Origin of the sequence: Mesorhizobium sp. M7A.F.Ca.MR.176.00.0.0 (assembly GCF_004023165.1) — a bacterium.
Lineage (GTDB): Bacteria > Pseudomonadota > Alphaproteobacteria > Rhizobiales > Rhizobiaceae > Mesorhizobium.
This window is the reverse complement of sequence record NZ_RZTC01000034.1, coordinates 11940-56112: the sequence shown is the minus strand read 5'-3', so window position 1 is coordinate 56112 and position 44173 is coordinate 11940. Positions and strand designations below refer to the sequence as shown.

General features: G+C 63.0%; 42 protein-coding genes. 26 read left to right on the top strand and 16 right to left on the bottom strand.

The features are described from left to right. The coding region (gene xdhC, locus EOB59_RS14005) for a xanthine dehydrogenase accessory protein XdhC (protein ID WP_128288585.1) at positions 1-598 on the top strand (598 nt) is incomplete at its 5' end. On the opposite strand, the gene EOB59_RS14000 is transcribed toward xdhC, so the two are convergent. From EOB59_RS14000 to EOB59_RS13990, 3 genes are all read right to left on the bottom strand, one after another. Beyond that, complete coding sequence (locus EOB59_RS14000; RefSeq protein WP_128288584.1) at positions 595-1875, bottom strand: LLM class flavin-dependent oxidoreductase; 1281 nt, start codon at positions 1873-1875, stop codon at positions 595-597. The two genes, xdhC and EOB59_RS14000, sit on opposite strands and share 4 nt — an antisense overlap. Beyond that, on the bottom strand, positions 1872-2885 hold the full coding sequence (locus EOB59_RS13995; protein ID WP_128288583.1) for an LLM class flavin-dependent oxidoreductase: 1014 nt from the start codon (positions 2883-2885) through the stop codon (positions 1872-1874). Before EOB59_RS13995 ends, EOB59_RS14000 begins: the two co-directional genes overlap by 4 nt. A 103-nt stretch (positions 2886-2988) precedes the next feature. Beyond that, positions 2989-3909 (bottom strand): LysR family transcriptional regulator, encoded by a 921-nt coding sequence (locus EOB59_RS13990; RefSeq protein ID WP_027039874.1) that lies wholly within the window; start codon positions 3907-3909, stop codon positions 2989-2991. 162 nt (positions 3910-4071) lie between these two features. Between EOB59_RS13990 and EOB59_RS13985 the strand changes: the two genes are divergently transcribed. From EOB59_RS13985 to EOB59_RS13965, 5 genes are all read left to right on the top strand, one after another. Then, positions 4072-5289, top strand: a complete 1218-nt coding sequence (locus EOB59_RS13985; RefSeq protein ID WP_128288582.1) for a urate hydroxylase PuuD — start codon at positions 4072-4074, stop codon at positions 5287-5289. A 1-nt stretch (position 5290) separates the two neighbouring features. Next, entirely contained in the window at positions 5291-6601 is a 1311-nt protein-coding gene (gene guaD / locus EOB59_RS13980; protein WP_128288581.1) for a guanine deaminase, read from the top strand. A gap of 31 nt (positions 6602-6632) precedes the next feature. Beyond that, a complete protein-coding gene (locus EOB59_RS13975; protein WP_128288580.1) occupies positions 6633-7352 on the top strand; it encodes an amino acid racemase in 720 nt (239 codons plus the stop codon). Between the two features lie 65 nt (positions 7353-7417). After that, positions 7418-7915 carry a heme-degrading domain-containing protein gene (locus EOB59_RS13970; protein ID WP_127395588.1) on the top strand — a complete coding sequence of 166 codons (498 nt, stop codon included), beginning with the start codon at positions 7418-7420 and terminating at the stop codon, positions 7913-7915. Beyond that, positions 7912-9177, top strand: a complete 1266-nt coding sequence (locus EOB59_RS13965; RefSeq protein WP_128288579.1) for a glycerate kinase — start codon at positions 7912-7914, stop codon at positions 9175-9177. Before EOB59_RS13970 ends, EOB59_RS13965 begins: the two co-directional genes overlap by 4 nt. A gap of 63 nt (positions 9178-9240) precedes the next feature. On the opposite strand, the gene EOB59_RS13960 is transcribed toward EOB59_RS13965, so the two are convergent. The 4 genes from EOB59_RS13960 to EOB59_RS13945 form a co-directional block, all read right to left on the bottom strand. Beyond that, positions 9241-10698, bottom strand: coding sequence for a UdgX family uracil-DNA binding protein (locus tag EOB59_RS13960; RefSeq protein ID WP_128288587.1), 1458 nt, complete (start codon positions 10696-10698; stop codon positions 9241-9243). Positions 10699-10700: 2 nt separating this feature from the next. After that, positions 10701-11936 (bottom strand): putative DNA modification/repair radical SAM protein, encoded by a 1236-nt coding sequence (locus EOB59_RS13955; protein WP_128288578.1) that lies wholly within the window; start codon positions 11934-11936, stop codon positions 10701-10703. Positions 11937-12022: 86 nt separating this feature from the next. Continuing rightward, a complete protein-coding gene (locus EOB59_RS13950) occupies positions 12023-13429 on the bottom strand; it encodes a glutamine synthetase family protein (RefSeq protein WP_128288586.1) in 1407 nt (468 codons plus the stop codon). A gap of 11 nt (positions 13430-13440) precedes the next feature. Further along, on the bottom strand, positions 13441-14820 hold the full coding sequence (locus EOB59_RS13945) for an aspartate aminotransferase family protein (RefSeq protein ID WP_128288577.1): 1380 nt from the start codon (positions 14818-14820) through the stop codon (positions 13441-13443). Positions 14821-14976: 156 nt separating this feature from the next. Here EOB59_RS13945 and EOB59_RS13940 point away from each other — a divergent pair, with 156 nt between their 5' ends. Next, positions 14977-15429 (top strand): hypothetical protein, encoded by a 453-nt coding sequence (locus EOB59_RS13940; RefSeq protein WP_128288576.1) that lies wholly within the window; start codon positions 14977-14979, stop codon positions 15427-15429. A gap of 6 nt (positions 15430-15435) precedes the next feature. Here EOB59_RS13940 and EOB59_RS13935 read toward each other — a convergent pair whose 3' ends face one another. Both EOB59_RS13935 and EOB59_RS13930 read right to left on the bottom strand, forming a co-directional pair. After that, positions 15436-16410 carry a WD40 repeat domain-containing protein gene (locus EOB59_RS13935; RefSeq protein ID WP_128288575.1) on the bottom strand — a complete coding sequence of 325 codons (975 nt, stop codon included), beginning with the start codon at positions 16408-16410 and terminating at the stop codon, positions 15436-15438. A 257-nt stretch (positions 16411-16667) separates the two neighbouring features. Then, entirely contained in the window at positions 16668-17723 is a 1056-nt protein-coding gene (locus EOB59_RS13930; RefSeq protein ID WP_128288574.1) for a GTP-binding protein, read from the bottom strand. Between the two features lie 196 nt (positions 17724-17919). Between EOB59_RS13930 and EOB59_RS13925 the strand changes: the two genes are divergently transcribed. Continuing rightward, positions 17920-18651, top strand: a complete 732-nt coding sequence (locus EOB59_RS13925; protein WP_128288573.1) for an intradiol ring-cleavage dioxygenase — start codon at positions 17920-17922, stop codon at positions 18649-18651. On the opposite strand, the gene EOB59_RS13920 is transcribed toward EOB59_RS13925, so the two are convergent. Next, complete coding sequence (locus EOB59_RS13920; RefSeq protein ID WP_127266502.1) at positions 18615-18800, bottom strand: hypothetical protein; 186 nt, start codon at positions 18798-18800, stop codon at positions 18615-18617. The genes EOB59_RS13925 and EOB59_RS13920 overlap by 37 nt on opposite strands. Before the next feature lie 66 nt (positions 18801-18866). Here EOB59_RS13920 and EOB59_RS13915 point away from each other — a divergent pair, with 66 nt between their 5' ends. Further along, a complete protein-coding gene (locus EOB59_RS13915) occupies positions 18867-19337 on the top strand; it encodes a MarR family winged helix-turn-helix transcriptional regulator (protein ID WP_127396003.1) in 471 nt (156 codons plus the stop codon). 24 nt (positions 19338-19361) lie between these two features. On the opposite strand, the gene EOB59_RS13910 is transcribed toward EOB59_RS13915, so the two are convergent. Beyond that, positions 19362-20231 (bottom strand): AraC family transcriptional regulator, encoded by an 870-nt coding sequence (locus EOB59_RS13910; RefSeq protein ID WP_127396004.1) that lies wholly within the window; start codon positions 20229-20231, stop codon positions 19362-19364. A gap of 49 nt (positions 20232-20280) precedes the next feature. Here EOB59_RS13910 and EOB59_RS13905 point away from each other — a divergent pair, with 49 nt between their 5' ends. The 6 genes from EOB59_RS13905 to EOB59_RS13880 all read left to right on the top strand — a co-directional run bounded on the left by EOB59_RS13905 (position 20281) and on the right by EOB59_RS13880 (position 25163). After that, positions 20281-20688, top strand: coding sequence for a DUF2000 family protein (locus tag EOB59_RS13905; RefSeq protein ID WP_127331396.1), 408 nt, complete (start codon positions 20281-20283; stop codon positions 20686-20688). Positions 20689-20880: 192 nt separating this feature from the next. Next, positions 20881-21765: a DMT family transporter gene (locus EOB59_RS13900; RefSeq protein ID WP_164748949.1), complete on the top strand. Its 885-nt coding sequence runs from the start codon at positions 20881-20883 to the stop codon at positions 21763-21765. 77 nt (positions 21766-21842) lie between these two features. Beyond that, positions 21843-22865: a LacI family DNA-binding transcriptional regulator gene (locus EOB59_RS13895; RefSeq protein ID WP_127396005.1), complete on the top strand. Its 1023-nt coding sequence runs from the start codon at positions 21843-21845 to the stop codon at positions 22863-22865. Further along, positions 22862-23845, top strand: a complete 984-nt coding sequence (locus tag EOB59_RS13890; RefSeq protein ID WP_128288572.1) for a 2-hydroxyacid dehydrogenase — start codon at positions 22862-22864, stop codon at positions 23843-23845. Before EOB59_RS13895 ends, EOB59_RS13890 begins: the two co-directional genes overlap by 4 nt. 82 nt (positions 23846-23927) lie before the next feature. After that, positions 23928-24371, top strand: coding sequence for a hypothetical protein (locus EOB59_RS13885; RefSeq protein ID WP_245486621.1), 444 nt, complete (start codon positions 23928-23930; stop codon positions 24369-24371). A gap of 120 nt (positions 24372-24491) precedes the next feature. Next, positions 24492-25163 (top strand): outer membrane protein, encoded by a 672-nt coding sequence (locus tag EOB59_RS13880; protein ID WP_127396008.1) that lies wholly within the window; start codon positions 24492-24494, stop codon positions 25161-25163. Positions 25164-25197: 34 nt separating this feature from the next. Here EOB59_RS13880 and EOB59_RS13875 read toward each other — a convergent pair whose 3' ends face one another. Next, positions 25198-25971, bottom strand: coding sequence for a gamma-glutamyl-gamma-aminobutyrate hydrolase family protein (locus EOB59_RS13875; protein ID WP_128288571.1), 774 nt, complete (start codon positions 25969-25971; stop codon positions 25198-25200). Between the two features lie 262 nt (positions 25972-26233). Between EOB59_RS13875 and EOB59_RS13870 the strand changes: the two genes are divergently transcribed. Then, positions 26234-27343, top strand: a complete 1110-nt coding sequence (locus EOB59_RS13870) for a TRAP transporter substrate-binding protein (protein WP_013528215.1) — start codon at positions 26234-26236, stop codon at positions 27341-27343. A gap of 84 nt (positions 27344-27427) precedes the next feature. Here the strand turns inward: EOB59_RS13870 and EOB59_RS13865 are convergent, their stop codons facing one another. From EOB59_RS13865 to EOB59_RS13850, 4 genes are all read right to left on the bottom strand, one after another. Continuing rightward, positions 27428-28261 carry a zinc-binding dehydrogenase gene (locus tag EOB59_RS13865; RefSeq protein WP_164895647.1) on the bottom strand — a complete coding sequence of 278 codons (834 nt, stop codon included), beginning with the start codon at positions 28259-28261 and terminating at the stop codon, positions 27428-27430. Between the two features lie 18 nt (positions 28262-28279). Then, entirely contained in the window at positions 28280-30064 is a 1785-nt protein-coding gene (locus tag EOB59_RS13860; RefSeq protein ID WP_189526169.1) for a TRAP transporter large permease subunit, read from the bottom strand. Beyond that, complete coding sequence (locus EOB59_RS13855) at positions 30061-30645, bottom strand: TRAP transporter small permease subunit (RefSeq protein WP_128288569.1); 585 nt, start codon at positions 30643-30645, stop codon at positions 30061-30063. The genes EOB59_RS13860 and EOB59_RS13855 overlap by 4 nt, the downstream gene beginning before the upstream one ends. Before the next feature lie 187 nt (positions 30646-30832). Then, positions 30833-31738 (bottom strand): branched-chain amino acid ABC transporter permease, encoded by a 906-nt coding sequence (locus EOB59_RS13850; RefSeq protein ID WP_128288568.1) that lies wholly within the window; start codon positions 31736-31738, stop codon positions 30833-30835. 148 nt (positions 31739-31886) lie between these two features. On the opposite strand from EOB59_RS13850, the gene EOB59_RS13845 reads away from it, so the two are divergent. From EOB59_RS13845 to EOB59_RS13800, 10 genes are all read left to right on the top strand, one after another. After that, on the top strand, positions 31887-32498 hold the full coding sequence (locus EOB59_RS13845) for a CGNR zinc finger domain-containing protein (protein ID WP_128288567.1): 612 nt from the start codon (positions 31887-31889) through the stop codon (positions 32496-32498). Then, a complete protein-coding gene (locus tag EOB59_RS13840; RefSeq protein ID WP_128288566.1) occupies positions 32491-33027 on the top strand; it encodes a hypothetical protein in 537 nt (178 codons plus the stop codon). Before EOB59_RS13845 ends, EOB59_RS13840 begins: the two co-directional genes overlap by 8 nt. 219 nt (positions 33028-33246) lie before the next feature. After that, positions 33247-36741 (top strand): indolepyruvate ferredoxin oxidoreductase family protein, encoded by a 3495-nt coding sequence (locus tag EOB59_RS13835; RefSeq protein ID WP_128288565.1) that lies wholly within the window; start codon positions 33247-33249, stop codon positions 36739-36741. A 144-nt stretch (positions 36742-36885) separates the two neighbouring features. Continuing rightward, positions 36886-39198: an EAL domain-containing protein gene (locus EOB59_RS13830; RefSeq protein WP_127321216.1), complete on the top strand. Its 2313-nt coding sequence runs from the start codon at positions 36886-36888 to the stop codon at positions 39196-39198. Between the two features lie 150 nt (positions 39199-39348). Beyond that, positions 39349-40128: a hypothetical protein gene (locus EOB59_RS13825; RefSeq protein WP_127267397.1), complete on the top strand. Its 780-nt coding sequence runs from the start codon at positions 39349-39351 to the stop codon at positions 40126-40128. Positions 40129-40246: 118 nt separating this feature from the next. Further along, positions 40247-40396, top strand: a complete 150-nt coding sequence (locus EOB59_RS13820) for a DUF3096 domain-containing protein (protein ID WP_013528205.1) — start codon at positions 40247-40249, stop codon at positions 40394-40396. Between the two features lie 210 nt (positions 40397-40606). Beyond that, positions 40607-40831 (top strand): aa3-type cytochrome c oxidase subunit IV, encoded by a 225-nt coding sequence (locus EOB59_RS13815; protein WP_127267396.1) that lies wholly within the window; start codon positions 40607-40609, stop codon positions 40829-40831. Between the two features lie 84 nt (positions 40832-40915). Further along, positions 40916-42184, top strand: coding sequence for a Re/Si-specific NAD(P)(+) transhydrogenase subunit alpha (locus EOB59_RS13810; protein ID WP_128288564.1), 1269 nt, complete (start codon positions 40916-40918; stop codon positions 42182-42184). Further along, a complete protein-coding gene (locus tag EOB59_RS13805; protein ID WP_023813594.1) occupies positions 42181-42609 on the top strand; it encodes a proton-translocating transhydrogenase family protein in 429 nt (142 codons plus the stop codon). The genes EOB59_RS13810 and EOB59_RS13805 overlap by 4 nt, the downstream gene beginning before the upstream one ends. A gap of 6 nt (positions 42610-42615) precedes the next feature. Continuing rightward, positions 42616-44013, top strand: a complete 1398-nt coding sequence (locus EOB59_RS13800; RefSeq protein ID WP_127808200.1) for an NAD(P)(+) transhydrogenase (Re/Si-specific) subunit beta — start codon at positions 42616-42618, stop codon at positions 44011-44013. Positions 44014-44173: the final 160 nt, after the last annotated feature.

The window sequence follows — 44173 nt, the reverse complement described above, 5'->3', positions numbered from 1 at the left end:
GCGCGTCGAAGTGCTGATCCGGCTCGTCGATGCCGCGCTTGCCGCCGAACTGGTTGCGGTTGCGGAAGCCGAAGAGGCACACCTGCCATATGTCTACGTCTTCGGCGGCGGCCATGTCGGCCAGGCGTTGGCGTCGACGATAGCACTTCTCCCCGTGCATTGCGTCGTCATCGAGACGCGGGCCGAGGCACTGGAAGGCATGCCGGAAACCGTCGAGCCGCGGTTGACGCCGATCCCCGAGTCCGAGGTGCGAAACGCTCCCGCCGGCACCGCCTTCGCCATCCTGACCCACGATCATGCGCTGGATTTCCTGATCGTCGCCGAGGCGCTGAAGCGCGGCGACACCGCCTATGTCGGCATGATCGGCTCGAAGACCAAGAAAGCGACGTTCAGGAACTGGTTCCTGAAATCAGCGGCAGGCAGCGAGGCCGAGTTTGCCCGCCTCGTCTCGCCGATCGGCGGCGATACGGTCAAGGACAAGCGCCCGCAGGTCATCGCGGCGCTGGCGGCAGCCGAGATCATGACGGCGCTGGTCAGTCACAACGCAACCTCAAGTGCCGACCATCAAATTCCGCATGGCAGGGTGATGGCAGGCTAGGCTGCGCCGCAGTTAACCGGCTGTTTCAAACCCAGTTGGTCGCGCAATGTGCGGCCCTCGTACTCCTTGCGGAACAGGCCGCGTCGCTGCAATTCCGGCACGACGAGCATCGCAAAGGCATCGAGTTCGCCGGGGAAATAAGAGGGCATGACGTTGAAGCCGTCGACGGCACCGCCTTCGAACCGCGCCTGCAACTCATCGGCCACCTGGGCCGCCGTGCCGACGATGCGCCAATGGCCACGCGCGCCGGCGAAATGCCGGGCAAGCTCGCGGATAGAGAGGCCGTCGCGGCGCGATTGCTCGATGACCAGCGCCTGCCGGCTTTTCATCCCCTCGCTCTCCGGCAGGTCCGGCAGCGGCCCGTCGATCGGATAGCGCCACAGATCGGAGATGCTGAGATAGCTGGACAGCAGCGCCACACCGACGTCGTCGGGGATCAGCGCCTGTAATTCGTCATATTTTTCACGGGCCTCCGCTTCGGTCTCCGCCACCACTGGCGCGACGCCCGGCATGATCTTGATGTCGTCAGGCTCGCGCCCGTAGGCCGCCAGACGTCCCTTGAGGTCGTCGTAAAAGGCCTTCGCTTCCTCGAAGGTCTGCGCCGCGGTGAACACCACATCGGCGGTGCCGGCGGCAAGGTCGCGGCCGACATCCGAGGCGCCGGCCTGGACCATCACCGGCGCGCCCTGCGGCGAACGCGGCAGATCGAGCGGGTCGCGAACCGAAAAGCTCTGGCCGTCATGTCCGGATCCAGAAGCGCCATCGAGCTTGCCGTTCCAGAGCCCGGTTACCACCTCGGCGAATTCGCGCGCGCGCTCATAGCGATCGGCATGGGGCTTGAGGCCGGTCGAGCCGAAATTGGCGGCCTCGACGGGGCTGGCCGAGGTGACCAGGTTCCAGCCGGCCCTGCCGCCGCTCAGATGGTCGAGCGACAGGAAGGCTCGCGCCAGGCCATAGGGCTCGTTGTAGCTTGTCGAGGCTGTCGAGACGAGGCCGATGCGGCTGGTCTGGACGGCGAGCGCCGAAAGCAGGCTGATCGGCTCGAAGCCGATCGAGCGCGAGGTCTGGCTGGCGATGCCGACATTGGCCTCGCGCAGGCCGGCGGCGTCCTCGCAGAAGATCATGTCGAACTTCGCCGCCTCCGCCGTGCGCGCCAGCTGGATGTAATGATCGATGTCTATGCCGGCGGTGACGTGTGCCTTGGGATGGCGCCAGGCCGCGATGTGGTGGCCTGTCGCCCACAGGAAGGCGCCGAGCTTCATCTGGCGAGCGGTCATCGGTCACCTCCGCCGGCAAGCCCGAGATGCGAGCGCAACGTCGTGCCGCGATAGTTCTCTCGAAACAGGCCACGCTGCCTCAGTTCCGGCAAAACCAGATCGACGAAATCGTCGAGCGCTGAAAGCTGTGCCGGCATCAGGATGTTGAACCCGTCGCAGCCTCTCGCCCGGAATTCCTTTTCCAGCCTGTCGGCGCGGGCAGCCGGCTTACTATCGGCGGTAGGCGCGACGTTCGTCAGCACTTTCACAGCGTCCGGATCGCGTCCGCACGCCGTGACACGGCGCCGGATATCGTCGTAGCGTTCTGTCGTGCCGTCCAACGGTCCGCCATCCAGCAGGATGACATCGGCGGTGCGGGCGGCAATATCCAGGTCGGCTTCGCTCAGGTCCGACAAGACGAGCACTGGCGTATCCTGCGGCGAACGGGCGACGTTCAGCGGTCCGCGCACGGAAAAGAACCCGCCCTTGTGGTCGAGCAGATGCATCTTTTCGGGGTCGTGGAAGCGGCCGCCGCTCTGGTCGAACAGCATCGCGTCCGCGTCCCAGCCCCGCCACAGACCTTGCACGATGCCGATATATTCCTCACTGCGACGGCGGAAATCGTCAGGCGAAAATCCTTCGGCCCGGCTGAAATTGGCTGCTTCCCGTGGCGCTTGCGTTATGGTTGCGTTCCAGCCACTGCGGCCATGGCTGATAATGTCGAGCGAGGCGAAACGGCGCGCCAGATTGTATGGCTGGTGGGCGACGGTCGATGCCGCGGCGACCAGTCCGATCCTGCTTGTGACAGTCGCCAATGCGGCCAGCAAAGTGGTCGCTTCGAAGGGCATCGGGCTGTTCGCGGCACCGCCGCCGGACGCCGGTGCGGAATCGGCAAGCAGCACCATGTCCAGGCCCGCTGCTTCGGCCTTTTGCACGAAACCAGTCAGGCGGCTGAATCCCGGTTCCGGCGATGGATCGGCGATCCCCGGAAACAGCGAAACGGCAAGATGCATTGTGGCGCCGCTGTCCATCGATGGTGCCTGCGAGACGAAATACCACCCGAACTATGTTCGCCACTTCAGGGGATGGCAACCGCTGGCGCTGGGCCAACCGCCGGGCACGTGGAGGCCAGCATTATTTCCCAGCTAGCAGATCGTTGATCAGTCGCTGGCAGCGCTCGGCCATGAAGTCGAGCAGCAGCCGCACTTTTGGATCCTGCAGCTTCTTGTGCGGATAGACGGCGGCGAACTGCACCGGTGTCGGCGGCGTGCTGCTCAGGATCACCTTCAGCCGCCGGTCGCGGATGAACGGCTCGACCTCAAAGCGCGGCTTGTTGATGATGCCGCGGCCTGAAAGCGCCCAGCCGGTCAGCACGTCGCCATCGTCGGTGTCGTAGGGTCCGTGTACCTCGAACTTCTGCGGGCCCGTGGGGGTCTGCAGCGTCCACACATATTCGCGCGCGCCGGAATAACGCAGCATCAGGCAGTCGTGCTTCTTGCCGATCAGTTCCTGCGGCTCGATCGGTTCGCCGCGCGCCTCGAGATATTTCGGCGCCGCCACCAGCACGCGCTCGCATTCCATGATGCCGCGCATCCTGAGGCTGGAATCCTCGATGATACCGAGCCGGAAGGCGACGTCGATGCCTTCCTTCATGATGTCGACATTGTGGTCCGAAAGCCTCAGCCTCACCTCGATGTCTGGGTATTTGTCGTGAAAATCGGGAATGCCCGAGGCCACCAACCGACGGCCGAGGCCCAAGGGGGCGGTGACGCGGATGGTGCCGCGCGGCTGACCGGAAAGCGCCGAGACCGCGGCTTCCGCTTCGGTGATCGCCTCCAGCACCTGCTTTGCGCCCCCGTAAAAAACCGTGCCATGCTCGGTCGGCATCAATTGCCGCGTCGTGCGGTTGAACAGACGCACGCCCAGGTGCTTCTCCAACTCCTTGATGCGGTTGGAGGCGACCGCCGGCGAAATCCGCATGTCGCGCCCGGCCGCCGACAGATTGCCGAGTTCGACCACGCGAACGAAGACGGCAATGTTGTCGAGATAGGCCATGCGGTTTAGTGGCTTTCCTGAGGCCGCCTTCGGGCGGCTCCCATCCTGCTGCGTGTGACTACCCTAGTATTTTCCATTTTTTTTTGAAAGTCATCGTGCACCTCGCCTCTTTCCGTTTGCGCTCCAACCCGTAAAGTCGCCCAATCGGCAGGGACGATTTCAATGATGGATTTCGCGATTTTCTGGGACTGGCTGAGTTTTGCCGTGCGCTGGCTGCACGTCATCACCGGTATCGCCTGGATCGGCTCGTCCTTCTACTTCGTCGCGCTCGACCTCGGCCTGCGCCAGCGTCCCGGCATGCCCGTCGGCGCCTTCGGTGAGGAATGGCAGGTGCATGGCGGCGGCTTCTACCACATCCAGAAATATCTCGTGGCACCAGCCGAAATGCCGGAACACCTGACCTGGTTCAAATGGGAATCCTACGCCACCTGGCTGTCCGGCTTCGCCATGCTGTGCGTCGTCTACTACGCCGGAGCCGATCTGTTCCTGATCGATCCCAACGTGCTGCCGATGTCGGTGCCTACAGGCATCCTGCTGTCGCTGGCAACGATCGGCGTCGGCTGGGTGGTCTATGATCTGCTGTGCCGCTCGCCGCTGGCAAAAAGCGATACCGGCCTGATGCTGGTGCTCTACTGCGTGCTGGTGTTCATCGCCTGGGGGCTGACGCACCTGTTCACCGGCCGCGCCGCCTTCCTGCATCTGGGCGCCATCACCGCCACGATCATGTCGGCCAATGTCTTCATGGTTATCATCCCAAACCAGAAGATCGTTGTCGCCGACCTCATCGCCGGCCGCAAGCCCGATCCGAAATATGGCAAGATCGCCAAGCAGCGTTCGCTTCACAACAATTATCTGACGCTGCCGGTGCTGTTCCTGATGCTGTCGAACCACTATCCGCTGGCGTTCGGCACTGAGTTCAACTGGGTCATCGCCTCGCTGGTGTTCATCATCGGCGTGCTGATCCGGCACTATTTCAACTCGATCCATGCCCGCAAGGGCAATCCGACCTGGACCTGGATGGCGGCACTCGTCCTGTTCATTGTCATCATCTGGCTGTCGACCGCGCCGAAGGTGCTGACCGGCGAACCCAGGGAATCGGCATCGGCGCAAATCTATGTCGCTTCGGCGCATTTCCCGGCCGTGCGCGACACCGTGCTCGGCCGCTGCTCGATGTGCCATGCGGCGGAGCCGGTCTACGAAGGCATCTATCATGCGCCGCAGGGCGTGATGCTCGACACCGACGCGGATATCGCCAACCACGCCCGCGAGATCTATCTGCAGGCCGGCCGCAGCCACGCCATGCCGCCCGCAAACGTCTCGCAGATCACCGACAAGGAACGGGCGCTGCTGGTGGCCTGGTTCGAAGGCGCGGGGAAATAGCATGACCTCGACACTCCTGCGCGGCCGCACGCTGTCCTTTGTGCGCTGGCCGCAAACCATCGACGATCATTCCGCCTGGCGCTACGAGGAGGACGGCGGCCTGCTGATCCGCGACGGCCGGATCGTCGCTGCGGGCACCTATGCCGATGTTGAAAAGCAAGCCGGCGAGGTAGCGAAAAAAATCGACCACCGGCCGCATCTGCTGTTGCCGGGCTTCATCGATGCCCATGCGCATTTTCCGCAGATGCAGATCATTGCGTCCTATGGCGCAGAACTGCTCGATTGGCTGAACACCTACACGTTCCCGGAAGAGACGAAGTTCACCAATGCCCAGCACGGCCGCCGCATCGCGCGGCTGTTCCTCGACGAAATGGTGCGCCATGGCACCACGACGGTTGCCGCCTACTGTTCGGTGCACAAGGCTTCGGCCGAGGCGTTTTTCGCCGAGTCGCATGACCGCAACATGCTCAACATCGCCGGCAAGGTGATGATGGACCGCAACGCGCCCGACGGCGTGCTCGACACACCACAATCCGGTTATGACGACACGAAGGCGCTGATCAAGGAATGGCATGGCAAAGGACGGCAGCACTACGCCATCACGCCGCGCTTCGCCATCACCTCGTCGCCGGAGCAGATGGAGATGGCGGGCGCGCTGTGCCGGGAATATCCCGATCTGCACATGCAGACGCATCTGTCGGAAAACCACGCCGAAATCGCCTTCACGCAGCAACTCTATCCGTGGTCGCGTGACTATACCGACGTTTACGAGCACTACGGGCTGTTGGGCAAAAAGAGCCTGTTCGGGCACTGCATCCATCTCTCGGAGCGCGAAGCGAATGCGCTTTCCGACAGTGGCTCGGTGGCGGTGTTCTGTCCGACCTCCAACCTGTTCCTTGGGTCCGGCCTGTTCGACTATCAGCGCTTTCGTCGTCGCGAAAAGCCGATCCGCATCGCCGCCGCCACCGATGTCGGCGGCGGCACCAACTACTCCATGCTGCGCACCATGAACGAAGGCTACAAGGTGATCGCGCTGAACGGCGAGAAGCTCAACCCGTTCCAGTCCTTCTGGCAGATGACGCGTGGCAATGCCGAGGCGCTGTCGGTGGCGGAAAAGATAGGCACGCTGGACGAGGGCACCGATGCCGACATCGTCGTGCTGGACGCCAGGGCGACGCCGGCGATGCGACTCAGGATGGAAACGGTCGAGACGCTGGCGCAGGAACTGTTTCTCCTGCAGACGCTTGGCGACGACCGCACCGTGCGCGAGGTCTATGTCGCGGGGCGCGCAGCGAAGAGCGATCTGCTATAGTGCAGCGGCAGGTGCGAGGGGAGCCCCGTCGATGACCGTCCGTCAGAATAAACTCATCGGTATGGTAGGCGGGATGAGTTCGGAATCGAGCGCGATTTACTATCGGCTGCTCAATCAGGCCGCGCATCGGCGCCTCGGCGGACATCACAATGCCAGGTCGGTCCTGTTCACGTTGGATTTCGACGGACTGAACGAGATGGCCGCGCTCGGACGCTGGGATGATCTCGCTGAAACGGTAGCCGAAGCGGCGCGAAACCTGGAAAGGGCCGGCGCCGATTTAGTGATGCTCACCTCAGTCACCGCACACCGTGTGGCCGACCAAGTGGAGGCTCAGCTTTCCGTCCCACTGCTGCATGTCGCCGATGCCACAGCGCAGGCCATTCAGTTACGGGGCTTCGCGCGTGTGGGGCTGTTGGGAACGCGATATACGATGGAGCAGGATTTCTTCTCGGGACGTCTGCGCCAGCGTCATGGCCTCGAAGTCCTCACACCGCCGCAGCAACAACGTGAAGCCTTGCACAGTATCATCATCGATGAGCTGACGTTGGGCATCGTGAAGCAGGACTCAAGGGCTGCGCTGATGGATATGGCATTAGACCTCCAGGCGCGCGGCGCGCAGGCAGTGATCTTAGGTTGCACCGAGCTTCCGCTGTTGGCCGCTTTGGACGACTATCCATTGCCAGCTTTCGACGTCACCCAACTTCATGCCGAGGCGGCGCTGGACATAGTCCTAGCAGATGGGCGCGCCTGACCCCTGACGTCTTGACCGCGCCGCGATAGTCGGCGAAAGCCAACAACGACATCGGGAGCGAGACAGTGGCCGACGACATTGAAACTATTAAAAGACAGGAAGCCACGCTCGTCTTTTCGGAGTTCGACGAGGCCATTGCCTTTGAGATCGGTACCGCGATTCGCGATAGGGCTTTGGCCGGGAACCTGCCAATCATCGTCGATATCCGGACCTTCGACCGGCCGCTGTTCTATGCTGCGCTGCCGGGCTCGAATGCTTCCAATCCCGACTGGGCGCGGCGCAAGATCAATGTGGTCAAACGGTTCCTGAGAAGCACCTATCGTATGGTGTTGGAACAGCAGCGCCCGGACCGCAGCTTCAAGATCGGCGAAGGGCTGGATATTGCCGACTACGTGCTGGCCGGCGGTGGCTTTCCGGTGACCGTCAAGGGCGCCGGCGTCATCGGGGTGATCGCCGTCTCCGGACTGCCGGAGCGCGAGGATCACGGCGTCGTCGTAGATGCGCTATGCGATCATTTGGGCGTCGACAAGCGCGGCCTGGCATTGCCTCGGGACGCCGAATGACCGTGCTCGATCCCAAGGCATTCCTGACCTCCATCTTCAACGCCGCCATCGCCGCCGCCGACCCGGAACGAACCATCCGGGATCATCTGCCGGCCAAGCCGAAGGGCCGCACCATTGTCATCGGCGCGGGCAAAGGCTCGGCGCAGATGGCGGCAGCGTTCGAGAAAGCGTGGGACGGCCCCATCGAAGGGCTGGTCGTCACCCGCTATGGCTATGGCGCGACCTGCGAGCGCATCGAGATCATCGAGGCGGCTCATCCGGTGCCGGACGCTGCCGGTCTGGAAGCCTCGCGGCGCCTGCTCGCCAAGGTCCAGAATCTGACTGAGGATGACCTGGTGGTGGCGCTGATTTCCGGCGGCGGATCGGCGCTGTTGCCGTCGCCGGCCGGCGGCTTGACGCTGGCCGACGAGATCGCCGTCAATGAGGCGCTGCTCGCCTCTGGTGCGCCGATCGCGGCGATGAACACCATCCGCAAGCACCTTTCCACCATCAAGGGCGGCAGGCTGGCAGCGGCCGCATGGCCGGCCAGGGTGGTGTCGCTGATCGTCTCCGATATTCCCGGCGACAATCCGGCAATGGTCGCCTCCGGCCCAACCGTACCGGATACAGGCAGCCGCGCCGACGCGCTGGCCTCGATATCGGCCTATCGCATGAAACTGCCGGCCTCGGTGATGGCGCATATCAATTCGCCGGCCGCCGATGCGCCAAGCCCGGACGACGAGCGTTTTTCGCGCAACGAGGTGCATCTGATCGCTTCGGCCGGGGTATCGCTGGAAGCCGCCGCTACGGAAGCGAAACGGCAGGGTGTCGAGGCCGTTATCCTCTCCGATGCCATTGAGGGCGAAGCGCGCGAGGTGGGCGGCGTCCATGCCGCGATCGCGCGTGAAGTGGCGACGCGCAACCGACCATTTTCGAAGCCGGTGTTGGTCCTGTCGGGCGGCGAGACAACCGTCACGCTACGGGCAAAAGGCAAGGGCGGCCGCAATTCGGAATTCCTGCTCGCCTTTGCTATCGGCATCAACGGCGTCGAAGGCATCCACGCATTGGCCGCCGACACCGATGGCATCGACGGTTCGGAAGACAATGCCGGCGCCTTCGCCGATGGCTCGACCGTGTCGCGCATGCGCTCGGCCGGTGTCGATGCCAAGGCCATGCTTGCCGGCAACAATGCCTGGACGGCCTTCAACGCGGTTGGCGATCTCTTTGTACCCGGCCCGACCGGCACGAATGTCAACGATCTCAGGGCAATTCTGATCAGGTAGCTGAAGCAATTCCAGGAAAAGTGTGAAGCGGTTTTCCGTCCGGAATTGCGCAAAGCAGACTGATCAGGCGGCCATCAGCCGCTTCACCTGCTTCATATCCTGCAGGAACCGTTCGCGTTCAGCCTCCTTGTCCGCGGGTTCGCGGATGCGCAGAATGAAGGAGGGATGGATGGTGATGAACACGCGCAATCCGTCCTCGCGCTCGATCACTTGTCCGCGCATCTTTGTCACCGGGATCGCCTTGCCGAGCAGCGACATCGCCGCCGTCGCGCCGAGTGCCACGGCGAGGTTCGGCTTGACCAGCTCGAATTCTTGGTCGATCCACCAGCGGCAGGCCTGAATCTCACCGGAATTCGGCTTGGAGTGGATGCGGCGCTTGCCGCGCGGCTCGAACTTGAAGTGCTTGACCGCGTTGGTGACATAGACCTTTTGCCGATCGACACCGGCATCATCCAGGATCGCATCGAACACCTTGCCGGCCGGACCAACGAAAGGTTTGCCGGCGAGATCCTCCTGATCGCCTGGCTGTTCGCCGACGAAGATCACCTTGGCATTGTCAGGGCCTTCACCGAAGACGGTCTGCGTCGCGTCGCGCCACAGCGGGCAGCGGCGGCAGCCTTTCGCTACCTCACGCAACTCGGGAATCGTGTCTGCATCATCTTCCGGTGCTTCGGCGGGCTGCTTCGGCCAATGCCGTGCCTGCACCTTGGCGTGGTGCGGCGCGGGTGTTGTCGGCATCTTCGCAATCATGTCCTTGGCGGCCTTGTCCGCTCCTGCGATCATGTCTGGAATGAGCGAAGCCTCGGGAAGGTTCCGCCAATATTTCTTCGGCATCTCCTTCTGCATGGCCTTCACCTTCAATCGCGCCGGATTGAAGATGTTCTCGAAATAGGTGCGCCAGAGCGCCTCGGTGTCGTCCTGATCCGGCGCATCGCCCTTGGCCGCGCCCGGTCCGATAGCCAGCCTTTCGCCATCCCAATCGGCGGAGGCGTAGGGCGTCAGGATCGTCCAGCGCATGCCGGTGAAACGCCTGACGAAGAAATCGGCGTTGCGCTCGACGATGAAATGATCCGGCTCGAACCAGGCGACATAACGCTCATCGGCACCGTCGCCGATTTTACGGAAGCGTACGAAGGCATGCATCTTGTGGCTGTCGCGCCGCACCGCCTTTTCCATGGCCTCAAGCCGCCTGGTGTCGGGATCCGACGCGATTTCCAGTAGTTTAGGCTCGTCGCGCAATCGCCAAAGCATTCGGTAGAGAAAGGCAAACCGGCCGGGATCGGAATGGCAGAACGCCGTTTCGGCATGCCCGATGAAGTCGCGCGGCACGACGAGTTGCGCGCCCGCAGGCACTTCAGGCAATTCTGCCTGATCAGAGCCCGGCGCGACACGCCAGCCGACCTCCTCGGGCCTGACCTCATTCAGGGCCAGCCGCCGTGCCGCGTCACGCCAGCCGGCAAAATCCGTCTCGCTATCGAGCCGCACACTGTATCTGACGAGATCAAGTTCAGCTGGCTGCATCATCAGAACAACGATAATTGTTCGCAGGAGGGGGCGATCCTGTCGCGCAGGCCGGCCTTGTCGGTCAGCGCACCAGGCGACCAGCCTTCGGCGATGATGAACGGCCTGAGCTTGGCAATCGACTGGCAGATCCGCCCGACATCCTCCAGCCGCATGCGCCGATGCCGGCGCGTCTCCAAAATCTTTGCCACCACCTTGGTGCCGAGACCCGGCACCCGCAGCAGCGCTTCGCGTTCGGCGCGGTTGATGTCGACCGGAAACTGCCCCCGGTTGCGCAGCGCCCAGGCGAGCTTCGGGTCGATGGCGAGATCGAGCATGCCGTCGCTGCTCCCGGCGAGGATTTCCGGCTGCGAAAACCCATAGAACCGCATCAGCCAGTCGGCCTGATAGAGCCGGTGCTCGCGCATCAGCGGTGGTTTCAGCAAGGGCAGCGACGATGACGAATCCGGAATGGGGCTGAAAGCCGAGTAATAGACGCGCCGCAGATGATAGCTGCCATAGAGCCGCGCGCTGGTGTGAAGGATGCCGTCGTCGGATGTCTTGTCGGCGCCGATGATCATCTGCGTCGACTGCCCACCCGGCGCAAAGCGTTCGCGCTTTTTGGTTTTCAAGGTAGGCTCGGCCTTCTCCTCCATCTTCTGGCGCAGCCTGGCCATGGAAAGCCGGATTGTCTCCGGCTTCTTCTCGGGCGCCAACCGCTTCACACCCTCGTCGGTCGGCAGTTCGACATTGATCGATAGCCGGTCGGCATAAAGCCCTGCCTTCTCGATCAGTTCGGCCGAACTTTCCGGGATCGTCTTCAGATGAATGTAGCCGGAGAACTTCTCCTCCACGCGCAGTCGGCGTGCCACCTCGACCATCTCGCCCATGGTCTCGTCCGGCGAGCGGATGACGCCTGAAGACAGGAACAGGCCTTCGATGTAGTTGCGCCGGTAGAAATCCATAGTCAGCTTCACCACCTCGTCGATGGTGAAACGGGCGCGCCGCACATTGGAGGACGAGCGGTTGATGCAATAGCTGCAATCGTAGATGCAGAAATTGGTCAGCAGGATTTTCAAGAGCGAAATGCAGCGGCCGTCCGGCGCGTAGGAATGACAGATGCCCATGCCTTCGGTGGAGCCGATGCCGCCGGATTTCAACGAATCCTTTTTTGCCGCACCGGAAGAGGCGCAGGAGGCATCGTATTTGGCGGCGTCGGAGAGGATCGCCAGCTTGTCACGGACGGTAAGTGCACTCATATGTTCATGATATGTTCTAAACAGGAGATCCGCTACCTCATTTGATGGAGGCGGCGAAAAAGTGATCGCCGCCCATCATGAATCCATCAAACCTCGTGCAGATAGAGGTGGTAATCCAACTCGCTGACCGTGCGTGCCACACGCAGGTACTCGGACTGCTTGATCGCCACGAAGGTCCTGTGCAGGTCTTCGCCGAGCGCGTTCTTCAGGAAGTTGGACGTCCGCGCCGCTTCGATCGCGGCGCGCCAGTCGACGGGCATGGTTGTGCGCGTGACCGCTGCCTCATAGCCGTTGCCTGTCGTTTCAGGGCCGGGGTCGAGTCCTTCATCCATGCCCTTGATGATGCCGGCGAGCACCGTTGCGGCGATCAGATAAGGGTTGGCGTCGACGCCGGACGGCCGGTGCTCGATGCGCCGGTTCTTGGCGTCGCCGGCCGGCACACGCAGCGCCACCGAGCGGTTGTTGACGCCCCAGGTCGGCGCCACCGGCGCATAGGATTGCGAGACGAAACGCCGCCAGGAATTGGCATGCGGTGCAAACACCAGCATCGATTCCGCCATGGTCTGGATCAGGCCGCCGAGCCCCTGCAGCAGCGGCAGCGACCAGCTCTCGCCCCCAGCTTCGGCAAAGACGTTTCGGCCGGCCTTGTCCTGCAGCGAAACATGGAAATGCATGCCCGAGCCGGCATATTTCTCGATCGGCTTGGCCATGAAACAGGCGGTGACGCCATGGCGGCGCGCCTGCGCCCGCACCAGCCGCTTCAGCATGACCAGATCGTCGGCCGCCCGCATCACATCCTTGCGGTAGTTCAGCGTCAGTTCGTACTGGCCGGGCGCATATTCGGAAATCACCGTCTCGGCCGGAATGCCTTGCGCCTTGGCCGCCGCATAGATGTCGGAAAACAGCGGCTCCATGCCGTGCAGATGGTCGACCGAATAGACTTCGGTCTTGCCCGAGACGCGGCCATCGAGCACCGCGCGCGCCGGCTGCACCTTGCCGTCAGCGTCGCGTTCGTTGGCCAGCAGGAAGAATTCGAGCTCGAAGGCGCCGGCGGGATAGAGACCCTTGGCCGCCAGGATCTCCACCTGCCGAGCCAGCGCCAGGCGCGGATCCGACGACATCGGCCGGCCGTCGAGCATGTACATCGCCATCAGCAACTGGCCGCGGGGCGGGCTCGTACCGTAGAGCGGCACCAGCGTGCCGGGGATCGGCCATGCCCTAAGGTCGCCATCACCGGTCGTCCAGATCAGTCCGGTCTCGTGCACATCCTCGCCGGTGATGTCGAGGCCGAGGATCGAGATCGGCATATGGCGGCCGCCCTCGAAGATGCTCTTCAGTTCATGCCGGCGCACGATCTTGCCACGGCCGACGCCATTGGCATCGGTCAGCACGATATCGAAGGCCTCGATCTCGGGATGGGCATCGAGAAAGGCGTGCGCCTCGGCAGGTGTCGAGCCCGAAGGTGAGGTTATCATGGCGTTGGGGTGGTCCATCGCCGCTTGTCTCATGCCGCAAGCTTCGCCGCAACCGCGCCGAAGGCGGTGATCAGCCGGTTGACCTGGGCAGCCGAGGTCGCCGGCGAGATCAGCATCATGTTGTGGAAGGGTGCGATCAGCACGCCGCGATTGACCAGCGCGACATGGATGGCGGCCTCCAGTTCCGGTGCATGCGCCATTTCCGCCTCGGCGCCATTGCGCAGCGGACCGGGCGCACAGATGAACTCGACACGAGCGCCGACGCGGGAAACATGCCAGGGCAGGCGATAGCGATCGATCACGCCGGTCAGCCCGGCATCGAGCCGCCGCGCCAGATGATCCATGCGGTCGTAGTTTTCCTGCGTCATCACCTCTTCGAGCGTGGCGCGCATCGCCGCGAACTGCAGCGGGTTGGCCGAGAGTGTCGTGCCCATGCCGGAATAGCCCGGCTCCTTGGTCCTGTTGTAATCCGCGTAGCGTGAGGCAACGTCGTCGCTCATGCCCCAGACACTGGCCGGCACGCCGCCGGCGATCGGCTTGCCCAGCACGAAGAAGTCCGGGTCGAGACCATATTTCCTCGTGTAGCCGCCGGGGCCGGTCGAGATCGTGTGCGTCTCGTCGATCAGAAGCAGCGCGCCGGTTTGGCGTGTCAGTTTGCGCAGGGCGTCATGGTAGCCCGGATCGGCCAGCACCATGCAGGAATTGGTCAGCACCGGCTCGGCGATGACGCAGGCGACGTCCTTATCCCTAAGCGCGGCTTCGAGTGCTGAAACATCGTTGAACTCGATGACCTTGGCCGTGCGGGTCAAGTCGCGGAACTCGCCCGCCAATCCTGGCCGGTTGACGGGCTTGCCGTCGATCAGCCGCACCATCGTTTCGTCGACCGAGCCATGATAGCAGCCGTTGAAGACCAGGATTTTTTCGCGGCCGGTGACGGCACGGGCAACGCGCAATGCAAAGCGGTTGGCGTCGGTCGCCGTCGTCGCGATCTGCCAGAACGGCAGGCCGAAGCGCTGCTGCAGCAGCGGCCCGATGGCCAGCGCATCTTCCGAAGGCAGCATATAGGTCAGGCCGCGTCCGGCCTGCCGGCGGATGGCGCGAGCCACCGGTGGCGGCGAATGGCCGAACATCGAGCCAGTGTCTCCAAGGCAGAAATCGTCGAGCTTGTTTCCGTCGATGTCGGTGATGTTCGCGCCCCTGGCGTTGTCGACCAGGATCGGGAACGGCGTCGGCCAATCGTTCATCCAGTGCATCGGGACGCCGCCGAAGAAGCCGGGCAGGCCGTTGCCGATCTTGGCTTGCGATTTTGGCCGCGCCTTGCGGAAGGCTGCCCCCTCGGTTTCGCGCAAATCGGCAATGCGGTCGCGGCCGATGCCGCCGATGGACGTGTTGGACGTGTCGCTGTGCATGAAAACCCCTCTGGTCGATCCCTCTTAGCCAATCCGTGTCCGCATCCGCAATTGGCCGCGCATCTGCCCTGCGTTGGCTCAGCCTTTGGCGGCGGCGCTTGACCGTGCTGCCGAAGTCAGCGCCAATATGAGCGGGAATTGAGGTGGAGGGGTAAAATGAGAACGATCATGTGTGTGGCAATGCTTCTGTCGTCGGCTGGCGCTGCCTTCGCGTCGGGTGGCATCTGGTGCTCCACCGAGGACCCGGCGGCGACATTCGAGGTCGAGGCAGGCGTCACCAGAGGCATGGGCGGGCCGACCTTCAACTTTCGCGGCAACCTCGAAATTCTGAGCCGGCCTGCCGGCGACAGCCTGCGCAAGACGGTGTTCGAGGATTCCAACCTGACGCAGTACTGGCTCGACGGCAAGGAATTGCGGCTGAACATCTATCGCGAGCACGAGGTCGCGCAAAAGATCAATTCGGTCGAACTGACGATCCTGACCAAGACCAGCGACGAAGGCGTCTACGACGGGAGCTATACGCTCGCCGTCTACGACGCCGCGGCGGATACGGACCAGGACGGCAAACCGGTTGAAATCAGCGGCAAGGTGTCGTGCGGAGCGGAGTGAGCGGGGTCAGGCCGTGATATCGATGACGCCGCAATCGCCGGCGGCACTACCGAAGGCGACCCGGCGTTCTTCCTTGTCCCACATCATCGAGGTGATGGCGCCCTTGCCCGGCCGTCGCAACAGCACTTCCTTGGCGTCGGCAAAACGCACCGCCATCACCATCCCGTCATCATAGCCGACGGCAACGACATCCTGGCTCGGGTGGCAGGCGACAGCCGTCACCATGGCGTTGCCGCGCGTGCCGAGCTCCAGCGGTGCCTTGCCCATGGGACCATCCTTGCCTGAAAACGGCCAGACGATCGCCGCCGGCGCGCCGGAACTCGCCAGCCACTTGCCCTTCACACTCCACGACAGACTTTTGACCTTGCCGGGATAGCCGGTCATGCGCATGTGCTTGCCGTCGGCGAGCTTCCAGCCGTGCAATGCGTTTTCCTGCATGGTGGTGACGAGGAAGGCGCCATCGGGAGAGAAGGTGATGCCGGTGTGGGCGCCGGCCCATTCAAGCTCCACCGGCTTGCCCTCGGCGGCCGGGAAATGCAGCGTCGCGCCATTGTAGCGGGCGACACCGAAGCGCATGCCCTTGGGCGAAAAGGCCAGCCCCTCGACCGAACGCGGATGGACGAATTCCCTCGTCTTGCCGTCGGCGAAGCGCACGAAGGCGGTCTTGCCTGAGGCATAGGCGATGGCGCCTTGCGGCCCGGCGGCAACGCTGGTGATCCACTTCTTGGCCGCGCTTGCCAGTTCCGTGACCTCGCCGCCCACCTTCACGGCAAACACCTTGCCGTCCTCGCCGCCGGTGATCAGCCGGTCATTGGCCGCATCATGGAAGGCGGCGAGCACCCCGTCATTGGCCTGAACTGTCTTGTGGCCATGGTCGAGCCGATGGACGGCGCCGTCGGCCATCGCGAAATGCGGCACGTCGCCGAGAAAGACGGCGGCGATGCAGTGGCCTTCGAGATCAAGCGGGGCGACGGTCGGCATGGGAGATTATTCCATTCGAGATTTATGCTGGTCGTCTAACCTCGCTGGGTCGCCAGCGCGGCTGGGTGCGGCCGGCCTTCTCCCCTTGTGGAAGAAGGTGGATCGGCGCGCAGCACCGAGACGGTTGAGGGGTGGGTGACGGATCTCCGTCAGCGCCAAGCTGGAACCCCCCTCATCCGACCGAGCTTCGCCCGGCCACCTTCTCCCACAAGGGGAGAAGGAAGGAGGGGCAGCGCTAGCGCTATAAAGTCTGGAAATCAAGCCGCCTGGCAGGCGTCAAAACTCTTCTTCAGCCGCTCGGCGTCGAGTTCCCTGCCGATGAACACCAGCCGGCTCTCATGCTTCTCGCCGTCCTTCCAGGCGCGCTGGTGATCGCCCTCGATGATCATGTGCACGCCCTGGATGACATAGCGCTCATCATCGCCCTTGAGCGCGATGATGCCCTTCAGCCGCAGGATGTTGGGGCCTTCCATCTGGGTGATCTTCTCGATCCATGGGAAGAATTTCTTCGGGTCCATCTCGCCGCCGCGCAGCGACACCGATTGCACCGTCACGTCATGGATGTCGGAAGCATGCGCATGATGGTGGTGCCCGTCATGATCATGGTGGTGGTGATCGTGGCCGTCATGGTCGTGGTCACGATGATCGTGATCGTCATGCGCTTCGAGGAAGTGTGGATCGTTTTCCAGCGCCCTCGACAGGTCGAAAGCGCCGCGATCGAGCACCTCGGTCAGGGCGACGCCGGCTCGGGTCGTGCGGTGGATCTTCGCCGCCGGATTGATGGCGCGGATCGTCGCCTCGACCTTGGCGAGCTCTTCTGATGTGACGAGGTCGGTCTTGTTGAGCACGACGACGTCGGCGAAGGCGATCTGGTCCTCGGCTTCCCTGGAATCCTTGAGCCGCAGCGGCAGGTGCTTGGCGTCGACCAGCGCCACCACCGCGTCGAGCCTGGTCTTGGAGCGCACGTCGTCATCCATGAAGAAGGTCTGCGCCACCGGCACCGGATCGGCGAGCCCGGTGGTCTCGACGACGATGGCATCGAAGCGGCCGGGTCGGCGCATCAGGCCCTCGACGACACGGATCAGGTCGCCGCGCACCGTGCAGCAGACGCAGCCATTGTTCATCTCGTAGATTTCCTCGTCGGATTCCACGATCAGGTCGTTGTCGATGCCGATTTCGCCGAACTCGTTGACGATGACGGCGTAGCGCCTGCCGTGGTTTTCCGACAGGATGCGGTTGAGCAGCGTCGTCTTGCCGGCACCGAGATAGCCGGTGAGAACGGTTACGGGGATCTGCGTCTGTGCGTCGCTCATGGCTTGCCTCGAATTATCTGGGCCTCGGAAATTCGGCCTGAGAAAAGGGAATGTCGGCTCCATATAGGATGTGCGCCGGGCTTTTGCACGGGGCAAACCGATGGGCCAAACCGGCTTGCTGCATTGCCGAATCGTTGGCGAAAGCCGTTGTGATCGCCTAGATCAGGGCGACAGATGCCAATTCGAGAGGCAAGATATGTCCGGCAAGCCATCCTCGTTCTCAATGAGCCGGCGCCAGGCGCTCGGTTTGATCGCGGTCACCGCCGGCGGTGGTGCCTTCCTGCCCGCCGCCGCGATAGCAGACCAGACTTCACCCTATGCCGGACTGGCCTTGTTCGAAAACGGCGCCGGTGTCTGCACCATCACGCCCGAGGCGACCGAGGGACCTTTCTATTTCGATCCGAAGCTAGAACGCGCCGATGTCACCGAAGGCAAGAAAGGTATTGCCCTTGACGTCCGGCTGCAGGTCGTCGACGCGGCCTGCCGCCCGCTTGTCGGCGCCCGCGTCGACATCTGGCATTGCGACGCGCAAGGCGCCTATTCCGGCTATCCCGGACAGGGTGATGGCCGCGATCTCGACACCTCGGGCCAGACCTTCCTGCGTGGTTGGCAAAGGACCGACGCGAGTGGCATCGTTTCCTTCGCCACGATCTATCCCGGCTGGTATCGCGGCCGCACCACCCACATCCATTTTAAGGTCTTTCCCGACGACAGTTCGGTGATGACCGGACAGTTGTTTTTCCCGGACAGCCTCAGCGAGCAGATTTTCACCACGGCCGCACCCTACAATGACCGGTCGGGCGAGCGCGACACCTCGAATGCCGCGGACGGCATCGCCAGGCGGGCTGGACCGCAATCGCAGGCTGCGCTGCGCGAGCTGGAGGATGCCTATCAGGCGCTGATGATCATCGCGGTGAAGTCCGGCTGAGCGGCGGTCACTCCATCACTTTGCTCGCGGCGAAAATTCCGGCTGGGAATTCGTTTGTCATCTAACTGAAATAAACATCTGGCATTAGCCACGGCGGACACCACAATGCTTGCCGGCAAAGCTGTTTGAAGCTCCGGAATCTTTTTCATCGTCGATTGCCAACCGGCCGGCTGCCTCTATGCTGCCCGCACCGGTACGGCCGAAGAGGGATGACCATGGCCAAGGCGGATAAGACTGCGACAATGAGCCGGCTGCATTCGGCGGCAAGGCTGGCAAGAACGGCGCTGGCGGCCCGGCTTCTGGCGCACGGCTTCTATGCCGGCCAGGATCAGATCATGCTGGCGCTCGACCGTGAGGACGGCCAGACGCCGGGCAATCTTGCCGGACGCCTCGGCGTGCGCCCACCTACCATCACCAAGACAATCAACCGGCTGCAGGCCCAGGGTTTTCTGGAAAAACGCGCCTCCTCGGCCGACGCCCGTCAGGCGCATATTTTCCTCACCGACACCGGTCGCGACATCATTCACGCCATCGAGAAATCGGTGAAGAAGACCGAAAAGCTGGCGCTGAAGGGTCTCGACAAGAAGGACCAGAAGTCGCTGTTCAAACTGCTTGCCCGCATCGAGGCCAACCTCTCGAACGAGGAACTGGTGCTCATCGACGACGACGCCGAATCGGACGACTGACCGGCGGATTGTCGCGGCAGGCGATCAGGCCGCCGCGGCAGAGCCCTGGATCAGCGACGACCAGCGTCCCGGTGTCATGCCGAACGCCTTCTTGAATTGCCTGATGAAATGGCTCTGGTCGCTGAAGCCGGCTTCGACCGCGATCTGTGCCAACGGTTCGCCGGCGGCGATCATCCGCCGCGCCCGCTGAAGCCGGCGCATCACCAGGAAGCGATGTGGACTGGTGGAGAAAGCGGCACGGAAATGCCGTGACAAGGCATAGCGATCAAGCCCGGTTACAGCTTCCAGCTCGCCGGAACGCACCGGCCGGTTCAGGTTTTCCGTGAGATAGTCGCGCGCCAGCGCAGCCGCCCGCCACGCCGTCCTGCTCATCGGCTTCGCCGACTGGCCGCCATGCCGGATCAGGCTTTGCATCAGTTGCGTCAGGAAGTCGTCGACGAACAACTCGTCGAGTTCCTGCTCCAGCGGACCCAGCGCCGAAAGCAGCGTTGCGCAGAAGGCGGCGTCCGCCACCACGCCATCCCTGACAAAAGGCAGCGACGCGCCGCCAAGGCAGTCGAGCATCAGCGACGGTTCCAGATAGAGCATTCGGTAGCGCAGTCCGTCCTCGGTGCCGGCGCCGCCGTCGTGCAACTCGTCGGGATGCAGCACGATGATCTGGCCCGGAAGGCTGTGGCGCGCAGCGCCGAGATAGCGAAACGTCTGCACACCGTGCAGCGTCACCCCGATCGCATAGGTGTCGTGGCGATGGAGGTCGAACGCGCTGCCATGGAAGCGCGCTTCGATCCGCTCCATGCCTGCGGGATCGGGGGCGGAGATGATGCGGTTTTCCGCCGCATCGACGCACAAACGTCCAAGACCCTTGAAGGCCTGGCTGTCTAGATCGTGCGACATCGTCTCCTTCAGCCTCGCATTGGGGCACAAACCGAATGGCCAATGTCTCATGTTCGATACGAAATTTGCAATCGTGCTCAGGGAAGATCTGCCGGTCTGGCAGAAACTCAACGTCACCGCTTTCCTGACCAGCGGCATCGTCGCGCAGTTTCCCGATATCATCGGTGAACCCTATCGCGACCGCGCCGGCAATCTCTACAACCCGCTGTCGATCCAGCCGGTCATCGTTTTGTCCGCCGACCAGACGACGCTGGGCACCATCCACCGGCGCACGCTGGAGCGCGGCGTGACCACCTCGCTCTATGTCGAGGAAATGTTTTCGACCGGCTTTGACGCGGCCAACCGTGCCGTCTTCGCCGAATTCGCGCCTGAAGACGCCAAGGTGGTCGGGATCGCGCTTCGCGCCGACAAGAAGCTGGTCGATAAAATCACCAAGGGCGCCCGCATGCACGCCTAGCCAAGGCACTACGCCTGCCGGCGGCTCTTGTTGTGCCAGCAGGCTTTCATGTCGCGGCAGTCGACAATTGGCTTGCCGGGAGCCGGCAATTCCCGCAAAGGTGGGCTCCAGCCCAGCTTCCCACCCGGCCTGCAAGTGAGTGCTCCCCAAAGACATGTAGAAAGCGCGACGCCCCCGGTGGCGATCGTGTGCATGCTTTCCACCTATGTCTTCTTCACCTTCCTCGACACATCAAGCAAATACCTCGTCCTTGCCGGCGTTTCCGTGCTGGTCGTTGCCTGGGTGCGCTTTGCCGTGCATGTCGTGCTGGTCGGCGCGCTGCTGCGCGGCTGGCGCCAACCGGTGCGGTTTCGTCCGGTCAACCTGCCGGCGCATATCCTGCGCGGGGCGTTCCTGTTCGGATCGACCATATTTAATGTCCTGGCGCTCAAATCCCTGCAACTGGCCGAGACCACCTCGATCTATTTCTTCGGGCCGATGGTGATCACGGCACTGGCCGGTCCGCTGCTTGGCGAGTGGGCCGGCTGGCGGCGCTGGCTGGCCATCCTGGCGGCCTTTGCCGGCGTCCTCATCATCACCCGGCCGGGCGTCGGCGTTTTCGGCATCGGACATCTCTTCGCGCTCGGCTCGATGCTGTCGAACTGCTTCTACGTCATCATGACGCGCCGCATGTCGGCGACCGAGACATCGGAGAGCCTCATCCTGTTTTCGGCGTTGGCGCCGGCGCTGTTGCTTCTGCCCCTGCTGCCGTTTTCGTTTTCCCTGCCGCATGACGGTTGGCACTGGTTCGTGCTGCTGATGCTCGGCGTGTTCGGCGGCGTCGGTCACTGGCTGCTGGTCCAGGCCTACCGGCTGGCGACAACCACGGCTTTGGCGCCCTATCCCTATTCGCAGATGGTGTGGATGATCATTTCCGGCTGGATCGTCTTCAAGCAGTTTCCCGACCGCTGGACATTGGTCGGCGCCGCCATCATCGTCGCCAGCGGTCTCTACATCGTCCATCGCGAGCATAGGCTTCGGCTGCGGAGCCGCGCGGCCTCGGATGTCGAGGCCGAGGCGTTGGCAAAAAAACTTTGATTTGCCCCCGATCGGTGGCATAACGCCGCCTTTAAACAGTTTAGGTCTGGAAATTCAGGTCCGGGGAGCACACGTCGCTGGCACAAAAAATCAAGCTTTCGACGATCGCGGATGCGCTCGGCGTGTCCACGGCTACGGTCTCGCTGGCGCTGCGCGACAGCCCTCTGGTTGCCGGTACCACGCGTGACCGCATCAAGGAACATGCCCGCGCCATCGGCTATATCTATAACCGACGCGCCGCCAGCCTGCGCACCTCGCGTTCCGGCATTGTCGGCGTCGTCGTCCACGACATCATGAACCCATTCTTCGCCGAGATCCTGCGCTCAATCGAAAGCGAGCTCGACCGCAGCCGTCAAACCTTCATCCTGTCCAATCATTACGATCAGCTCGAAAAGCAGCGCACCTTCATCGACACGCTTTTACAGCTCGGCGCCGACGGCGTCATCATGTCGCCGGCCATCGGCACGCCGGCTTCCGACATCCTGATGGCCGAGGAGAACGGCCTGCCGGCTGTGCTGATCGCGCGCACCGTCGAGGGTGCCGACGTGCCGGTCTTTCGCGGCGACGACTCTTATGGAACAGGCCTCGCCACCAACCATCTGATCTCGCTCGGCCACAAGCGCATCGCCATGATCGGCGGCACCGACCAGACCTCGACCGGCCGTGACCGCTACCAGGGCTATGTCAACGCGATGGAGGCGGCCGGGCTGGAAGTCAGGCCGTCATGGCGCATCGCCGGCCCACGCACCAAGCAGGCCGGCTTCGAGGCCGCCGGACAGTTCCTGGCGCTGAAGGACAGACCGACGGCTGCCTGCTGCTGGAACGACCTTGTCGCCATCGGCCTGATGAACGGCATTGCCCGTGCCGGCCTTGTGCCCGGCATCGACATCTCCGTTACCGGCTATGACGACCTCGAAGAGGCGGCGATCGCGACGCCGGCCCTGACCACCGTCTGGAACGGCCAGCGCGAGGTTGGCCGCCGCGCCGCCAGCGCGTTGCTCGACAAGCTCAACGGCCAGACGGTGCGGCCCTCGCAGGAATTGATCAAGCCGGAACTGCATGTGCGTCAGTCGACCGGCAAGCCGGTGGAGCGTGCATGACCAAGGCCGAACAGTTGCAGACCGTCGCCATCCTGGTGCCGGGCGATTTCAACGACCATGCGGTCGACCGCATCAACCGTACGTTCAGGCGTGTCAGAATAGAACGCGCCGATCCGTCCCTCATCACCGACGAGATGCGCAGCGATGTGCGCGGCATCGCTTCGTTTGCCGGCATCAACGCGGCGATGATGGATGCATTGCCCAACCTCGAGCTCATCGCCTCCTTCGGCGTCGGCTATGATTCGGTCGATGTCAGCCATGCCCGAGCGAAGAACATCATGGTCACCAACACGCCCGACGTGTTGACCGAGGAGGTCGCCGACACCACGATCGGGCTGTTGATCAACACCATCCGCGACCTGCCGCGCGCCGAAACCTGGCTGCGCGACGGCAGCTGGCTGCGCAACGGCAACTATCCGCTGAGCCGGCTGACCTTGCGCGGGCGCAGTGTGGGTATTTTCGGCATGGGCCGCATCGGGCAGGCCATCGCCCGGCGTCTGGAAGCTTTTGGCTTGCCGGTCGCCTACCACAACCGGCGCCGTGTCGAAGGTCTTTCCTACCAGTATCATGCGACCCTGAAAGGGCTTGCAGAAGCCGTCGATACGCTGATTTCGGTCGCGCCGGGGGGCGCCTCGACGGAGAAGGCGGTCAATGCCGAAATCCTGTCGGCACTTGGCGCCAACGGCGTCTTCGTCAACATCGGCCGTGGCAGCACTGTCGACGAAGCAGCGCTTGCGGCAGCCCTTGTCACCGGCACCATCGCCGCCGCCGGCCTCGACGTCTTTGCCGACGAACCGAACGTGCCCAAGGCGCTGCTCAACGTGCCCAACACCTCGCTGCTGCCGCATGTCGGCTCGGCCTCGGACCACACCCGCCGCGCCATGGCGGATCTGTGCGTCGACAATCTGGTGTCCTGGTTCACCGAGCGTCGGCCGTTGACGCCGGTCCCCGAGACAGCAGAAGTCAAGGCTAGAAACTGATCGGTGGCCGCCACATTTATTAACGTCAGCTTAACCATTTGGAATCATTGTTCAACCTGTCCGTGTACGTGGATGAAAAATGATGAAAGCACTTTCCGCATCGATCGCTGCCGCAGCGCTGTTTGGCGGCATTCAGCTGTTTCATGGCGGCAGCCGAGAAAGCGTGGCCAACGAGGCCGCCCCGTCCAACAGCTACAGGCTGGTCGCCAATGGCGATGAGGCGGTCTGTGCAGTCAGCCGCGGGGCCGAAATTTCGGACGGTTTGTCGCTGGTCACCGTTGCTCCGAAATGCCGCCGGCTCTTGCCCGGCATAGAGCAGGCGAAGTTCTGGCGCGAGCAAAACGACGGCACGGTCGCCTTCAGCGCCAACGGCGTCGATCCGATCGTCACCTTCGCGGCTGCCGATGGCGACGGCTACGAATCTTATGCCCCGGCGCTACCGTTGCTGTCGCTGAATAGCTATAAATGCCCAGCGGCCTATTCTGCCGCTACAAAGGGCAGGTATCGCACCGCCATGGCGGTTTAGCCAGCCAATCATAGTGGCCGTTCTGCCACGCCGATTGCGAAAAGAAGTTCCACGCTATTTTAGCATCTTGCGATACAAACGAAGATAGATCGTTATGCACCATTCAATTGGGGGCCTAACGTGAAATCCATCCTTCTCGCATCCACCATGCTTGTCGCCCTTTCGGGTGGCGCTTTCGCTGCCGACGCGCTTGTCGAAGCTCCGGTGGCTTACGAATGGAGTGGCTACTATGTGGGCGCGCAGCTTGGATACAATTGGGGGCACGTCGATAGCCACGACGTCAATATCGACGACGGCAGTTCCGATTGGGCTGACTCGTGGAAGTCCGACGGAGTGATTGGAGGTATCCACGCCGGCTACAATCAGGCCTTCAATTCGATCGTTCTTGGCGTCGAGGCCGATCTCGAAGCCTCGGGAGCGGGCGGCTCCGTGGATTCCGCGTATGCGGGCAATATCAAAACCAAAATCGACGTTCAGGGCTCGTTGCGCGCACGTCTTGGCTATGCGGTGGGACCGGCTCTCCTGTACGGTACGGGCGGTCTCGCAGTCGCTCACTTCGATACCAAATATGACGACGGCACCACGACGGATAGCTCGTCCAACACAAAGGCAGGTTGGACTGTGGGCGCTGGTATCGAATATGCCTTCGCGCAAAACTGGACGACGCGGGTCGAGTATCGCTACAGCGATTTTGGCACGTTCTCCGACAATCCAGCGACCGACAGTTCCTGGCTTTACCCAACCGACGTGACGACTCAAACCGTACGCTTCGGCGTCAGCTATAAGTTCTGATCGCGGGTTCGCGCCAGGGGGCGGACCCGGTCGTTTACTCTGCCGCCGTACGCGCTGCCTGGCGGATCAGGGCGTGGCCCCTGACCGCATCGCCGAAGGCCCGGAATATCTTCACCGAATTGCTGTCCGACTTGACCCAGTATTCCGGGTGCCATTGCACGCCGACGGCGAAGGCGCGGGCGTCGCGCACCGAAACCGCCTCGACCGTGCCGTCGGTGGCGACGGCCTCGACCTGCAGCTTCGAGCCGAGCCGGTCGATGGCTTGGCGGTGCAACGAATTGACCTTGATGTCGCCGGCACCGAACACACCGGCCAGGCAACTGTCAGGTTTGATGGAAATGGTCTGGTGGATGGCGAAGCGTTCGTCCTGCTTGTCGCTCACCGGCGCGCGGTGGTCGAGCGAGCCCTCGCGCTCCTGGATCTCGGTGCCGAGCGTGCCGCCCAGCGCCACGTTCAATTCCTGGATGCCGCGGCAGATGGCGAGCAGCGGCACGCCGCGTTCGATCGCCCGGCGGATCAGCGGCAGCGTCGTGGCGTCGCGCGCCGGATCATAAGGGCCATTGGCTTCGCTGGCGTCGCCGCCATAGAGCGAGGGATGCACATTGGATTTCGAGCCGGTGACCATGACGCCGTCCACCGACGACAGGAGCTCGTCGAAGTCGAGCCGGTCGCCAAATGACGGCACCAACAGCGGGAACACGCCGGCGCCGGTGATCGCCGCTTCCAGATATTGCTGCGGGGCGGCGTGCCAAGTGTAGTTGTCGAACTGACGGACGTCGGTCGATATGGCGACGAGCGGCTGATGCATTTTGCTCTGTGTTCCATCTGGGCAAGGGATACCTGCCGCTAAAATAGGCGATCCCCGGTTGTTTTTCCATGCCAAGTTTCGGCGTGTCGCATGGGCCACGAAACGGCCTGTTAGACTATAGTTGCAGGGCAGCCGGGCTTCGCCGTCAAATCGGGCCGCCGTGCTGGACTCGACTTCTTGCCCGTGTATTGTCTCGAACGAACCGACACGGAAACCGAGGATTTCCTGACGTCGGCCTGTTGATCCAAAAGGGAGGAACTTCATGGATCGTCGTTCATTCATTCGCAAGGCCGGTGTCACCGGCGTCGGTGCCGCCGCGGCGGCGGCCACGCTGGCGGCGCCCGCAATAGCCCAGTCCAATCCCAAGGTGACATGGCGGCTGGCGTCGTCCTTCCCGAAGTCGCTCGACACCATCTATGGCGGTGCCGAGGTGTTCTCCAAGATGCTGTCGGAAGCCACCGACGGTAACTTCCAGATCCAGGTCTTCGCCGCCGGAGAGCTGGTGCCAGGCCTGCAGGCCGCAGACGCCACCACGGCCGGCACGGTCGAGGCCTGTCATACGGTGGCATATTATTACTGGGGCAAGGACCCGACATGGGCGCTGGGTGCGGCGGTTCCCTTTTCGCTCAACGCACGCGGCATGAATGCCTGGCATTACCATGGCGGCGGCATCGACCTGTTCAACGAGTTTCTCGCCACGCAGGGCCTTTTCGGCCTGCCGGGCGGCAACACCGGCGTCCAGATGGGCGGCTGGTTCCGCAAGGAAATCAACACGGTGGCCGACCTTTCCGGCCTCAAGATGCGAATCGGCGGTTTTGCCGGCAAGGTGGTGCAGAAGCTCGGCGTCGTGCCGCAGCAGATCGCCGGCGGCGATATCTATCCCGCGCTGGAGAAAGGCACCATCGACGCGGCCGAATGGGTTGGTCCCTATGACGACGAGAAGCTCGGCTTCTATAAGGTCGCGCCCTATTATTACTATCCCGGCTGGTGGGAGGGCGGCCCGACCGTCCACCTGATGTTCAACAAGGCGAAGTACGAAGAACTTTCGCCGACGTACAAGTCGCTGCTGCACACTGCCGCGCAGGCGGCCGACGCCAACATGCTGCAGAAATACGATTATCTGAACCCTGCGGCGGTGAAGCGACTGGTAGCCGGCGGCGCGAAACTGCGCCCGTTCAGCCAGGAGATCATGGCCGCCTGCTTCGAAAAGGCCAACGAGGTCTATACCGAAATGGAAGCCTCCAACGCCCCGTTCAAGAAGATCTGGGAATCGATCAAGGGCTTCCGCAAGGAGCATTATCTCTGGGCGCAGGTGGCCGAATACAATTACGACACCTTCATGATGGTCCAGCAGCGCAACGGCAAGCTGTAGTCGGCCGGACTTCTGCTCAAAAGCTCTCTGGGCGGAACCCGCTCAGGGAGCTTTTCTGTATATACCGGAGGCGAAACCGGCGGTTCAGCCTCGGCGCGGCACCACCAGAACCTTGACCTCGCCGGGCGCCGGCGGATTGGCGATCACCGCTGGCGCTTCTTCAAGCGACACCTGCCTGGAGATCAGCCTATCGATCTCGATCGTGCCGGAAGCAATGAGTTCGGCGGCACGGCGATGGGTGTAGGGATTGAGGAAGGAACCGAGCACCTTCAGTTCCCGGAACAGCAGGTCGAACGGCTCGAATTCAGCTTTCACGCCTTGCGGCGTCACGCCGACGATGACGACCGTGCCACCGGCGCGGGCCAGCCGCATCGACTGCTCGACGGTCTCTCGCACGCCCGCACATTCGAAGACGACGTCGACACCGCCTGGCACCAGCCCCACCGGTCCGGCGATGGCATCGATGACATCGGCGGTGGTTGGATCGATAGTCATTGTCGCGCCGAGGTCCTCGGCGAGGGCGCGCCGCGAGGCTTGCCTGGTCGACAGGATGATGGTCGTGGCTCCCGCCAATCTTGCCAGCTGCACGGTGAGCAGGCCGATCACGCCGCCGCCAAGCACGACCACCGAGCTGCCCGGTTTGATCCCGGCAAGGTCGACGCCGTGCAGGCAACAGCCGAGCGGCTCGCAGAACGCGCCGTGCATGGGATCGAGGCCCGCAGGCAGGACGAAAGCCTGCTTCTGCGGCAAGGCAAGGTATTCGGCAAAGCCGCCGTCGCGATGAATGCCGATGGCGCGCAGATTGCTGCAGACGCCGCAGGCTTCGATGCGCACCAGCAGCTCATCCGCACCGATGTCAGGCATGTCGACGTCGCGCAGCGTGATGCCGCCCACTGCTTCCAGCCGCACCGCTTTCATGGTTTTGACCATGCCGGTTCAGTTGAAGCTTGGCGGTTGCGACAGGTCGGGCTGTGGCGTTGCCGGCTTGGCCGGCGGCGCGTCGCCGAAGCTCGGCGGCTGCGACAGATCGGGGGCGGCGGGAGCCGTGCCGCCGCTGGCAGGCGCTGCGCCATCCGCCGGCGGCGTGCCGAGCGGCGACAGGCCGGGCATCTCCGGCACCTGGTAGTCGATCGTGCCCGGATCGACGGTCGTTCCCTTGTAGTGCATCACCATTTGCGGGAAGGCGATGGTCAACCCGATCATGATCACCTGGATGCAGACAAAGGGCACCGCGCCCCAATAGATCTGCCCGGTGGTCACCGGCGCGATTTGTTTGCCGGTGAGACGATCGAGATAGGGCACGCGCGCAGCCACCGAACGCAGGTAGAACAGCGCGAAGCCGAAGGGCGGGTGCATGAAGCTGGTCTGCATGTTGACGCCCAGGAGCACGCCGAACCAGATCAGGTCGATGCCGAGCTTGTCGGCGGCGGGCGCCAGCAGCGGTACGATGATGAACGCCAATTCGAAGAAGTCGAGGAAGAAAGCGAGGAAGAAGACGAGCATGTTGACGCCGATCAGGAAGCCGACCTCGCCGCCCGGCAGCGACGTCAAAAGGTGCTCGACCCAGATGTGGCCGTTGACGCCGTAGAAGGTCAGTGAGAACACCCGTGCGCCGATCAGGATGAAAAGCACGAAGGACGATAGCCTTGTCGTCGAGGCCAGTGCCTGCTTGACGACGTCAAGCGACAAGCGCCCCTTTGCCGCCGCCATGATCAAGGCGCCAACGGAACCCATGGCGCCGCCTTCGGTCGGCGTGGCGATGCCCAGGAAGATGGTGCCCAGCACCAGGAAGATCAGCGCCAGCGGGGGGATCAGCACGATGATCACCTGCTGCGCGAGCCTGGACATCATGTTGAAATTCAGGCGTTTGTCGGCAATGGCGACGATGTAGATGAACAGGACTCCGGCAGTCGCGCCGAGAATGTCGGCATTGTCGCCATGCGCCGGCGCCAGATAACGATATGCCGCATAGGAAACCGCTGATGTGACGAGCAAAGCCACCAGCAGCGACATCACGCCATGGCCGAGTGTACGGGCCTCGAGCGGCAGCGCCGGCATCGAGTTCGGCCGGATGATCGACATGATCAGGATGTAGGACATATAGAGGACGGTGAGCACGAGGCCGGGGATCAGCGCGCCGGCATACATGTCGCCGACAGAACGGCCGAGCTGGTCGGCAAGCACGATCAGCACCAGCGACGGCGGGATGATCTGGGCAAGCGTGCCGGAGGCGGCAATGACACCGGATGCGAGCCGGCGGTCATAGCCATAGCGCAGCATGATCGGCAGCGAGATAAGGCCCATGGCGATGACGGAAGCCGCCACCACGCCGGTGGTCGCCGCCAAGAGCGCGCCGACGAAGATCACCGCATAGGCAAGGCCACCGCGGATTGGCCCGAACAGCTGGCCGATCGTGTCGAGCAGGTCTTCGGCCATGCCCGATCGCTCGAGCACGATGCCCATGAAGGTGAAGAACGGGATGGCCAGCAGCGTGTCGTTCGACATCACCCGGCTGCCGTAGAAATTATCCGGCAATGCGTGCAGGAGCGGCCAGGCGAGGTTGATCGATCCTCCGGAATAAGGCGACAGCAGCACGCCGATGAAGAAGAACATCAAGCCGTTGGCGGCCAAGGAAAAAGCGACGGGGTAGCCGATCAGCAGGAAGATGATCAGCGAAGCGAACATGATCGGTGCCATGTTCTGCGCGATGAACTCCATCACGAGCGCACCTCGTCGGCCAGCGCCTTGGCTTCGAGTTCGGCCTGTTCATGCACGGAAATGAACGGATTGGGATCGTCCATGTCGCCGCGCATGATGGCGATCTTCTTGATGATCTCGGAGGTGCCCTGCAGCGCGAGCAGGAAAAAACCGACGAGCAGGATGGCCTTGGCCGGCCAGATGATCAGACCACCGGAATTGTTGGACATCTCGCCGCTGCGAAACGACAGCGACACATAGGGCACGAAATAGATCACCATCAGCGTCACGAACGGCATCAGGAAGAAGAGATGCCCGAGCAGGTCGATCCAGTGCTGCACGCGGCGTGAAAACAGGCCGTAGACGATGTCGATGCGGATATGTTCGTTCTGTTTCAGCGTATAGGCGGCCGCCAGCATGAAGGCGGCGCCGAACAGATACCATTGCAGCTCGAGCCAGGCGTTCGAGGAAATGTCGAACACCTTGCGGATAATGGCGTTGGCGGCGCTCACCAGGATCGCCAGCAGGATCAGCCACGATATCCATTTGCCGATGAATTCGTTGGCGCGATCAATAGTCCTGGATAGAGCGAGCAGCCCTGCCATGCATTCCTCCCTGTACCGGAGGCGTGCCGGCTCCCCCCTTTTTGTCCGTCACGCCGCGTGGTCCAACGGTATGCCGCGCGTGGACTGACGGGTCAACAAGGATAGAGGCAGCAAATGTCATCGCATGGCAGACAGTGCCCAATAGCGGTGATCTGCCCCGGCGTCATGCAACCAAAGTCTGACGTTTTCAGGCGATTTTGCCGGTGTCGCGGCCGGCGCCGATCAGGATCAGCGTCGTGACCAGGAACAGATACATCCACGCATCGCGCCATTCGACCGGGAAATAGCCGGCCCACAGCGATTCGGCCATGCCGAAGGCGGCCGCGCCGAGTGCCGCGCGCGACGGGGAGAGATAGCCGCCGACCGCCGTCACGAACAGGATTTTCAGGCCGTAGACGAGGCCCGAGCCGAAGCTGACATTGCCGTAATAGAGCCCGGCCATCACACCGGCCAGCGCGGCGCAGAAGCCGCCGAACAGGACCGCGTGCCGGAACACCGCGCGCACCTCGACGCCGCACATAGCGGCTGCCTTGGGGTCGTCGGAGACGGCGCGCCAGCGCCGTCCGAAGCTCGACCGGGCAAAAGCCCAGCTGGCCAGCGCGATTGCCGTCACCACCACGGCGCAGTCGATGAGCTGGATGAGCGTCAGCGTTGCCCTGAAGGTGGCGCCCTGCGCGAAAACGATAGGCTGCGCCAGCATCGGCGGCAGCCACAGATCGTGCGTGTCGGCGGCGATGCGGCTCGCTTCGGACAGCAGCAGCAGGATGCCGAGCGTCGTCACCACAATTGCATTGGGCGTGCGGTCGGCCAAAGGTTCGAAGACACTGCGCGACAGCACGTGGCTGATCAGCGCGGCATAGAGGAACGCAGCGACGACGCCGAGCGCCACCGCCGCCAGCAGCGTCAGCCACAGCATCTGATAGCCGAAGGCCGCGGTCAGGATCATCGTCTGGCCGCAAAAGGCGAACAACGCGCCATAGGCGAGATTGGTGCGGTGCAGGATGCCGTTGGTCAGCACATAGCCAAAGGCGAGCAGCGCATAAAGCGCGCCCGAATGCAGCCCGTTCAGCACCTGCTGGAAGAAATAGAGCATGCAAAACCTCGAAGCATGCCGCCCAAAAGTGCGAAGCGGTCCTGGCCAACGACAGGCTCAAAAGGCTGCGAAGATCATCGCAGCCCAGAGTGAGGGTGCATCGCTGAATCTAACTTGTCAAATATGATTTATGGGTTAGATTTTCGCCATGACGGTATCCTGGACCCCGCACCGCTTCACCGGCGGCCTGCTTGCGCTCGACACAGCGAACACCGTCGTGCTGCGCGGCGATCCGGGGCGAACCTTCGATCGCTTCGACGATCCGGCCGAGATTGCCCGCTTCGCCGATGCGGCGAGCCGCTTTCGCGCTGCCGAACTTGGCGATAGGCCATTGGCGGTATCCTCGGCGGTGGCGATCGCACCCGTCGTGCTGTCGATCCGCGAGGCGACTGACCGGCTGTTTCGTGATGCGGCGTCGAAGGGCGCGGTTGCCACCACTGATCTGCCCGGATTCCTGAGAGCCTGCGCCGATGGCCTTGCTGGCAGCCGGACCGACATCGGTGCGCCGGGGAGACCGTTCGGTGATCCCCTGACGCCGATCGCCTTCGAGGCGGCACTGGCGGTTTCGGCGTTGTCGCTTCTGCGTGACGACACCGTCGCGAGGCTGAGGATCTGTCCCAATTGCACCTGGCTGTTCGTCGACAGAAGCCGCAATTCCAGCCGCCTTTGGTGCGACATGGCGGTGTGTGGCAACAGGCAGAAGGCAAGCCGTCACTATCGTCGCCGTCGCATGGCGGAAAATGAGGTCAAGAATGCGTAGCGGCCTTTCCCGTTCGATCCTTGTCGGCGTGGCACTCATCGCAGCCGTTGCGCTCGGCGCCTGCCGCGATATCGGCAATGACGAAGGCAAGCTGTTCGAGATTTCCGGTAAGATATTCGTCTTCAACTACCGCCTCGCAAGGGCGACTTATGTCGTGACCCTGCGGCCGCTGAAGCCGATGGGAGAGGGCCAGGTCGCGGTCGCCAGCTTCCAGGATCCCGCCGGCGGCGCGCCTCTGGTGGTCGAGCAGAAGGTCTGGCCGAAGCTCGACAAGGTGACGCTGGAGAGTCCGGCACTGACCTGCGTCGTCAAGAACAAGCCCTATGCGATTGCCATCAGCATCAAGGGCGCCGACGGCGCGGTCCTGCAGAAGATCGACACCACGCTGATGTCGACGGAAGACCAGTCGATCCTGCCCGACCGGCCGCTGGTCATCGACCAGCTCTACACCGCCAATCCCGATCTCGTCGGCCATCCCGACGGCAAGCTGCCGGGCGAACCGAAGCCGGATTGCTCGAAGGGCGGCTGACGCGTCGTGGCCATCCGGGCCGCAGCTGAAATTTTCGTGCGCCGGGCAATATCCGCGGACCGGTTTCATACCCGATTCAGGATGGCCGCGGACTGTTCGTTGCGCGTTGCCTGGCATCTGCGATTTTGTTTGACCTGCCTTGCAAGGGGAGAAAGGATGCGTCATCCGACCCCGACGTTGGCTGCCTGCCCCGCGTGGCCTCCGCAGAGGAAATGCCTGATGACGCTGCACGACGTCGCGCTCGACGACAAGTTCGATCTCGCAAAGGAGCGCATCTTCCTGTCTGGCGCGCAGGCGGTCATTCGCATGCTGCTGATGCAGCGCGAGCGTGATCGCCGCGCCGGCCTGAACACGGCCGGCTTCGTCTCCGGCTATCGCGGTTCGCCGCTCGGCGGCCTCGACATGCAGCTTTGGAAGGCGAAGAAACAGCTCGCCCAGGCTGACATCGTCTTCCAGCCGGGTCTCAACGAGGAGCTTGCCGCCACCGCTTGCTGGGGAACGCAGCAGACGGAACTGCTGGGCGAGGGCACTCATGACGGCGTCTTTTCGGTCTGGTACGGCAAGGGACCGGGTGTCGATCGCTCAGGCGACGTGTTCCGCCACGCCAACCTCGCCGGATCGTCGAAGCATGGCGGCGTGCTTGCGCTGATGGGCGATGACCATATGGCCGAATCCTCGACCAATGCGCACGCCACCGAATTCCTGTTCGTCGACACGATGGTGCCGATCCTCAATCCCGCCGGTGTCCAGGAGATCATCGATTACGGGCTCTACGGCTTTGCCATGTCGCGCTTTGCCGGTACCTGGGCGGCGATCAAATGCGTCAAGGACAACATCGAATCGACGGCCTCGGTCGATGCCTCGCTCGAGCGGCTGAACATCGTCGTGCCGGATTTCGACATGCCATCAGGCGGTCTCAACATTCGCCACGAGATCGATATGCTCGGTCAGGAGGAGCGGCTGCATGAGCACAAGCGCGCCGCGGCTTCCGCCTTCATCCTTGCCAACGGGCTGAACCGCATCGTCTATTCGGGCGGCCGCAACCCGAAGATCGGCATCATCACGCTGGGCAAGAGCTATCTCGATGTCCGTCAGGCGCTGGAGGACATCGGCATCGACGAGGCGGCCGCCAACCGCATCGGCGTGCGGCTGTTCAAGGTCGGCTGCCCCTGGCCGCTCGACCTGCATCACATCGCCGATTTCGCCCGCGGCCTCGACACCATTGTCGTCGTCGAGGAGAAGCGCTCGCTGATCGAAGTGCAGCTGCGCGAAAGCCTTTATGGCACTGCCACCCAACCGGTCATTATCGGCAAGAAGGACGAGCGCGGCGACTGGCTGTTTCCGGCCAAGGGCGCGCTCGATCCCAACGAGATCGCCATTGCGCTTGGCGAGAGGATCGTCAGGACCATCGGCCCGTCCGAAGAGATTTCGGCGCGGGTGGCGAAGCTGCGCCAGTTCCAGGCAATGCTCACCGAGGCCACCGACATCGGCTCGCGCACACCGTTCTTCTGTTCCGGTTGCCCGCATAATTCGTCCACCAAGGTGCCGGACGGCTCTATCGCCGCGGCCGGCATCGGCTGCCACTTCATGGCGCTGTGGATGGACCGCAACACCGTCGGTTTCACGGCCATGGGCGGCGAGGGCGCGCAATGGGTCGGCCAGGCGCCGTTCTCCAAGCGCGAGCACATCTTCCAGAATCTCGGCGACGGCACCTACAACCATTCCGGTACGCTGGCGATCCGCTTCGCGCTGTCGAGCGATGCCAACATCACCTACAAGATACTCTACAATGACGCCGTCGCCATGACCGGCGGCCAGCCGCACGAAGGCGGCCTGACCGTCGACATGATCGCCAGGCAGGTGCGCGCCGAAGGCGTCGACCGCATCGCCATCGTCACAGATGAGCCCGGCAAATATGCCGGCAAGGCCGAATTCCCGGCCGGCGCCACCATCCATCACCGCGACGACCTCGATCTCGTCCAGCGCGAGCTGCGCGATGTCAAAGGCGTCTCCGTGCTGCTCTACGACCAGACCTGCGCCGCCGAAAAGCGCCGCCGCCGCAAGCGCGGCACCTTCCCCGATCCCGACAAGCGGGTCTTCATCAACGAGCTGGTCTGCGAGGGCTGCGGCGATTGCGGCGTGCAGTCGAACTGCGTCTCGATCCAGCCGGTCGAGACCGAATTCGGCCGCAAGCGCAAGATCGACCAGTCGAGCTGCAACAAGGATTTCTCCTGCGTCAACGGCTTCTGCCCGTCCTTCGTCACTGTGCACGGCGCCAAGATCCGCAAGGCCGAGGGCCTGGCCGGCAAGGCCGATCCGCTGGAAGGCGTGCCTGTGCCGGCGCAATTCCCGCTTGGCGAGCAGGGCTGGGCGGCGATCATCGACGGCGTCGGCGGCACGGGCGTCGTCACCGTAGGTGCGGTGCTTGGCATGGCGGCGCATCTCGAGGACAAGGGCTGCGGCATGATCGACATGGCCGGCCTCGCCCAGAAGGGTGGCTCGGTGTTCACGCATGTCCGCATCGCCCGCACCCCCGACGACATCCATGCCATCCGCGTTTCGGCCGGCAAGGCCGATCTGGTGCTTGGCTGCGATCTCGTCGTGTCGGGCGCCAAGAAGGTGCTGACCGCGGTGCGCGAGGGCCACACCATCTTCGTCGCCAACACCGCCGAGATCATGCCTGGCGAATTTGCCCGCTCGGCGGATTTTTCGTTGCCGATAGAGCGGCTGAAAAAGGCGATCCGTGCGGCCGCGGGCGACGACAAGGCGCATTTCTTCGACGCCACCCGCACCGCCACGGCACTTTTCGGCAACTCGCTCGGCGCCAACATGTTCATGCTCGGCTTTGCCTTCCAGCATGGCGGGCTGCCGCTATCCGCCGAGGCGGTCGAGAAGGCGATCGAGCTCAATGGCGAAGCCGTGGCGATGAACGTCGCCGCGTTCCGCTGGGGACGTCGCGCTGCCCATCAGCCGGAATTCGTGCGCGGCCTCGTTGCCCAGCCGGGTCCAGCCGTCGCTGGAAAGGCCGGCCCGGGCACGGATGTCGCCGAGACACTGGACGATATCATCGCCCGCCGCGTCGCCTTCCTGACAGCCTATCAGAACGCCGCCTATGGCAGGCGTTATGCCGAAAAACTGGCCGTTTTGCGCGCCGCCGAAGCGAAGGCCATACCCGGGTCGACCACGGTGTCGCAGGCCGCCGCCAGGAACCTGTTCAAGCTGATGGCGATCAAGGACGAATACGAGGTGGCGCGTCTTTACACGGACGGCTCTTTCGCCGCCGAACTGGGCAAGCAGTTCCAGAGCTACGAAAGGCTCGAATTCCACCTCGCGCCGCCGATCATGGGCCGTCGCGGCAATGACGGAAGCCCTAGGAAATCGAGCTTCGGCCCGTGGATGATGAAGGGTTTTCGCCTGCTGTCGGCGATGAAGGGCCTGCGCGGCACCGCCTTCGACCTGTTCGGCTACACCGCCGAACGGCGCATGGAGCGGCGGCTGCTGGCGCAGTATGAGGCGGATCTGGAGCTCATCGCCGGATCGCTGGCCCCGGCCAGGGTCGATGCGGCCGTTGCGCTGGCCTCGGTGCCGGCCCTCATTCGCGGCTATGGTCACGTCCGTCGAGCCAGCGCCGACAAGGCTTCGAGCGAACGCCAAAGGCTGCTCGAACGCCTGTCGAGTACGCCGGCGCGGCCGAAACTTCAGGCCGCGGAATGATCGATACGCCTTGTTTACCTGAACGACAGTTTCCTTGCTTTCCGTTGCGTCACCCGGCTTGACGGCAGGAGCGGCGGGGCCTCTCTAAATCTTTCTTAAGGCGGATGTGGCACTGCTTGGCTCCCCAGGGTTGGGATTCAGGCGTTGAATCTGATAAAGAAGAACGAGATTCCGGTCGACGTCTACATTCCGTTCGTGGAAACCTTGTTTCGCGACGGGTTGACGCTTTCGATAGGATTCTTTGCCCAAACCCTGCTGGTCGTGCTGGTTTACTGGAAAACCATGGATCCGGCCTATCTCGCCGTCACCCTCGGACTGCTGGCTGTCGCCTTCCTTCGTCTTCGCAACATCAGGAAATATCGTCACGCTCCTTCGCCTCAAAATTGGGAAGAGGCGCGTCGCCGCGAGAACGACTACATACTGTACGGCTCGATGCATGGCTTCATGCTTGGTGCCTTCTGCTTTGTCGGCATCTATCTTGCCTATGACCCGTTCGCGGAAATAGCTGCCGTCTGCGTGACGCTTGCCTCCGCCACGTCTATTGCTGGCCGCAACTATGGTTCGCCCAGGATGGTCGTGATCTTCATTATGACCATGACTTGGCCGATCTCGCTGGGCTTCATCCTGCGGGGCGATCCCTATCACTTCATTCTCGGCCTGCTTTCGGCGCCATTTCTTTTTGCCATCAAGCGCTTCGCCGATCTGGTCCGCGAGGTGCTTTTCGCCGCCCTGTCCGAGGAAAAAAAGGCCAATCGCATCGCCCAGCGCTTCAACCGAGCGCTCAACACCATGTCGCACGGCCTTGTCATGCTCGGCCCGGACGGCCGCGTCGCGGTGGCCAATGCCGAGGCCGCGCATCTGATGTCGCTCAAGTCGCCCGACGCGCTGCTCGGCCGGTCGATCCATGGTCTGTTGATGCGCGGTGTCGCCGGCGGCATGCTGGCGCCCAAGGATTGCCGCTACATCGAGGCCCAGCTGACGCGTGCCCTGCGCGAGGGCCGCGACCGCAAGGTGCTGGTTTCCCTCGCCAACGGCCAGCATTACGAGTTCTCGGCGCGCGAAGGCAGCCAGGAACTGGGCGTCATCACCTTCGAGGACGTCACCGCCCGTGTCGAGGCGGAAGACAAGATCCGCTTCATGGCACGTTACGACAACCTCACCGGCCTGCCCAACCGCGCCTATTTCCATGAACTGGTAGGCGAGGCCATGGTATCAGGCGATCGCGATCGTCTCTGCGGCCTTGCGGTGCTCGACCTCGACGATTTCAAGAGCGTCAACGACACGCTTGGCCATCCGATCGGCGATGGCTTGATCTATGCCGTTGCCGAGCGGCTTGCCGCCATTGCCAGGCAAGATATCACGGTCAGCCGTTTCGGTGGCGACGAGTTCATGATCTTCTTCGACCGCGTCGAGGATGAGAGCCATCTGACCAGCCAGCTCGACGAGATTTTCGCCGGCCTGCAAGGGGAAGTCGACGTCGCCGGTCACGGGCTGCGCATTCAGGCCAGCGGCGGCGCGGTGCTGTCACGGGTCAAGGATACCGATGTCGACGCCATGATCGTCAAGGCGGACCTGGCGCTCTACAAGGCCAAGGAGCTCGGCAAGAACAGCTGGCGGCTGTTCGAAGCCTCGATGGATGCCGCCTTCCGCAACCGTCAGCTGATGAAGGCGGACCTGCGTACAGCCGTGGAAAGCAAGGGCTTGAGGGTGGTCTATCAGCCGATCGTGGCGATGAGCACCATGCGTATCGCCAGCTGCGAGGCGTTGTGCCGGTGGGATCATCCCGATCTCGGGCCGATCTCGCCCAGCATCTTCATTCCTTTGGCCGAGGAAATGGGCATCATTTCCGAGATCAGCACCTTCGTGCTGCAGGCAGCCTGCGCCGAATGCGCCAAATGGCCGGACCAGACCAGCGTCTCGGTCAATCTCTCGGCCAAGGATTTCCGCAACCGCGACGTCATCCAGAAGGTTCGCGATGCGTTGGCCGGCTCCGGCCTCGCCGCCTCCCGGCTCGAGATCGAGGTCACCGAAACGGCGCTGCTCGACGACAAGTCGCTGACGCGCCAGTATATCGAGGAGCTGAAGCAGATCGGCGTACGCATTGCGCTCGACGATTTCGGCACCGGCTATTCGAGCCTGAGCTATCTGCACAAACTGCCGCTCGACAAGATCAAGATCGACCGCTCGTTCCTGATGGACGTCACCCAGAACCCCCGTTCGCTCGAGCTGCTCAAGGGTATCGTCAACCTATCGCGGCCACTGGGGCTTTCGGTCACCGTCGAGGGTGTAGAGACCTTCGAGCAGCTCAAGATACTGGCGCTGCAGGTCAAGCCCGACCTTGTCCAGGGGTTCCTGTTCGGTTCGGCGCTCAGCGCTTCCGGCATCGAGACCATGTCGAACACGGTATGGCCCTTCGCCAAGGACATCAATTCAGCCAAGAGAGCCGCACGCCGCTGACCGGTGCCGGGAAGAGTGTCGCCTTTTCATAAAAATTTACGGATCGTTAACGTTAATGATCGGTAAACGACGTGTGCTCCATTTTCATCTTTTACATCTCAGGGTCCCGTCGTAGGTTGAACTGCGGCGGAAACTTACGAGGGTTTGAGTATGGATGTGCAGTTGGAAGCGCTTGGCCATGTGGCGGGCGGGGGTGAAGAAAATTCGCCCGACAGCATGTCGAGTTTCGCCCGCAATGTTTCAGCGATGCTTGAGCGGACGGAATATCGCCGCTGCGACAAGGGAGAGGATCTCGAAGACATCTATAGGTTACGCTACAAATCCTATCGCTTGAATGATATGGTGCCGGAAAACCCGGAGCATATTGTGCATGACGAGCTCGACGAAGCTGAAAATTGTTCCAAGTTCGGCGTCTATATTGACGGCATCCTGGTCTCCACGGTGCGCATTCATCATGCCTGCCGGGCCACGCCGCAATCGCCGTCTACAACTGTCTACGGCGACATCCTGCGCCCGATGCTGGCTGCCGGGGCGCACTTTGCCGATCCGAGCCGCTTTGCTGCCGACCCAGACTGGTCGAAGGTCTATCCGCAGATCCCCTACCTGACGCTGCGCCTTGCCGGAATGGCCTGCTTCTACTTCGACGCACCTTACTGTCTCTCGACTATCCGGCCCGAACATGCGGGTTTCTACCGTCGTATCTACTGTTCTGAGCAGATCGGCGAACTGCGCGACTATCCAGGCCTGAACTACAAGGTCGTGCTCTATCGCGCCAATGTCGCTGCCATTCGCGAGCGGTCGTTCTCGCGCTTCCCATTCTTCCGATCCACATCTCTGGAGCAGCGTATGCTGTTCGAGACACCTGGTGCTGGAGAATTGGCGCCGCTGACCATCCTGCCGACTGCCAAATATTTTCGCGAAGCCGCCTGAGATTAGGCGTTCGCAGAACCACTGGAGCTTTCCGGCCGGATACGCGTTCTGATGGCTCGGCGCCTTGTCGTCCTCGCCATTGGTCGCCGAATCCACGGATATGCCAAAGGAACCCGTCATGACCATTTCCACACTTGCGCTCACCCCGCTTATCTCGCTGATCGCCGGCGTGCTGATCCTGGTCATGCCAAGGCTGTTGAACTACATCGTCGCGCTCTATCTGATCGTCGTCGGGTTGCTCGGGCTATTTCCGCACCTAGCCGGCTGAGGGCGCCGGCTTAGGCCACGCAAGCGTCTGCTTTCGAAGCATCTTTCCGCATCAAGCATCAGAATCCAGCGATCGGACTCCGTCGCGCGTTGGCAGCCGGCTTCAACCTTTCTTTGAGGCAGTTGTCCGCTGTTGTGCGGCAATAGCGCCATTGCTCTCGGCCCGGCTTTTCGCTATGTGCCTGAAAGATGTCTTCGAAGGGGTATTCCTATGGCTGATCACTCGCCGACCGGTCCTGTCGAACTGGGCGCGAAGATGGACTATGCCGAGCATGACCGCACCTATGCGGGCTTTCTCGCGCTGGCCAAATACGGATCGCTTTTCTGCGGAGCCCTGCTTCTGGCGATGGCCTTCGGCTTCTTCGCGGGCGGCTTCTTCTCGGCGACCATCCTGTTCGTGCTGATTATGGCCGTCGGCGCCTTTATCCTCCGATAGATTTTCCGACACCTTGTCCACGGCGCCGCCGCGAGGCCGGCCGGCGTCTTGCGGGAAATAGCTTCCGGCCGAAAGGATCATGCGGTGGGACAGACGGTTTTCATCCCTCGTGAGCTCGATGCCAACGAGCCGCGCGTCGCGGCCTCGCCCGATACGGTGAAACGGCTGGCGGCGTTGGGCTTCGACGTCGTCGTCGAGGCCGGTGCCGGTCTGAATTCGCGCATCGTCGATGCCGATTATGCGAGCGCCGGCGCCGCCATCGGCAAGGCTTCCGATGTCGCCAAGGCCGATGTCGTGCTGAAGGTGCGCCGGCCCGGTGATGCCGAACTGAAGAGCTACAGGCCCGGTACAGCGGTCATTGCCATCATGGATCCCTATGGCAACGATGCCGCTGTGGCAGCCCTTGCCAAGGCCGGCGTCACCGCCTTTTCGATGGAATTCATGCCACGCATCACCCGGGCGCAGTCGATGGACGTCTTGTCCTCGCAGGCCAATTTGGCCGGCTATCAGGCGGTGATTGACGGGGCTTCGGAATATGACCGCGCCTTGCCGATGATGATGACGGCGGCCGGCACGGTGCCGGCGGCGAAGGTCTTCATCATGGGCGTCGGTGTCGCCGGCCTGCAGGCGATCGCCACCGCGCGCCGGCTTGGTGCGGTCGTCACCGCCACCGACGTTCGCCCCGCCGCCAAGGAACAGGTCGCCTCGCTCGGCGCAAAGTTCCTTGCGGTCGAGGACGAGGAATTCAAGGCGGCCGAGACGGCCGGCGGCTACGCCAAGGAGATGTCTAAGGAATACCAGGCCAAGCAGGCGGCACTCACATCAGAGCACATCGCCAAGCAGGATATCGTTATCACCACGGCGCTGATCCCCGGCCGACCGGCGCCGAAGCTGGTCTCAGCGGCCATGGTCGCCTCGATGAAGCCAGGCTCGGTTCTCGTCGATCTGGCGGTCGAGCGTGGCGGCAATGTCGAGGGCGCCGAAGCCGGCAAGGTCGTCACCACCGCCAACAACGTCAAGATTGTCGGCCATCTCAATGTGCCTGGCCGCATCGCGGCGTCGGCCTCGCTGCTTTATGCCAGAAACCTGTTTGCCTTCCTGGAAACGCTGGTCGACAAGACGACCAAGACGCTTGCCATCAACCGCGATGACGATCTGATCAAGGCAACGATGCTGACCGACGGCGGCAAGGTGGTTCATCCGGCATTCGTGAAGTCTGACCAGCAGCCCCATGTCGAGCCGGCGGCGATCCCGGCCAAGACCATGGTCGCCGACGCTTCGCCCAAGAAAGCCGCGCCCAAGAAACCGGCCGCATCCAAGTCGCCCTCGTCGAAGTCGAAAGGCATTGCGTGATGGATCAGACCCTGCAGAAAGCCCTTGACCAGCTCGACCAGGCTTCCGCCGCCGTCCGGCTGGCGGTGCAAAACATGGCGACCGCGCCTGGTGGTGCCGACGCGGCGGGTGATGCTGCGCATGCGCTGTCCGGCGGCGCCATCGATCCCTTCGTCTTCCGCTTCGCCATCTTCGTCCTGGCGATCTTCGTCGGCTACTACGTCGTCTGGTCGGTGACCCCCGCGCTGCACACGCCGCTGATGGCCGTCACCAACGCCATCTCCTCGGTCATCGTCGTCGGCGCGCTGCTTGCCGTCGGCATCGCCGCCTCCGGCATTGCCGCGGGCTTCGGCTTCGTCGCGCTGATGCTGGTGTCGGTCAACATCTTCGGCGGCTTCCTCGTCACCCAGCGCATGCTGGCCATGTACAAGAAGAAGGACAAGTAGAGCGCCATGAACGCCAACTTCGCGTCCTTCCTCTATCTTGTCTCCGGCGTCCTGTTCATCATGGCGCTGCGCGGCCTGTCGCATCCGACCACCAGCCGCCAGGGCAATCTCTACGGCATGATCGGCATGGGCATCGCCATCGCCACCACGCTGGCGCTGGCAACCCCCTCGGCCGGCCGCTTCGGCCTGATCGTGCTCGGCCTGGCCATTGGCGGCGGCGTCGGCGCCGTCACCGCGCGCCGCATCGCCATGACCTCGATGCCGCAGCTGGTCGCCGCGTTCCACTCGCTGGTCGGCCTCGCTGCCGTCATGGTGGCGGCCGCCGCCATCTATGCGCCGGAAAGCTTCGGCATCGGCACGGATGGCGACATCCACGCCCAGGCGCTGATCGAGATGAGCCTTGGCGTCGCCATCGGCGCCATCACCTTCACCGGCTCGGTCATCGCCTTCCTCAAGCTCGACGGCCGCATGTCCGGCAAGCCGATCATGATCGGCGGACGCCACTTCATCAACGCGGCACTTGCCATCGCGCTCGTCGTGCTGATCGTGCTGCTGGTCACCACCGAGTCCAAGCTGGTCTTCTGGCTGATCGTTGCCGCCTCGCTCGTCCTTGGCGTCCTTCTCATCATCCCGATCGGCGGCGCCGACATGCCGGTCGTCGTCTCGATGCTCAACTCCTATTCGGGCTGGGCGGCGGCCGCACTCGGCTTCACGCTCGGCAATCTGGCGCTGATCATCACCGGTGCGCTGGTCGGCTCGTCCGGCGCGATCCTGTCCTACATCATGTGCAAAGGCATGAACCGAAGCTTCATCTCGGTCATCCTCGGCGGCTTCGGCGGCGAGACGGCAGCGGCCGCCGATGACGGCATCGAACGCACGGTCAAGCAGGGTTCCGCCGACGATGCCGCCTACCTCATGATGAACGCCCAGAAAGTCATCATCGTGCCGGGCTACGGCATGGCGGTTGCCCAGGCGCAGCATGCACTGCGCGAAATGGCCGACAAGCTCAAGGCCAATGGCGTCGACGTCAAATATGCCATCCATCCGGTCGCCGGCCGCATGCCCGGCCACATGAACGTGCTGCTCGCCGAAGCCAATGTGCCCTACGACGAAGTGTTCGAACTCGAGGACATCAACTCGGAATTCGCGCAAGCCGATGTCGCCTATGTCATCGGCGCCAACGACGTCACCAACCCGTCCGCGCGCGACGACAAGTCTTCGCCCATCTACGGCATGCCGATCCTCGACGTCGACAAGGCCCGCACCTGCCTGTTCGTCAAGCGCTCGCTCGGTTCCGGCTATGCCGGGATCGACAACACGCTGTTCTACAAGGACGGCACCATGATGCTGCTCGGCGATGCCAAGAAGATGACCGAAGAGATCGTCAAGGCCATGGATCACTGATCCGACCACGGCGCGACGGAAGCAAACAAAAGCCCGGCCTTGCGGCCGGGCTTTTGTTTTGGGCGTCTTGGCCGGATCAGCGGCTGGTGAGGAACACCGCTTCCTCGTCGTCGCGCTGCCTGCCGCCGAGAGCCGCGGCGGCGCTGGCGATGAAGGCGCC

What these genes read in the sequence shown, in the direction of transcription:
- EOB59_RS14000 (WP_128288584.1), bottom strand. Translation starts at nt 1,875, where the DNA reads ATGACCGCTCGCCAGATGAAGCTCGGCGCCTTCCTGTGGGCGACAGGC.
- EOB59_RS13995 (WP_128288583.1), bottom strand. Translation starts at nt 2,885, where the DNA reads ATGGACAGCGGCGCCACAATGCATCTTGCCGTTTCGCTGTTTCCGGGG.
- EOB59_RS13990 (WP_027039874.1), bottom strand. Translation starts at nt 3,909, where the DNA reads ATGGCCTATCTCGACAACATTGCCGTCTTCGTTCGCGTGGTCGAACTC.
- EOB59_RS13985 (WP_128288582.1), top strand. Translation starts at nt 4,072, where the DNA reads ATGATGGATTTCGCGATTTTCTGGGACTGGCTGAGTTTTGCCGTGCGC.
- guaD (WP_128288581.1), top strand. Translation starts at nt 5,291, where the DNA reads ATGACCTCGACACTCCTGCGCGGCCGCACGCTGTCCTTTGTGCGCTGG.
- EOB59_RS13975 (WP_128288580.1), top strand. Translation starts at nt 6,633, where the DNA reads ATGACCGTCCGTCAGAATAAACTCATCGGTATGGTAGGCGGGATGAGT.
- EOB59_RS13965 (WP_128288579.1), top strand. Translation starts at nt 7,912, where the DNA reads ATGACCGTGCTCGATCCCAAGGCATTCCTGACCTCCATCTTCAACGCC.
- EOB59_RS13960 (WP_128288587.1), bottom strand. Translation starts at nt 10,698, where the DNA reads ATGCAGCCAGCTGAACTTGATCTCGTCAGATACAGTGTGCGGCTCGAT.
- EOB59_RS13955 (WP_128288578.1), bottom strand. Translation starts at nt 11,936, where the DNA reads ATGAGTGCACTTACCGTCCGTGACAAGCTGGCGATCCTCTCCGACGCC.
- EOB59_RS13950 (WP_128288586.1), bottom strand. Translation starts at nt 13,429, where the DNA reads ATGGACCACCCCAACGCCATGATAACCTCACCTTCGGGCTCGACACCT.
- EOB59_RS13945 (WP_128288577.1), bottom strand. Translation starts at nt 14,820, where the DNA reads ATGCACAGCGACACGTCCAACACGTCCATCGGCGGCATCGGCCGCGAC.
- EOB59_RS13940 (WP_128288576.1), top strand. Translation starts at nt 14,977, where the DNA reads ATGAGAACGATCATGTGTGTGGCAATGCTTCTGTCGTCGGCTGGCGCT.
- EOB59_RS13935 (WP_128288575.1), bottom strand. Translation starts at nt 16,410, where the DNA reads ATGCCGACCGTCGCCCCGCTTGATCTCGAAGGCCACTGCATCGCCGCC.
- EOB59_RS13930 (WP_128288574.1), bottom strand. Translation starts at nt 17,723, where the DNA reads ATGAGCGACGCACAGACGCAGATCCCCGTAACCGTTCTCACCGGCTAT.
- EOB59_RS13925 (WP_128288573.1), top strand. Translation starts at nt 17,920, where the DNA reads ATGTCCGGCAAGCCATCCTCGTTCTCAATGAGCCGGCGCCAGGCGCTC.
- EOB59_RS13920 (WP_127266502.1), bottom strand. Translation starts at nt 18,800, where the DNA reads ATGAAAAAGATTCCGGAGCTTCAAACAGCTTTGCCGGCAAGCATTGTG.
- EOB59_RS13915 (WP_127396003.1), top strand. Translation starts at nt 18,867, where the DNA reads ATGGCCAAGGCGGATAAGACTGCGACAATGAGCCGGCTGCATTCGGCG.
- EOB59_RS13910 (WP_127396004.1), bottom strand. Translation starts at nt 20,231, where the DNA reads ATGTCGCACGATCTAGACAGCCAGGCCTTCAAGGGTCTTGGACGTTTG.
- EOB59_RS13905 (WP_127331396.1), top strand. Translation starts at nt 20,281, where the DNA reads ATGTTCGATACGAAATTTGCAATCGTGCTCAGGGAAGATCTGCCGGTC.
- EOB59_RS13900 (WP_164748949.1), top strand. Translation starts at nt 20,881, where the DNA reads ATGCTTTCCACCTATGTCTTCTTCACCTTCCTCGACACATCAAGCAAA.
- EOB59_RS13890 (WP_128288572.1), top strand. Translation starts at nt 22,862, where the DNA reads ATGACCAAGGCCGAACAGTTGCAGACCGTCGCCATCCTGGTGCCGGGC.
- EOB59_RS13885 (WP_245486621.1), top strand. Translation starts at nt 23,928, where the DNA reads ATGAAAGCACTTTCCGCATCGATCGCTGCCGCAGCGCTGTTTGGCGGC.
- EOB59_RS13875 (WP_128288571.1), bottom strand. Translation starts at nt 25,971, where the DNA reads ATGCATCAGCCGCTCGTCGCCATATCGACCGACGTCCGTCAGTTCGAC.
- EOB59_RS13870 (WP_013528215.1), top strand. Translation starts at nt 26,234, where the DNA reads ATGGATCGTCGTTCATTCATTCGCAAGGCCGGTGTCACCGGCGTCGGT.
- EOB59_RS13865 (WP_164895647.1), bottom strand. Translation starts at nt 28,261, where the DNA reads ATGAAAGCGGTGCGGCTGGAAGCAGTGGGCGGCATCACGCTGCGCGAC.
- EOB59_RS13855 (WP_128288569.1), bottom strand. Translation starts at nt 30,645, where the DNA reads ATGGCAGGGCTGCTCGCTCTATCCAGGACTATTGATCGCGCCAACGAA.
- EOB59_RS13850 (WP_128288568.1), bottom strand. Translation starts at nt 31,738, where the DNA reads ATGCTCTATTTCTTCCAGCAGGTGCTGAACGGGCTGCATTCGGGCGCG.
- EOB59_RS13845 (WP_128288567.1), top strand. Translation starts at nt 31,887, where the DNA reads ATGACGGTATCCTGGACCCCGCACCGCTTCACCGGCGGCCTGCTTGCG.
- EOB59_RS13840 (WP_128288566.1), top strand. Translation starts at nt 32,491, where the DNA reads ATGCGTAGCGGCCTTTCCCGTTCGATCCTTGTCGGCGTGGCACTCATC.
- EOB59_RS13835 (WP_128288565.1), top strand. Translation starts at nt 33,247, where the DNA reads ATGACGCTGCACGACGTCGCGCTCGACGACAAGTTCGATCTCGCAAAG.
- EOB59_RS13825 (WP_127267397.1), top strand. Translation starts at nt 39,349, where the DNA reads ATGGATGTGCAGTTGGAAGCGCTTGGCCATGTGGCGGGCGGGGGTGAA.
- EOB59_RS13820 (WP_013528205.1), top strand. Translation starts at nt 40,247, where the DNA reads ATGACCATTTCCACACTTGCGCTCACCCCGCTTATCTCGCTGATCGCC.
- EOB59_RS13815 (WP_127267396.1), top strand. Translation starts at nt 40,607, where the DNA reads ATGGCTGATCACTCGCCGACCGGTCCTGTCGAACTGGGCGCGAAGATG.
- EOB59_RS13800 (WP_127808200.1), top strand. Translation starts at nt 42,616, where the DNA reads ATGAACGCCAACTTCGCGTCCTTCCTCTATCTTGTCTCCGGCGTCCTG.